The organism is Ignavibacteriota bacterium (assembly GCA_016218045.1).
Lineage (GTDB): Bacteria > Bacteroidota > Ignavibacteria > SZUA-365 > SZUA-365 > JACRFB01.
The window spans coordinates 1-57,671 of record JACRFB010000041.1 but is presented as its reverse complement, the minus strand read 5'-3'; the positions used below and the strand labels follow the sequence as shown (position 1 = coordinate 57,671).

The 57,671-nt window shown below is 59.8% G+C and carries 51 protein-coding genes and 2 tRNA genes; 45 read left to right on the top strand and 8 right to left on the bottom strand.

Annotation, left to right across the window (positions count from 1 at the left end):
* The first annotated feature begins 3 nt into the window (after positions 1–3).
* From HY962_11235 to HY962_11220, 4 genes are all read left to right on the top strand, one after another.
* Entirely contained in the window at positions 4–1,563 is a 1,560-nt protein-coding gene (locus HY962_11235) for a T9SS type A sorting domain-containing protein (protein MBI5647494.1), read from the top strand.
* A 581-nt stretch (positions 1,564–2,144) separates the two neighbouring features.
* On the top strand, positions 2,145–3,464 hold the full coding sequence (locus tag HY962_11230; protein ID MBI5647493.1) for a NupC/NupG family nucleoside CNT transporter: 1,320 nt from the start codon (positions 2,145–2,147) through the stop codon (positions 3,462–3,464).
* Between the two features lie 199 nt (positions 3,465–3,663).
* The gene (locus tag HY962_11225; protein MBI5647492.1) at positions 3,664–5,265 is read left to right on the top strand and encodes a hypothetical protein; all 1,602 of its coding nucleotides are present in this window, start codon (positions 3,664–3,666) and stop codon (positions 5,263–5,265) included.
* 180 nt (positions 5,266–5,445) lie between these two features.
* Complete coding sequence (locus tag HY962_11220; GenBank protein MBI5647491.1) at positions 5,446–6,825, top strand: hypothetical protein; 1,380 nt, start codon at positions 5,446–5,448, stop codon at positions 6,823–6,825.
* Positions 6,826–6,873: 48 nt separating this feature from the next.
* On the opposite strand, the gene HY962_11215 is transcribed toward HY962_11220, so the two are convergent.
* Positions 6,874–7,242, bottom strand: a complete 369-nt coding sequence (locus tag HY962_11215) for a GIY-YIG nuclease family protein (GenBank protein ID MBI5647490.1) — start codon at positions 7,240–7,242, stop codon at positions 6,874–6,876.
* 248 nt (positions 7,243–7,490) lie between these two features.
* Between HY962_11215 and HY962_11210 the strand changes: the two genes are divergently transcribed.
* From HY962_11210 to HY962_11080, 27 genes are all read left to right on the top strand, one after another.
* Positions 7,491–7,820, top strand: coding sequence for a YbjQ family protein (locus HY962_11210; GenBank protein MBI5647489.1), 330 nt, complete (start codon positions 7,491–7,493; stop codon positions 7,818–7,820).
* Between the two features lie 68 nt (positions 7,821–7,888).
* Positions 7,889–8,143, top strand: a complete 255-nt coding sequence (gene rpsT, locus HY962_11205) for a 30S ribosomal protein S20 (protein MBI5647488.1) — start codon at positions 7,889–7,891, stop codon at positions 8,141–8,143.
* 227 nt (positions 8,144–8,370) lie between these two features.
* On the top strand, positions 8,371–9,681 hold the full coding sequence (locus HY962_11200) for an HlyC/CorC family transporter (protein ID MBI5647487.1): 1,311 nt from the start codon (positions 8,371–8,373) through the stop codon (positions 9,679–9,681).
* A 93-nt stretch (positions 9,682–9,774) separates the two neighbouring features.
* Complete coding sequence (locus tag HY962_11195; GenBank protein ID MBI5647486.1) at positions 9,775–10,704, top strand: PrsW family intramembrane metalloprotease; 930 nt, start codon at positions 9,775–9,777, stop codon at positions 10,702–10,704.
* A 6-nt stretch (positions 10,705–10,710) separates the two neighbouring features.
* The gene (locus HY962_11190; GenBank protein ID MBI5647485.1) at positions 10,711–11,670 is read left to right on the top strand and encodes a PrsW family intramembrane metalloprotease; all 960 of its coding nucleotides are present in this window, start codon (positions 10,711–10,713) and stop codon (positions 11,668–11,670) included.
* A gap of 249 nt (positions 11,671–11,919) precedes the next feature.
* Positions 11,920–13,083: a UDP-N-acetylglucosamine 2-epimerase (non-hydrolyzing) gene (gene wecB, locus HY962_11185; protein ID MBI5647484.1), complete on the top strand. Its 1,164-nt coding sequence runs from the start codon at positions 11,920–11,922 to the stop codon at positions 13,081–13,083.
* Positions 13,073–14,218 carry a glycosyltransferase family 4 protein gene (locus tag HY962_11180; GenBank protein ID MBI5647483.1) on the top strand — a complete coding sequence of 382 codons (1,146 nt, stop codon included), beginning with the start codon at positions 13,073–13,075 and terminating at the stop codon, positions 14,216–14,218. Before wecB ends, HY962_11180 begins: the two co-directional genes overlap by 11 nt.
* Entirely contained in the window at positions 14,215–15,249 is a 1,035-nt protein-coding gene (gene dusB / locus HY962_11175; GenBank protein ID MBI5647482.1) for a tRNA dihydrouridine synthase DusB, read from the top strand. Before HY962_11180 ends, dusB begins: the two co-directional genes overlap by 4 nt.
* 134 nt (positions 15,250–15,383) lie before the next feature.
* A complete protein-coding gene (locus HY962_11170; protein MBI5647481.1) occupies positions 15,384–15,665 on the top strand; it encodes a hypothetical protein in 282 nt (93 codons plus the stop codon).
* A 387-nt stretch (positions 15,666–16,052) separates the two neighbouring features.
* The gene (locus HY962_11165; protein ID MBI5647480.1) at positions 16,053–16,511 is read left to right on the top strand and encodes a LysM peptidoglycan-binding domain-containing protein; all 459 of its coding nucleotides are present in this window, start codon (positions 16,053–16,055) and stop codon (positions 16,509–16,511) included.
* Between the two features lie 112 nt (positions 16,512–16,623).
* On the top strand, positions 16,624–17,598 hold the full coding sequence (locus HY962_11160; protein ID MBI5647479.1) for a PhoH family protein: 975 nt from the start codon (positions 16,624–16,626) through the stop codon (positions 17,596–17,598).
* Positions 17,585–17,764: a hypothetical protein gene (locus HY962_11155; GenBank protein ID MBI5647478.1), complete on the top strand. Its 180-nt coding sequence runs from the start codon at positions 17,585–17,587 to the stop codon at positions 17,762–17,764. The genes HY962_11160 and HY962_11155 overlap by 14 nt, the downstream gene beginning before the upstream one ends.
* Positions 17,765–17,851: 87 nt before the next feature.
* Positions 17,852–18,919, top strand: coding sequence for a peptide chain release factor 2 (prfB, locus tag HY962_11150; GenBank protein MBI5647477.1), 1,068 nt, complete (start codon positions 17,852–17,854; stop codon positions 18,917–18,919).
* Positions 18,920–18,934: 15 nt separating this feature from the next.
* On the top strand, positions 18,935–20,149 hold the full coding sequence (locus tag HY962_11145) for an ABC transporter permease (protein MBI5647476.1): 1,215 nt from the start codon (positions 18,935–18,937) through the stop codon (positions 20,147–20,149).
* Positions 20,150–20,152: 3 nt separating this feature from the next.
* Positions 20,153–21,370, top strand: a complete 1,218-nt coding sequence (locus tag HY962_11140; GenBank protein ID MBI5647475.1) for an ABC transporter permease — start codon at positions 20,153–20,155, stop codon at positions 21,368–21,370.
* An 88-nt stretch (positions 21,371–21,458) separates the two neighbouring features.
* On the top strand, positions 21,459–22,160 hold the full coding sequence (locus tag HY962_11135; GenBank protein ID MBI5647474.1) for an ABC transporter ATP-binding protein: 702 nt from the start codon (positions 21,459–21,461) through the stop codon (positions 22,158–22,160).
* A 30-nt stretch (positions 22,161–22,190) separates the two neighbouring features.
* The gene (locus tag HY962_11130) at positions 22,191–22,466 is read left to right on the top strand and encodes a hypothetical protein (protein ID MBI5647473.1); all 276 of its coding nucleotides are present in this window, start codon (positions 22,191–22,193) and stop codon (positions 22,464–22,466) included.
* A gap of 110 nt (positions 22,467–22,576) precedes the next feature.
* Complete coding sequence (locus HY962_11125) at positions 22,577–25,342, top strand: DUF2723 domain-containing protein (GenBank protein MBI5647472.1); 2,766 nt, start codon at positions 22,577–22,579, stop codon at positions 25,340–25,342.
* Between the two features lie 69 nt (positions 25,343–25,411).
* A complete protein-coding gene (locus HY962_11120; GenBank protein MBI5647471.1) occupies positions 25,412–26,350 on the top strand; it encodes an SDR family oxidoreductase in 939 nt (312 codons plus the stop codon).
* Positions 26,351–26,655: 305 nt separating this feature from the next.
* Positions 26,656–26,728 (top strand) — tRNA-Cys (locus HY962_11115).
* A 24-nt stretch (positions 26,729–26,752) separates the two neighbouring features.
* Positions 26,753–26,838: transfer RNA gene (locus HY962_11110), tRNA-Leu, on the top strand.
* A gap of 63 nt (positions 26,839–26,901) precedes the next feature.
* The gene (locus HY962_11105) at positions 26,902–28,533 is read left to right on the top strand and encodes an SLBB domain-containing protein (protein ID MBI5647470.1); all 1,632 of its coding nucleotides are present in this window, start codon (positions 26,902–26,904) and stop codon (positions 28,531–28,533) included.
* The gene (locus tag HY962_11100) at positions 28,530–29,765 is read left to right on the top strand and encodes a hypothetical protein (GenBank protein ID MBI5647469.1); all 1,236 of its coding nucleotides are present in this window, start codon (positions 28,530–28,532) and stop codon (positions 29,763–29,765) included. Before HY962_11105 ends, HY962_11100 begins: the two co-directional genes overlap by 4 nt.
* 15 nt (positions 29,766–29,780) lie before the next feature.
* On the top strand, positions 29,781–31,316 hold the full coding sequence (locus HY962_11095) for a hypothetical protein (GenBank protein MBI5647468.1): 1,536 nt from the start codon (positions 29,781–29,783) through the stop codon (positions 31,314–31,316).
* The gene (locus HY962_11090) at positions 31,313–32,578 is read left to right on the top strand and encodes a flippase (protein MBI5647467.1); all 1,266 of its coding nucleotides are present in this window, start codon (positions 31,313–31,315) and stop codon (positions 32,576–32,578) included. Before HY962_11095 ends, HY962_11090 begins: the two co-directional genes overlap by 4 nt.
* Before the next feature lie 3 nt (positions 32,579–32,581).
* Positions 32,582–33,535: a glycosyltransferase gene (locus tag HY962_11085; GenBank protein MBI5647466.1), complete on the top strand. Its 954-nt coding sequence runs from the start codon at positions 32,582–32,584 to the stop codon at positions 33,533–33,535.
* Between the two features lie 120 nt (positions 33,536–33,655).
* Positions 33,656–34,843 carry a glycosyltransferase gene (locus HY962_11080; GenBank protein ID MBI5647465.1) on the top strand — a complete coding sequence of 396 codons (1,188 nt, stop codon included), beginning with the start codon at positions 33,656–33,658 and terminating at the stop codon, positions 34,841–34,843.
* Positions 34,844–34,882: 39 nt separating this feature from the next.
* On the opposite strand, the gene HY962_11075 is transcribed toward HY962_11080, so the two are convergent.
* The 3 genes from HY962_11075 to HY962_11065 form a co-directional block, all read right to left on the bottom strand.
* Positions 34,883–35,398, bottom strand: a complete 516-nt coding sequence (locus HY962_11075; protein MBI5647464.1) for a phosphatidylglycerophosphatase A — start codon at positions 35,396–35,398, stop codon at positions 34,883–34,885.
* Positions 35,346–35,954 carry a CDP-diacylglycerol--glycerol-3-phosphate 3-phosphatidyltransferase gene (gene pgsA, locus HY962_11070; GenBank protein ID MBI5647463.1) on the bottom strand — a complete coding sequence of 203 codons (609 nt, stop codon included), beginning with the start codon at positions 35,952–35,954 and terminating at the stop codon, positions 35,346–35,348. Before pgsA ends, HY962_11075 begins: the two co-directional genes overlap by 53 nt.
* A gap of 156 nt (positions 35,955–36,110) precedes the next feature.
* Positions 36,111–36,329: a cold shock domain-containing protein gene (locus tag HY962_11065; GenBank protein ID MBI5647462.1), complete on the bottom strand. Its 219-nt coding sequence runs from the start codon at positions 36,327–36,329 to the stop codon at positions 36,111–36,113.
* 384 nt (positions 36,330–36,713) lie between these two features.
* On the opposite strand from HY962_11065, the gene HY962_11060 reads away from it, so the two are divergent.
* The 14 genes from HY962_11060 to HY962_10995 all read left to right on the top strand — a co-directional run bounded on the left by HY962_11060 (position 36,714) and on the right by HY962_10995 (position 53,385).
* Positions 36,714–38,216: a hypothetical protein gene (locus HY962_11060; protein ID MBI5647461.1), complete on the top strand. Its 1,503-nt coding sequence runs from the start codon at positions 36,714–36,716 to the stop codon at positions 38,214–38,216.
* Complete coding sequence (locus HY962_11055; GenBank protein MBI5647460.1) at positions 38,216–39,580, top strand: sigma-54-dependent Fis family transcriptional regulator; 1,365 nt, start codon at positions 38,216–38,218, stop codon at positions 39,578–39,580. Before HY962_11060 ends, HY962_11055 begins: the two co-directional genes overlap by 1 nt.
* Before the next feature lie 288 nt (positions 39,581–39,868).
* On the top strand, positions 39,869–40,279 hold the full coding sequence (locus HY962_11050) for a response regulator (protein MBI5647459.1): 411 nt from the start codon (positions 39,869–39,871) through the stop codon (positions 40,277–40,279).
* A complete protein-coding gene (locus tag HY962_11045; GenBank protein ID MBI5647458.1) occupies positions 40,276–40,944 on the top strand; it encodes a cytochrome C in 669 nt (222 codons plus the stop codon). The genes HY962_11050 and HY962_11045 overlap by 4 nt, the downstream gene beginning before the upstream one ends.
* Before the next feature lie 76 nt (positions 40,945–41,020).
* Complete coding sequence (locus HY962_11040; GenBank protein ID MBI5647457.1) at positions 41,021–42,079, top strand: hypothetical protein; 1,059 nt, start codon at positions 41,021–41,023, stop codon at positions 42,077–42,079.
* Between the two features lie 50 nt (positions 42,080–42,129).
* Positions 42,130–42,933: an SUMF1/EgtB/PvdO family nonheme iron enzyme gene (locus HY962_11035; GenBank protein MBI5647456.1), complete on the top strand. Its 804-nt coding sequence runs from the start codon at positions 42,130–42,132 to the stop codon at positions 42,931–42,933.
* A gap of 27 nt (positions 42,934–42,960) precedes the next feature.
* The gene (locus HY962_11030; GenBank protein MBI5647455.1) at positions 42,961–44,214 is read left to right on the top strand and encodes a cytochrome c3 family protein; all 1,254 of its coding nucleotides are present in this window, start codon (positions 42,961–42,963) and stop codon (positions 44,212–44,214) included.
* Positions 44,215–44,221: 7 nt separating this feature from the next.
* Entirely contained in the window at positions 44,222–45,085 is an 864-nt protein-coding gene (locus HY962_11025; GenBank protein ID MBI5647454.1) for a hypothetical protein, read from the top strand.
* Between the two features lie 272 nt (positions 45,086–45,357).
* Positions 45,358–47,070: a hypothetical protein gene (locus HY962_11020; GenBank protein ID MBI5647453.1), complete on the top strand. Its 1,713-nt coding sequence runs from the start codon at positions 45,358–45,360 to the stop codon at positions 47,068–47,070.
* Between the two features lie 174 nt (positions 47,071–47,244).
* Positions 47,245–49,137, top strand: coding sequence for a hypothetical protein (locus HY962_11015; GenBank protein MBI5647452.1), 1,893 nt, complete (start codon positions 47,245–47,247; stop codon positions 49,135–49,137).
* Positions 49,138–49,151: 14 nt separating this feature from the next.
* Positions 49,152–50,474, top strand: coding sequence for a cytochrome c biogenesis protein ResB (locus HY962_11010; GenBank protein MBI5647451.1), 1,323 nt, complete (start codon positions 49,152–49,154; stop codon positions 50,472–50,474).
* Positions 50,467–51,273 (top strand): cytochrome c biogenesis protein CcsA, encoded by an 807-nt coding sequence (ccsA, locus tag HY962_11005; GenBank protein MBI5647450.1) that lies wholly within the window; start codon positions 50,467–50,469, stop codon positions 51,271–51,273. The genes HY962_11010 and ccsA overlap by 8 nt, the downstream gene beginning before the upstream one ends.
* Positions 51,266–52,333: a hypothetical protein gene (locus tag HY962_11000; GenBank protein MBI5647449.1), complete on the top strand. Its 1,068-nt coding sequence runs from the start codon at positions 51,266–51,268 to the stop codon at positions 52,331–52,333. Before ccsA ends, HY962_11000 begins: the two co-directional genes overlap by 8 nt.
* A 62-nt stretch (positions 52,334–52,395) precedes the next feature.
* Entirely contained in the window at positions 52,396–53,385 is a 990-nt protein-coding gene (locus HY962_10995) for a hypothetical protein (GenBank protein ID MBI5647448.1), read from the top strand.
* Between the two features lie 66 nt (positions 53,386–53,451).
* Here the strand turns inward: HY962_10995 and HY962_10990 are convergent, their stop codons facing one another.
* From HY962_10990 to asnS, 4 genes are all read right to left on the bottom strand, one after another.
* Positions 53,452–54,285, bottom strand: coding sequence for an ABC transporter permease subunit (locus HY962_10990; GenBank protein MBI5647447.1), 834 nt, complete (start codon positions 54,283–54,285; stop codon positions 53,452–53,454).
* Positions 54,282–55,211 carry an ABC transporter ATP-binding protein gene (locus tag HY962_10985; GenBank protein ID MBI5647446.1) on the bottom strand — a complete coding sequence of 310 codons (930 nt, stop codon included), beginning with the start codon at positions 55,209–55,211 and terminating at the stop codon, positions 54,282–54,284. The genes HY962_10990 and HY962_10985 overlap by 4 nt, the downstream gene beginning before the upstream one ends.
* Positions 55,212–55,348: 137 nt before the next feature.
* Positions 55,349–55,894 carry an inorganic diphosphatase gene (locus HY962_10980; protein ID MBI5647445.1) on the bottom strand — a complete coding sequence of 182 codons (546 nt, stop codon included), beginning with the start codon at positions 55,892–55,894 and terminating at the stop codon, positions 55,349–55,351.
* 15 nt (positions 55,895–55,909) lie between these two features.
* The gene (gene asnS / locus HY962_10975) at positions 55,910–57,298 is read right to left on the bottom strand and encodes an asparagine--tRNA ligase (protein MBI5647444.1); all 1,389 of its coding nucleotides are present in this window, start codon (positions 57,296–57,298) and stop codon (positions 55,910–55,912) included.
* Positions 57,299–57,671 lie beyond the last annotated feature (373 nt).

Below are 57,671 nucleotides of genomic sequence, written 5' to 3'. Positions count from 1 at the left end.
TTTATGTCCCATCGTTTCGCGTTTGTGGTGATGCTTTTTGGCGCGTTGTTGCTCGGGTCGTTCTTCACGAACACGGGCACGGCACATGCTCAGTGCCCGTACCTTCTGACAGCGTACCAGTACACAGGCAGTGCATCAGGGTATGAAGGAATCTCCTTCGAAGTCGAGGCCCTCGACTATGTCAAGATCTGCCGTATCAGTCCGTCGATCTGTTACCTCGGCGCGGGGAATGTCGAGGTGTGGTACCGTCTCGGTCCCCAGCAGGCGGTGAACACGGGTTGGACCTATGCGGGAACAGGGTACCTCGCCGCGAACTGTCCCGTGTTTGTGGGCCTGGAAGAAATTCCCGTCGACATCAACCTGGTGCTTGCGCCGGGAGAAAAAGCGTCGTTTGTCCTTTTTAATGACAACCTCGTCGTCTGGGGTCAGCCCGGCGCGGCAGTGCCATCGACGTGGCAGGATTCACGTCTGAAAATCGTTGTTGATGGGTATGGTGTGTATGGCGGGACCGCCGGCGGCGTGCCCGCATGGAATTTCGTCTCGGGTTGGAAGTGGTTCGGCGCGGTGCGGTATGCCGAGGGCTGCAACATTCCGGCCGATGCTATCACCATCGATGCCACCGATCAGGCCGGTAATCCGCTGGCGTACACAAATCCGGGCGCGACCATGTACTTCAAGTACTCGGTGCTGTTCCCGGCCGGTGCAACCAGCACCACCTTCGATCTGAAGTTCTTCCGCATCGGCGGGTCGACGAGTGTGCCCGAGTGGACCACGTCGTTCACCGTCAACAAGCAGGCCGGCATACCTCTCTATGGCTCGCAGCCGATCACGCTTCCGTCGACGCTCCCCGAGGGGTACTACCGAGTTGACTATCAGGTGACATCGCTGAGCACGTGCAACACGCCGCTCACGAAGCCACTCCCGTCAAACTCGCTGATGCTGATCGCGGCCGGCAAGACGCCGTGCCTTGTGTATCCCGGCGACGTGAACAACGACGGCATCGCGAACTTCGGCGATCGCAAGGCATTGAACAAATATATCTTCGATGCGAATCTGGCTCCGATGTGGCTGTCCGGTCCGGCCCGCTACCGCGCCGACGCGCCGACGAATCCGTTCACGTATTACATGTGGGTCGGCCAGCCGTCCGTGCCCTGGCAAACCGCCATGGGGTGTTACATGGACAGCGATGGCAACGGCCTGGTGAACAACTTCGATTACATCGCGATCAAGCTGAACTGGATGAAGACGCACGGAACACCGAAGCCGGGCGCATTCTCGCGCGAGACCTTCGACATGGATCAGAACTATCCGAATCCGTTTAATCCTTCGACGTCGATCCGTTACACCGCGCCGGAAGCCTCGCAGGTGACACTCACGGTGAGCGACATGTACGGACGCACAATCGCGACGCTTGTTGACGGCCGCGTTGACGCGGGGGTGCATACGGCGAACTTCGATGCCACGAATCTGTCGAGCGGCAACTATGTCGCGACGATCACGATGACGGGTGTGGAGTCGGGCTTGACGTTTACGAAGACGATCAAGATGGCGCTCGCGAAGTAGTTTTTCATTCTTTGTGTTTACAAGGCCCCGCCAAGTGCGGGGCTTTTTTTTGGCTTAGTAGGTTGGTAGTTGGTAGATGGGTAGATGGTAGATCGATCTGCTCTGTTCGTGTGAGGAGACAGGAGGCAGGAGACAGGAGTAGATGGGTAGTTGGTAGATGGTAGATGGGTAGGCCGATCTTCTGGGTGCGAGTGAGGAGACGGGATACAGGAGACAGGAGTGGAATCAGTGCGTGTCTCCTGTCTCCTTCCTCCTGTATCCTCACGCGAATGCGAGGATGAAACTGAGTGGGACGGGGAGACAGGAGTCGACTCAGTGCATGTCTCCTGTCTCCTTCCTCCTGTATCCTCACGCGGGTGTGCGGATACAGCAAAGCGAAGTCGGGAGGCAGGAGTTGGCTCGAGGACTGTCTCCCGTATCCTCACGCGGCTGTGAGGATACTAGGTGGTTGAGCAAAATGCTGGCGCAGGCAAGGACACGCAGCGGTGGATTTTCATCGCAGGATTCTGCATTATGGGACTGCGCTTAGCGGAGCCGGCGCGACTTCCCCTTGCTGTTCATTCCTGATCGTTTGTGTATCCATGACATTTGATGGCGTAGTGCGCGGTCTTCTCGGGATCGTGCTGGTGCTCGCGGTGGGTTTTGTTTTCTCCACCAATCGCAGACGTATTCCCTGGCGGCTTGTCGCAATAGGCATAGGGCTGCAATTCGGCTTCGCTCTGCTGGTTCTCAAAACCTCGGCGGGTCGCTGGGTGTTTCAGGAGTTGAGCCGCTTCTTCGTATTTGTGTTCGGCTTCGCGGCCGACGGCGCTCGATTTGTATTCGGCCCGCTCGCAAACGCCCCGGGCGCGCAGGGCAGTCTCGGCTTCTTTTTTGCGTTTCAGGTGCTGCCGACAATCATCTTCTTCGCCGCGCTCATGGGCATCCTGTACCATGCGGGCCTTATGCAGCGGGTGGTGCAGGGCATGGCGTGGATCATGCTGCGCGTGCTCGGCACAAGCGGCGCGGAGTCGCTGAACGTCGCGGCCAACACCTTCATCGGCCAGACCGAGGCACCACTCGTCATCCGCCCCTATCTCAAGACGCTGACGGAATCCGAACTCTTCACGGTGCTGACCAGCGGGATGGCCCACATCGCCGGGGGCGTGCTCGCCGCCTACGTGCAGATGCTCGGCACCGCCGCCGCAGCGGCCGCGGGCACCGCAGCGGAGGCCGAACAGGTGCGATTCGCAGGCCACTTCCTCGCGGCCTGCATCATGGCCGCGCCCGCGACGATGGTCGTCGCAAAAATGCTCGTGCCGGAAACAGGCGAGCCGCAGACGATGGGATCCGTCAAACTCTCCATCGAAAAAACACATGTGAACATGATCGACGCAGCCGCGTCGGGCGCCGCCGACGGCGTGCGCCTCGCGATCAATGTCGGCGGCATGCTCGTCGCGTTTATCGCCGTCATCGCGCTTGCAAACGCGCTGCTCGGCTGGGTCGGCGATGCTGCCGGATGGAACACGGCCTTGCGCGCGGCATATGGCGGTCCGCTCTCGCTCGAACTGCTCTTCGGTTTCGTCTTCCAATTCATCGCCTATACGATCGGCGTGCCGTGGCACGACGCGATGAATGTCGGGAGCCTGCTCGGCATCAAACTCGTGCTCAACGAATTTGTCGCCTATTCCCGTATGGCTGAGCTGGTCGGCGCGGGTGCGCTCGGCGACAAATCGATCGTCATCGCAACCTACGCGCTCTGCGGCTTCGCCAATTTCTCGTCGATGGCGATTCAGCTCGGAGGCATCGGTCCGCTGGCGGAAAACCGCCGCGCTGATATCGCGCGCCTCGGGCTGCGGTCCGTCCTCGGAGGAAGCATCGCGACGTGGATGATGGCGGCGATTGCGGGAATGCTTGTCTAGGAGCTAGGATATAGGATATAGGAGCTCGGAGCTGAGAGACACGAACTCGCGCGTGGGAATCATGCTCCCATTCCACCTTTCACTTTCCACCTTCCACTTTTCACTTTCCACTTTCCACTTTTCACTTTCCACTTTCCACTTTTCACTTTCCACTTTCCACTTTCCACTTTCCACTTTCCACCTTTCACTTTCCACCTGTATGACCTCATCGACGCGTGTCCGCTGGTTTGCTTTGGGCGACCTCAACGGCTTCTTCGGCCTGATGTTCGACAATCTCACGGTGCTGTCGTTTCTTGCCGGCATTCTGATCTTTGCGTTCGGTTTTCCGGCGGACATCGTGTACACACGGATGTTTCCCGGGACGGCGCTGGGCGTGTTGTTCGGCGATGCGGTGTACACGTGGATGGCATGGCGGCTGATGAAAAAGACCGGCAGATCCGATATTACGGCGATGCCGCTCGGACTCGACACGCCCTCGACCATCGGCATAGCGCTGGTGGTGCTCGGCCCCGCCTTCCTCGCGATGAAGGCCGACGGTATGGCCGTGCGCGATGCCGCGATGATGACCTGGTACATCGGCATGGCGACGATGGTGATGATCGGTGTGGTCAAGGTGGTCTTTTCCTTCATCGGTCAGTGGGTGCAGAGGATAGTGCCGCAGGCGGGCCTGCTCGGTTCTCTTGCGGGCATCGGGCTCGCCCTCATCGGCGCCATACCGCTCATCGACATATTCGGGATGCCGATTGTCGGACTCGTCGCCCTCGGCATCGTCTTCACCACACTCGTGGCAGGCGTCAAACTGCCGTGGAATCTTCCGGGAGTGTTTGTCGCCGTCGTCGTTGGAACCGCTCTGTATTACGCGCTCGGACCCTCCGGCTGGGCAGGCGGCAGCGCCTTTGCCTTCCCCCCGCTCGAACTGCACTTCGGCCTGCCGATTCCCACACTCGACTTCATCACGGGACTTGAGCCCGCGCTGAAATATCTCCCCCTCTCGATACCGTTCGGCATTCTCACCGTCGTCGGCGGCATCAACACCACCGAAAGCGCGCGTGTTGCGGGCGACGATTACAACACGCGCAACATCCTGCTCACAGAGGCCTTTGCGACGCTGCTGGCTGGCATCACGGGCGGCGTTGCACAGTCGACCCCGTACATCGGTCAGCCCGCCTACAAACGCATGGGAGCACGCGCGGGGTACACACTCGCGACCGGACTCTTCATCGGTCTCGGTGGCATGCTCGGGTATGTGTCCTTTGTGGTCGAACTGATTCCCCGCGCAGCGCTGGCGCCGATTCTGATCTTTGTCGCCCTCGACATCATGATGCAGTCGTTCCACGCCTGCCCCTCGCGGCATGCGTGGGCCGTGGGCTTCGCGTTTTTTCCGACCGTTGCACGATTGCTCGCGATAAAACTCGGCAATCCCGAGTACGTGGATCCCGCGCGATTTGCCGCCCTGCTCACAGGAGCAGGCAAGGCCCTTCCGGAACTGCTGGTCATCGTCGCCCTGGGCAACGGCTTCATTGTCACCGCCATGCTGTGGGGCGCCTTCCTCGCAGAGCTGATCGACAAACGGCTGAAACACGCCGCGGCGTATCTCACCGTTCTCGCCGTGCTTTCGTTCTTCGGTGTGGTGCACTCCGCTCTGCCCGACGGCGCCATGTACCTGCCATGGACACTCGACGGATTCGCCGCACGCGTGCCGCAACAATTCGGACTCGCCTATCTTGTTTTTGCCGCCATGACACTGCTGCTGTCATTTACGCGCGGAGCAAAACCACGCGTCGCGGATGGCTGGGAGTAAGCGGCCGGACCACAAGCGCGGCCACGTCGCGCAGACAGGTGGCGCATCCTTCCACCACGGCAGTGACGGAAGAGTCACCAGTACATCACGGACGCGGATCTGCCTCGCACCGGACCGTTGATACCGGTAGATTCGAAACATTCTGTTCCATCCAGTTTCCGACATATTAAAGGGTGTACCATGGCGCTGTTCCGCGGAGTGGGTGTTCTGCTTGTCCTCGTCCTGTCCTGTACCGTACACGCGCAGCTTCATTCCTCCGCGAATCACGCGGACTACCTGATCATCCATTCCTCCGTCTGCGCCGGTCCAGCCGCATTGCATGCACAGTGGCGTGCCGCGAAAGGCCTTGTGTCGATGCCCGTCGACATCGCCGATATCGCGCGCGAATTTCCGGCCGCGGAGTCGCGGCAGTCGCTGCGTGATTTTCTGAGCTACGCGATGACGACGTGGACGCCCCCGTATCCCGCATTCGTTCTGCTCCTCGGCGATAGCAACATCATCCCCACGTGGCAGCATGTTTCAACCGATATGCAGGTGCCGGACACCGCCTATCACGACTGGCCTTTCGTGGTCAATCAAAATCAGAACGACACACAGCCCGACGCCGCCATCGGACGCTTCCCCGTATCCGACAGCGCGGCCGCGGAACTGTGTCTCGCCAAGACGCGGTATTTTACCGACTCGATGCGGCGCGGCGATGTGCCGCTCGACTTTCTGCAATTGATCGACTCCCGGGACGGGGCCCTCTTCGAGACTATTGCGGAGAACGACGCCTCGTCCAATTTCCCCTCGGCCACGCGGCGCGTGATGTTATCCGCGCTCGCGGGCTCGGCACAGTACGCGTCCCGCGAAACCATGTGGAATACGCTTCGCTCGGGCACGCGCGTCCTCTTGTATTATGGACACGGGGCGCGCTGGGGCTGGTCACACGAGCGACTTCTGACGTATGACAACCTGGACTCGGTTGCCCTGCCCGCGTCACCGTTCGTCGTCAGCACTGTGGCGTGTTCACAGAAGGCGCTCACAGGGCAGGAGGAATTATTCGGCACGCTGCTTCTGCGACCGAAGGGCGGCGCGGTTGCGACGATCGGTTCGTCGGGCCTGAACTACGCAGGAATAATTTCGTCCATTCTCACATACGCGCACAGGGCCATGATCAACGACGGTGTCGCGGTCGGCTCGGCGCTGCTCGCGGCGATCCGTGAGCGCAGCGCTGCCTGGGAAGCAATGCGTATGGTCCTCTCCGGAGATCCGGCCCTGCGCCTCCCGCGCGATATAGTGGCGGGAATAAACGGGCAGCCGGTAGGAGAAACGGACTTCACCATTCACGCATACCCGAATCCTGCGCGCGGCATCGTCCGCTTCGACGTTCCGGTGTCGCGCGAGACCGCGTTCGAGATCGACATCTTCAACACACTCGGTGTACACGTCGCACACATCCGCAGTGACGCCGCGTCGAGAGCGATGTGGGACAGTTCACTCATGCCGAACGGTGTGTATCATTACCGCGCACACTCCGGCACGAAGCAGAGTGCGGGCACCCTTCACATACTGCAATAGGCGGATATCACCGAACCGTCGCGTGTGAGAAAGGGGGCGTCCCGAAGCTCACGCCTGACGCACCTTCCGGCTCGTATTGTACACGTTGCCCGCGAAGGGGGCGAGTTTGTCGATCCAAATCATTTCGAGAATGTCGAGGTCGGGACCGTAGTCGTGTGCCGGATCCTCGTTGACCGGCAGTGTCTCGACTATCTCGAAGACAAATGCATCGGCGCCGTCGCGGGTCCAGTCCGCCTGCAGCGCGGAGTTCAGGTGACCGCCCATGGTCAATTGCAGACGGTTCTTTGCAAAGACACCGTGCAGGTTTTTGCTGCTGCCGAAGAAGATCCGTCCGCTGTCGATATGGCGAATCTGGAACACGCCCGCTGTTTTGGGTTCGTTTTTGTATGCCTGTTTGAGTTGTTTTCGCGAGTCCATTCGGGTTTTCGGGAAAAGAGAAAAGGGAAAAGAGAAAAGGGAAAAGGGAAAAGAGAAAAGGGAAAAGAGAAAAGGGAAAAGAGAAAAGCGAAGTGGGCAGAGTTTAGGTAGAAGGCGACGCTGAAGAATGAGTTACAACTTGCAACGGGTTATGGTGAGGATCAAAATGCAGCCGGTGGCTCGGTGCTGCAAATTTGCGTAGTATTGCTCGAAGTCGTTTCCTGTTCAAACACCATCACGGAATGACCATGAACCACAGTCTTGTCACCACCGCCTTTACGATTGACGGCCAGCGCATCGTGAAGAATCTTGGAATTGTGCGCGGTATCACCGTTCGTTCGCGCAACATATTCGGCACGATCGGCGGCAGTCTTCAGACTCTTTTCGGCGGAAACATCACGCTGTTCACGGAATTGTGCGAGAAAACGCGCGCGGAGGCCTTCGACATCATGGTACAGCACGCCGAGGCCATAGGCGCGAATGGGATAATCGGCATGCGCTACGACGCCAACGAGGTGATGCAGGGTGTCACGGAGGTGCTGGCATACGGCACGGCGGTGATTTTTGAAGCGGAATAAACGCCCGCTTGTGCGATATTGCTCCCGGACGTATCTTTGTATTTGTTTTTCTTTCATTCAGGAGCGGTATGCCTCAACATAAGTCTGCAGAGAAACGCGTCAGGACTGCGTCGCGCAAGCGCGCGCGGAACCGTCAGTACAAGACGCGCATGAAGAACATGATCAAGGAGCTTCGCGACACGAAGCAGAAGGAACAGGCGGCAGAGCTGTACAAGAAGGTCTCGTCCATGCTCGACCGTATCGCCACGAAAGGTATCATCCACACGAACACCGCGGCGCACAAGAAGTCCAAGCTGGCGAAGTTCGTTCAGGGCCTTTCCTGATACCTGCCGCCGGTTCACAAGGAGCCGGCGGAAGGTCGGCGGCGCGTCGACCGTCCGGAGTTTTCTCCACGTGCACGACGAATCCCACCCAAGACCAGGCATACAGCGGCGCGGTGACGCGTCGCTTGCTGTCTTTTATGCGCCCACACTGCAGGGAGCAGCGTTATGACGGATGCGACACGCACCGTCGCGGATTGTGACGCCGCCACTGTCCGGCGGGAACACGCATGACCTCGAATCCCGTGATTGACGCACTCCTTTTTGCGGGGGGCGTGATCATCTCCATGCTTATTGCCGCGGGGGAAGTGGCTCTGGACGCCGTGTCACGCGCACGTCTCGAGGAACTCGCGGAAGAGGGGCGCCACAGGGCGTCGACCTGCCTGCGACTGAAAGCCGAACAGGAAAGTGTGCGCGGCGCGGTGCAGATCGCGACCACATTTATACTCTTCCTCACCGCCTTTATCGGGGCGTATCACCTCGACGCGTGGATGGCCTCGCTCGAGCTGGGTTCCGAGACGTGGTGGCTGCATCCCGCGACACGCATCGGTGTGGCCGTGATGACGGCGGCCGTCATGACCGGCCTGTCGCTGGTACTCATTTCACTGTTCGCCAAGGCGCTCGGTTCGCATTATCCCGAACGTGTGGCATTGCGGAGCGCGCCGCTGCTGCATCTGCTGACACGGCTGTTCCGCATTCCGCAGCGGTTGCTGACCCTTTCGGCCAACATGCTGCTGCGCCCGTCGGGCCACACCGCGCAGTTCAGCGATGCCGTGATGTCGGAGGAAAACATCATGGACATGCTCGAAGAGGGCACCAAGGCCGGCGTGCTCGACAAGACGGAACACGAACTGATCGAGAGCATCCTGAGCTTCACCGACAAGACTGCGCGCGAAATCATGATACCGCGCAAGGACGTCGTGGCGGTGGATTACGAGATGGCTCCGGGCGCGATTCTCGAACGTGTGGTGCAGGAGGGGTTCACACGTATGCCCGTGTACCGCGGATCCCTCGACAACATCATCGGCGTGATTTACGCGAAGGATGTGGTGAGTCTCATCGAGCATCAGAACATCATCATTCTGCAGGACATCATCCGTCCCCCGTTTTTTGTGCCGGACACAAAACCCATATCGGATCTGCTTCGAGACTTCCAGCGCAAGCGCATACATCTCGCGGTGGTGGTGGACGAATTCGGCGGCACCGAGGGCATCATCACACTCGAGGACATACTCGAAGAGATCGTCGGCGACATCCGCGACGAATACGACGAGGAGAGCAGGACCTACGACATGCTGCCCGACGGCATCGAGGTCGAGGGACGCATGACCATTTCCGACTTCAACGACGTGGCGCCGTTCGCAATACCTGAGAGCGACGAATACGACACCGTCGGCGGATTCATCACCAAGGTGATGGGGCGTATCCCCGAAGGGCCCGACCGCGCGAGCTGGCATGCCGTCGAAATCGAGATACTGATCGTCAACGAACGGCGCATCGAACGCGCGCGCCTGACACGCGCGGTCCTTACCGAAGAGTAAGTCCCCGACGGTGCGGCAACAGGGCCGGATGTTTTTGCCGGCACATTTCCCTATTTTGCGCCGCACCATTTTTTCCAACATCACCAGCTATCCATGCTCGCACTGGCCTCCCTCGTCTTTGCAGTCGTCCCCATGCTCCTGTACCTGTGGATCATCTGGATGATGGACCGTTACGACCGCGAACCCATCGGGCTCGTGGCCGCGAATTTTGCCTGGGGCGCGTTCGGCGCGATTTTTTTTGCCATCGTTTTGAGTCTGTTCACATCGGCGATGCTCGGGACAGGTGATTTTCTTGACGCCATACTTGTGGCGCCGCTGGTGGAGGAGCCCGCCAAGGCCGTGTTCCTGCTCTTCACCGTGCGCAGCCGCCATTTCGACAACATGACCGACGGACTCGTGTACGGCATGGCCATCGGCCTCGGCTTCGGCATGACCGAGAACTTCATGTACTTCCTCGGCGCCGCGTCGACAGGGGAGTGGGTCGTCCTCGTCGTGGTGCGCACCCTGTTTTCGGCCGTGATGCACGCACTCGCGACGGGCATCGTCGGCGCGTTTTTCGGACTCACAAAATTCCAGGTGCGCGGGTGGCGCGTGCCGCTCGGCATGCTGGGACTCGGAATCGCGATGCTCGTGCACTTCTTCTGGAATTTCACCGTCAGCGTCAACGACGCGGCCGCGGCCGGACTCGGGCTGCTCTTCATCGCGGGAAGCACCGTGGCCGTGGTGATCGTGCTGCTGCTTTCGCTTTCGTACGAGAACCGCGTGCTCCGCCGCGAGTTGATGGACGAAGCTGCGCGCGGCGTGATCCCAGAAGGACATGTGCCGTTCCTCTCGTCGAGCAGCAAACGCAAGATCCGCGGCTGGGTGCCCGAGGGCGTGGACCGCAAGCGCTACGCACAACTTGCGACACGGCTCGCGTTCCGGAAGTCGCAGGCGCGCGCCAGCACGGGCGCCGTCCTGGGAGTGCTCGAGGAAGACGTCGCGCGGCTGCGCGCCGATATCGGCCAGCTCCTCGCAACCTGAGGCGCCATGCAAGCCCTGGCCTCGCTGGTCTTCGCCGTCGTGCCCATGCTCCTGTATCTCTGGATCATCTGGGTGATGGACCGCTACGACCGCGAGCCGCTGAGCCTGCTTGCATTGAACTTTCTCTGGGGCGCGATAGGGGCGATCATCTTCGGCCTGCTGGGGAGCCAGGGGATCAAGGCGCTGCTCGGCACAACCGACCAGCAGGACGTGGTGCTCGTTGCGCCGATGATCGAGGAGTTCGCGAAAGGACTCTTCCTCCTCTACACCGCGCGTGACAGACGTTTCGACAACATCACCGACGGCGTCGTGTACGGCATGGCCATCGGACTGGGTTTCGGCATGACGGAAAACTTCCTGTACTTCCTGCACGCAAAAACAGCGGACGAGTGGGCGGAGCGTGTGATACTCCGCACATTTTACACCGCCGTCATGCACGCCATGGCGACGGGCATGTTCGGCGTGTTTGTCGGAGTGGGCAAGTACCGTTTCCGCCGCCTGCGCTGGGCTCTCGGTCCCGCGGGTATTGCCGCCGCAATCGGCATACACGCGCTCTGGAATCACTGGTCGCTGCTCGACGTGGCCGAACTGCCGATGTTTCAGGGACTGTTCATCGCGCTCGGATTGCTGGTGATACTCGCGGTGATGCAGGTCTCGCTATTCACCGAAAATCAGGTGATCCTCTCCGAACTGCTCGAGGAGGCGCGCGGCGGACTCCTGCCGCAGGTACATCTCAATTACCTGCCGTACAGCAGCAAACGGAAAATTCTCGGCTGGCTTCCGCCGTCGATAGACCGCCGCGTCTATGTGCAGCTCGCCACACGCCTCGCGTTCAGAAAGTCGCAGCTCCGGCACACACGCGGGGATGAACGCGCGCGGCTGCTCGATGAAATAGCGGGCCTGCGCGGGGAGATCGGCGCAATTCTGCGCGCCGAATCCGAATCGGACGCCGCGCGGCTGTACTGACGTTACACGTTACACGTATCCACGTTACAAGTTGCGTGTAACAATGTAGCAAAGTAGCAAAGTAGCAAGGTGGCAACGTTCGTACTTTCCACTTTCCACTTTGCCACTTTTCCACTTTGCCACTTTGCTACATCACCTTTGTGCCACGAATCCCACGTCGGCCGGTTACGTTGAGTCGCCTCTTGGACGTATCTTGTAACGATGGCGGCGGATGCCGCCGCATGTTGCACAGAGAGAATACGACCAATTATGATCCATGTACTGCTCGCTTTCGGAACGCGGCCTGAGGCCGTAAAGCTCGCTCCCGTGATTGCGGAGCTGAAGGCCCGGCCCGACGAGTTCCGCGTGAGTGTGTGTTTTACCTCACAACATCGTGAGCTTTTGCGGCAGGTGACGGACTTTTTCGGGATACGCGAGGATGTGGATCTCGACGTCATGGTGCAGAACCAGACGCTGGAGCATGTCACGTCGGCGGTGCTGACACGGTTGAAACCCGTGCTCGAGGATCTGCGACCCGATGTGCTGCTTGTGCAGGGCGACACAACCACCGTGTTCGCCGCGGCACTGGCGGCGTATTACCACCGCGTGCCCGTGGGGCATGTGGAGGCGGGGCTCCGCACATTCGACAAGTACAGTCCGTATCCCGAGGAGATGAACCGGAAACTGTGCGGCGCGCTGACGGACTTCCATTTTGCGCCGACACAACGCGCCGCCGACAATCTGCTGCGCGAGGGGCACGTGTCCTCCGACGTATACGTGACGGGAAACACCGTCGTCGACGCATTGCAGCTCGGCAGCGGCATACTCGACGCGTGGCCCGCGGGCGAACGCGCGCGACTTCTCGAGGACGCGGGCCTGTCCCAAACAACGGCCGCGCGTATCCTCGCGCGCGACATGCGCCTGATCACCGTCACGGCGCACAGGCGCGAGAGTTTCGGCGAGCCGTTCGAGCACATGTGCCTCGCCATGGCCGACATCATCGACACGTATCCCGACGTGGAAATCGTCTATCCCGTGCATCCGAATCCGAATGTGCGAAACGTGGTGGGACGTGTGCTTGCCGGCCGCGACCGCATACATCTCATCGATCCCGTCCGCTACGAGCAGTTGCTGCTGCTCATGGATTCGAGCGTCCTGTTGCTGACCGATTCCGGCGGCATACAGGAGGAGGGTCCATCGCTCGGCAAGCCCGTGCTGGTGATGCGCGAGGTGACCGAGCGCCCCGAGGGCGTGGAGGCGGGAGTGGCGGTGCTTGTGGGCACCGACCGCGCGCGCATCAGCGGACAGGTCGCGACACTGCTCGACGACCACGACGCGTACACACGCATGGTCGCGAGCGCAAATCCCTACGGCGACGGGCGCGCAAGCGCGCGCATCGCCGACATACTGCAGGCGCGGCTCGGTGGCGGCTGAGGTTCGTCCCATACGTCTCGTCTTCGACGCGCACGCCATCACGACCGCGCGTTCGGGCATCGGCGCATACTCGGTAGAGCTGTGCGCGGCACTGGCGGAGCATCACACCGCGGACGTGGAACTCCACGTCTACGCGCGCGGCCGCATCACACGCGCGCGTACACGCGCCGAACTGCTCGACGTCACCGCGGGCATCGAGGCGGGCGCGCTGTACCGGCCCGGCCATCAGCGCGAAATCCCGCGCCTCGTACAAAAAGGACAACACGATCTTTTTCATGCGCCCGACTTCCTCGCGCCGTACTTTCTCCGCGCCGTGCCGGTTGTGACCACCGTGCACGACATCGTACCGCTGGCCCTGCCCGGCATGCTCGCGCGGTCGAAGAAGACGCGGCTGCTGCCGCTGTATCGTTTGGCGGTGATGCAGGCGTTCCGGCGCAGCGCGCGCATCATCACCGTCTCGGCATTCAGCCGTTCGGAGTTCGCGCGTATACTGGGCATCGACACCTCGCGCGTGGACGTGATACACGTCGCTCCCGAGATCGCCATGTCGGGCTCGCCGTTCCCCGCGCGCCTGCGCACAGCGGCGGCGCCGGGATCGTACTTCCTGTATATCGGCAGACGTGATCCGTACAAGGGCCTCGCGTTGATGCTGCGCGCCTATGCGCGGGCATTGCGCGAGGGGCCGCTTCCGCCGCTGCTCGTCGCCGGCCCTGAAGATCCGCGCTATCCTCTGATGGAACTGGCGCGGCAGTGTGGGGTAGAGGACCGTGTGCACGCGACGGGATACCTCGAGGAATCCGAACTCTCGTCGCTGCTTGCACACGCCACCGCGCTCGTATTCCCCTCGCTCTACGAGGGATTCGGCGTGCCCCCGCTCGACGCGATGGCACACGGCGTGCCCGTGCTCAGCTCGGGCCGCGCGTCGCTGCCCGAAGTGACAGGTGACGCGGCACTCGAGGCCGATCCCGAAAACGAGGAGCAGTTCTCCGCGGCCATGCGGCGCATCGCCTCCGATGACACGCTGCGCGTCACACTCGCCGCGCGCGGGCGCACACGCGCGGCCGCATTCACATGGCAGGCGGCTGCCGCGCGGACCGTGGACGTGTACAGACGCGCGCTCGGAGGCGGAGCATGAATCTGCTCGAAACACTTGGCGTACAGGGCGGCCTGCTCCTCGCACCCATGGAGGACGTCACAGACATCTCGTTCCGGCTCTTCTGCAAGGAGTTCGGCGCGGACATGGTGTTCACAGAGTTCGTCAACGCCGACGGACTCGTCCGCAGCGCGAAACCGACCAAGACGCGCTTGAAACTCCGCATACACCCCGCAGAGAGGCCGATCGGCATACAGATTTACGGAGGCAATCTCGACACCATGCGTGAAGCCGCGCGCATTACCGAGGCGGCCGGGCCCGATGTGCTCGACATCAACGCGGGATGCTGGGTGAAAAATGTCGCGATGCGCGGCGCGGGCGCGGGACTGCTTCGCGATCTGCCCGCGATGGTCGAAATGGCCCGCACGATTGTCGGCCAGGTGCGGCTGCCCGTCACACTCAAGACGCGGCTCGGGTGGGACGTCAACTCGATCCGCATCGTGGAACTCGCGCGGATGCTCGAGGACGTGGGCATCCAGGCCCTGACAGTACACTGCCGCACGCGCGATCAGGGCCACTCGGGCGCGGCCGACTGGTCGTGGATCGAAAAAGTGAAACAGGCCGTGTCCATCCCCGTGATTCTGAACGGCGATGTGTTCACCGCCGACGATGCACGGCGCGCCTTCGACACAACCGGCTGCGATGCCGTGATGATAGCGCGTGGCGCGATCACCAATCCGTGGATATTCCGCGAGGCGCGGCACCTCATCGAGACGGGGGAACATCTCGCTCCGCCGGATTACGCGGAGCGTCTGCTCACCGCCATCCGCCACCTGCGTCTCGCCGCCGAATACAAGGGCGAACGACGCGCGGTATTCGAGATGCGCAAACATTACGCGGCATATCTGCGACACTCGCGGAATGCAAAGGCGATGCGTATGGCGCTGATGAAGCCCGAAACACTGGCGGAATCGGAGGACTTACTCTTTAGTTTCCTCTATGCCGGCGACGAGGGGCCGGATACGGGTCCGCTGCCGGAGGAAATCCCCGCAACACCCGCCTGTACCGACTAAATTCCGCTGTTTCGGGCGTCTGACGGAAAAAATAGCTTGACAGTGTCACTCCTTGTAGTTATTATTGCCGAAGCTTGAGTTACGCTTTCAATCTCATTTTCTACTTTAATAGGCCACTGAAGAGGAGGCACACAATGAAGAAACTCCGCAGCCAGGTGGTGTTGGCATTTGCCACCATCGCAATTGGTGCCGGCGTGTTGATGTCGGGTTGCACCTCGTATGCAACGCAGGAGCAGCTCGACCGCATTCGGCAATTGGAGCGGGAGATCAGTTCGCTCGAATCTTCGATCCAGAACAAACAGTCACAGATCGGATCCCTCGATCGCCAGATTTCGGCGCAGGATGCCAAGCTCGATCAGTGCGCAAAAGACAAGGAACTTGTCAAACAGCGCCTGTCGAACTGGAAGGGCATGTAACGGAAACCCGGGCATCCAAGCAAAGAAACAGGAGATCACATTATGAAACGCAATTATCTGTTTTTGACCATCGTGCTCGGTGCGCTGTTGTGCGCAACGACGCCCGCGCTGTTTGCGCAGGAAGAGGAGCGCATGACCGAGGAGCAGGCGACGGAGAAAATCCGCCAGCTTGAACTGCGGGTCGGCGAGTTGAAGCGCCAGGACGGCACCCTCGATGCGCAGTTGAACGACAAGAACAATCTGCTTCGCCAGAAGCAGGCCGACTACGAAAAGTGCATTGACGAGCTGTACGCGCTTGTCGGCGCCACCCGCGCCGATGTGGAGGCCTACGAGGCCCGTCTGCGCCGTCTCGAAAACAAGGTGTCGGAGCTTCTGCGCCTGTCCCCGATGGATCTGCTCGCCCGAAAGGCCGAAGTGGATGAAGCCGAGGAAGAGTACAAGAATCTCGCGGGCAACAAGATCAGCCTGCTTCCCGCGTTCTACGATCGCGTGCAGCGTATCGGCGAGAACATCAAGGTTCTACGCGAGACGCTGGGCAAGGCCGAGAAGACCTACACCGTCGGCACCTGGGCGAAGGACCGCGACTGTCTCTGGAACATCGCCAAGAAGCCGGACATCTACGGCGACGCATTCCGCTGGCCGAAAATCTGGCAGAAGAACCGCGAGCAGATCAAAAATCCCGACCTTATCTATCCGGGTCAGGTTCTGAAGATCCCCGCTCCGGCGCCGCTCACGCCCGAGGAAGAATCGGCCGCGCGCAAGTATTACCGCTCGAAACGCGCAGCACCGGTGAGCACAGGCGGAACGACGGATCAGCCGAAGACTCCGGAAAACGTCAACAAATAAGAGTCGCGGGCGCAGCGTCCCGCACTCCGCAGAGATATGCGGAAAAACCCTTACATTGCAACGATGTAAGGGTTTTTCTTTGCATCGAGTGAAGAACAAGGACGACGACGGCGTGGAATCCATAGAACGACGAATCAAACTGCCCGCAACGAATCTGCTCGTGCTTTTCGGCGCGAACGATTCCAATCTGCGGCTCATCGAGCAGCGCCTCGAGGTGACGATGATCGCCCGCGGCGACACCATGATACTGCGCGGCGAGGATGCCGCGGTGGATCAGGTGGAACGGATCATCAAGGAACTCATCTTTGTCGTGAACAAAACCGACACGCTCAGCGAGCGCGATGTCACGACGGTGATGGACATCATGACGAGCGGCACCGCCTTCGAGGTGTCGCCCGAAGAAGTGGACAATGTTGTCCTCTATGCGAAGCAGGACTACATCAAGGCGAAGACCGCGGGGCAGATCGCCTACATGAAGGCCGTGCGCGAGAACGACATCGTGTTTGCGATAGGACCCGCGGGAACGGGCAAGACCTACCTGGCCGTCGCGGCCGCGGTGGCCTCGCTGCGCAGGCACGAGGTGGGCAAAATCGTGCTGGCGCGTCCGGCCGTGGAGGCGGGCGAGAGTCTCGGCTTCCTGCCCGGAGACCTGCGCGAGAAAGTGGATCCGTACCTGCGGCCGCTCTACGACGCGCTCGACGACATGCTGCCGTCGGACCGTCTCAAGGCCTACATCGAAAGGCGCACGGTCGAGATCGTGCCCCTGGCCTACATGCGCGGGCGCACGCTGAACAACGCCTTCATCATCCTCGACGAGGCGCAGAACGCCACCAGTCTGCAGATGAAGATGTTCCTCACGCGCCTCGGCGGCAACTCACGCGCCATCATCACGGGCGACATCACGCAGATCGACCTGCCCTCGCGCACCACCTCGGGGCTCGTCGAAATCCGCGAGATCCTGCACAACATCGAGGGCGTGTCGTTTGTGTATTTCGACAAGGCCGACGTCGTGCGGCACAAACTCGTCAAGGACATCATCAACGCGTATGAGCGGTATCACGAGAACGACGAGCATGCCTCATCGTGAACCGGCCGGACCGCGCGGCATCGCCGCGGTGCTGCTGCTTGCGCTGTTCCTCGCGTTTGCGCCCGTGCAGCCCGCCGCGCGCACAGTCGCCTCGCCAACGCCCATCGTCGTGTACGTACTGCCCGCGGGGCCGCAACGCCGCCGCCGCCGCGTCCGGCGTTTCTGATCGACCATATTTCACAGTGACACAAAGGATGTAATCGCATGTTTGAAGAGCACAGCACCATAGCACGAACGGCGCGCCAACGAGTGAATGAACTCCGGGGGTTCCTTTGACATCGACACCAAGAAAAAGGAAATAGCCCAGTACGAGGAGCGCACACATCAGGCCGGATTCTGGGACGACAACATCGCCGCGCAGCAGGTGATGCAGCAGATTTCCGCACGCAAGGAGTGGGTCGATTTCTGGGACAAAGTGGACCGCCGCGCGAGCGACTACGAGACACTGATCGAACTCGCGGAAGAATCGCAGGACGAATCGCTCGCGGCCGACCTCGAACGCGAACGTACGGAGTTGGAGACGCTGCTCGAGGAACTCGAATTCAAGAACATGCTCTCGGGCCCCGACGACAAGCGTAACGCCATCATCACCATCCATTCCGGCGCGGGCGGCACGGAGTCGCAGGACTGGGCCGACATGCTCCGCCGCATGTATGTGCGCTATTGCGAACGCCTCGGTTTCGAGGTGTCGCTCGTCGACGAACTCGAGGGCGAGGGCGCGGGCATCAAGAGCGCCACGATGGAAATCACCGGACCGCACGCATTCGGCTATCTGAAATCCGAAATTGGCGTGCATCGGCTTGTGCGCATCAGTCCCTTCGACGCCAACAAGCGCCGCCACACCTCCTTCGCGTCGGTGTTCGTCTATCCCGAGGTGGACGACGAGATCGTGATCGACATCAATCCGGCCGACCTGAAGTTCGACACCTTCCGCAGCGGCGGCAAGGGCGGTCAGAACGTGAACAAGGTGGAGACGGCCGTGCGAGTCACACACGTGCCCTCGGGCATAGTGGTGGCCTGCCAGCAGGAACGTTCGCAGCATCAGAACCGCGCCACGGCGATGAAGCTGCTCATGTCGCGCCTCTATCAGCTCGAGCGCGAGAAAGAGGCCACGCGCCTCGCCGCCATCGAGGATTCGAAGAAAAAGATCGAGTGGGGCAGCCAGATCCGCTCCTACGTGTTCCAGCCCTACACCATGGTGAAAGATCACCGCACGGGCGTCGAGACCAGCGACGTCCACGGCGTGATGGACGGGCAGCTCGACGCGTTCGCAAAGGGCTACCTGCTGAAATTCGGCAACGCTGTCGCACTCATGTCGTAACCGGACGCGCATCACATGTCCTTTGTCTCCTTCGTCGCCGGACGCACGTTGCGCGCGCGGAAAGTCTCGCGCTTCCTGTCGTTCATGACCCTGGTCGCCACCGGCAGCGTGGCCCTCGGCACAGCGGCGCTGATCATCACCTTCTCCATCCTTGAGGGTTTCGAACGCGAGCTGCGCCTGAACATCACCGGTGTCGCGGCGCATGTGCAGGTCGGCACCTTCCGCAACACCCTGGTGGACGACACACCCGCGACATCCGCGGCGCTCGCGGCCGTGCCGAACGTGGCGCGCGCCTCGCAGTACCTGCAGCGCGAGGCCATACTGGTCACGGGCGATAATATCGACGGCGTGCTCGTAAAGGGTCTCGCCCGCACGCGCGACCTCTCGCAGCTCCGCGCGCGCCTCGTCGACGGTGCCTTCACACTCGATACATTGAACGGCAAGCCCGCCCTTATGATGGGCAGGCGGCTTGCTGCGCGGCTCGGACTGCAGGTGGGCGACCGGCTCGTGCTGGTCGGTGTCACCGATCCCGAGCGGCTCCTCGAAGCACCGAAGATGCAGTACACAATAGCGGGCATGTACGAAACGGGCATGGCCGAGTATTTCGACGATCTGTACGTCTTTGTCGGACTCGGCGCGGCGCAGCGGCTGTTCCTCGCTCCCGGTCAGATCAACGGCTACGACGTGCAGTGCGACACACTCGAGGCGGCCGAACACACCGCGCTGCAGATAGGGCGCGCGCTCGGGTATCCCTTCGATCCGCAGTCGATCTTTTCGCTGTACAGAAATCTCTTTGTATGGATCGACCTGCAGCAGGAACTGATTCCCATCGTGGTGGGATCGCTGATAGTGGTGTCGGTATTCAACATCATCGCAACCCTGCTGCTGCTTGTCATCGAAAAAACATCCGACATCGGCATCCTGGTTGCACTGGGCGCTTCGAAGCGCAGCGTACGGAACATATTCACGGCGCAGGGATTTTTCATCGGCCTCGCGGGATCGGTGATCGGATCGGTGATCGCCCTGGCACTGCTGCTGGCGCAGATGCAGTTCCGTTTCTTCAGTCTGCCGCAGGACGTGTATTACATGACCACGGTGCCGGTGCGGCTCACGCTGCCAATATTCCTCGTGCCCGCCTTCGCGGCGATGCTGCTGTCGACACTCGCCTCGCTCGTGCCCGCCTGGCTCGCATCGCGACTCAATCCGATCACGTCGATACGTTTCCGCTGAGCCGTGTCCGTCGAACGATTCATAGCACGCCGCTACCTGCTGGGCAAAAAACGCTTCAGCTTCATCAACATCATCTCGCTGCTCGCCACGCTGGGCATCGCGTTCGGCGTCGCCGCGCTGATCGTGGTCATGGCGGTGTTTAACGGATTCAACACGCTGGTGGTGTCGATCCTGCAGGACGTCGATCCCCATCTCAAGATCGAGCGCGTGCCGGGTGGAAAGGGCCGCGGCACCGTCGAAGTGGCGGCGCTGCTCGACGCGGGCAAGGGGAGTCTGGTATGGTCGCCCTATGTCGAACGCAAAGCGATGGCTGTGGCGAAGGAGTACAGCAATTTCATCTGGGTGAAGGGATATGATCCGGCGCGTGTCGACAGCGTCTCGGGCATTCGCCGCAAGGTGATACTGGGCCGTTCCATCATACACGAGCCGAACGGCGTGCTGCTCGGGCTCACGCTGGCCGACCGGTTGCGTATCTCCGTCGGCGACACCATCACGCTGATAAGTCCGGCAGGCATGGAGGCGATGCTGACGCAGGTCGTGACGCCGACCATATTTCGTTGCCCCGTCGTCGGCCTGTTCGATTCGAAGAACAAGGTGTACGATGCATCGTACGTGTTCATGCGTCTCGGGGAGGCCACCGAGTTTTTCCGCGGCGGGGAGACCGGCTCAGGCTTCGAGCTGCGTTTCGACGATATAGCCCGCAGCGAGAGCGAAGGCGCGCGCTTGCGGGGGGTGCTGGGCGAGGGCTGGAACGTGCTCACCTGGTACGATCTGCACCGCGATCTGTACTCCGTCATGTCCATCGAGCGATGGAGCGCCTTCGTGCTGCTCGGAGTTATCATCGCTGTGGCGGTGTTCAACATTCTCGCCTCGCTCACCATGCTTGTGATCGAGAAGAAGCGCGACATCGGCATCTTGCGCGCGCTCGGCATGGAACAGTCGCGCATACAGCGCCTGTTCCTGCTGCAGGGAATATGGATCGGTGTCGCGGGTGTGACAGCGGGTCTCTGCATCGGGCTTGCTCTCGCGGGTTTGCAGCAGCAGTTCGGACTCGTGCGCCTCGACTCGGCATTTATCATTCCCGCCCTGCCTGTCGAGATACGCGCCTCCGACATCGTCCTCATCGTGGGCGCCACATTCGCGCTGTGCCTGCTCGCCGCCTGGTGGCCGGCGCGCCGCGCCCGACGCGTCGAGATCATCGACGCCGTGCGCTGGGAGTGACGCCCGTGTCAAGGACCATTTTCTGCGATACGGCCGTCATTGCTTCGCGTCGTGAACCCTTGCTATCTTGCTATTCTTTTACCTTCCGATGAACGATCCGATCCTGACAACACGCGACGTCTGCAAATCCTATGCCTCGGGAACGAGCGCGCAGGCCGTTTTGCGGGACGTGTCGTTCTCGCTGCAGCGCGGCTCCATCACGGCCATCGTGGGCGTGAGCGGGGCGGGGAAGAGCACGCTGCTGCACATACTCGGGACGTTGGACCGTCCCGACAGCGGATCCGTCACACTTGCGGGCACCGACGTGTTCGGTCTGCCCGACACCGAGCTGGCGCGCTTCCGCAACAGACATCTCGGCTTTGTATTCCAGTTCCACCATCTGCTCCCCGAGTTTACCGCACTCGAGAACGTGTTCCTTCCGTCATTGATCGCGGGGGAAACGCGGCAGCGCGCAGAGCAGCGCGCGATGGATCTGCTGGCGCGCGTCAAGGTCGATCATCGCGCACATGCGCGGCCGGCCCAGCTCTCCGGCGGCGAGCAGCAGCGCGTGGCCGTCGCGAGGGCGCTTGTGAACGAGCCGGATCTGGTTCTCGCCGACGAGCCGTCGGGCAATCTCGACGAGGAGAACGCCGCGGCCCTGCACGAACTCATACGCGGACTCAGCCGCGAGAGCGGGCGCAGTTTTGTGATCGTCACGCACGACGAGACGCTGGCCGGCATGGCCGACGACGTGTACCGCCTGCACGACGGTGCACTGGCGCGGCGGCAATCAACAGCAAAAAATTCGTAACACACCGCATACCCTTATTTCGGAGTGACCATGGCAAAAGTGAATCCCCTCCAGGCCAGGAAAAAAGTGCGCAAGGGCGCCTTCATTCAGGAACTCGAGCTTCCGCAGCGTCTCAATTACGTGATCATCGGCATCGGGATACTGACGATCATTCTCGGGTACATCGTGATGGCCGCGGGCGACGACATCAACGCGCTCTCGGTCACCATCTCGCCGCTGATCCTGTTCCTCGGCTACTGCGTGATCGTGCCGATCGGCATCATCTACCGACGTCCGCAGGAAAACAAACAGGACGCGAAGCCCTGAGACACAGTGTTTCCGCGCCGACGTCCCACGAGGGACGGCGCGCAGTCGCCGGCGCGGTGCCGGCCTCACACACGATTTCGCACGATTCAAATTCATAATTCAGAGCAGCCATGAAATTCCCTGTTCTTCACCGCATCGCCGCGTTTTTTGTGTTCGCGTTCTCCTCGGTCGTGTTTCTCATGACCGTGGCTCCGACGCTCTCATTCTGGGACTGCGGCGAGTTCATCACAGCCGCCGTCACGATGGGTGTACCGCATCCGCCGGGAGCGCCGATGTTTCAGCTCATCGGGCGCATGTTCTCGTTCCTGCCGTTCGGGGACCTCGGCTTCCGCGTGAACTTGATGTCGACATTCTCCAGCTCCTTCACCGTGCTGTTTGTGTATCTCGTGAGCATGCGCCTGATGCGCCTCTGGCACGGAGATCCCCAGACCACCGGCAAGGCGCTGCTGATGATCCTCTCCGCCAGCATCGGCGCGCTGATCCTTTCGTTCAGCGACACGTTCTGGTTCAACGCGAGCGAGGCCGAAGTGTACGGCATCGGCATGTTCTTCATCTCGGTCACCGTGTGGATTGCGCTCGAATGGTATGCCCACGCCGGCGTGTTCGATTCCGAGAGGTCGCTGCTGCTCATCGCCTACATCATGGGACTCAGCATCGGCGTGCATCTTCTGTCGCTGCTCGCGCTGTTCTTCGTGTTTTTTGTGATCTACTTCCGCGACCGCGACCGTGTGGACATGAACGTGAAGAGCATTCTGGCGTTTGTGGGACTGATGGCGGCGGGATTTTTTGTGGTGTACCCCGGCATCGTGAAATACCTGCCGAAGCTGCTTTCGAGCACGGGCGGTCTGCTCTTCGTGATCGTGCTCATCGCCGCGATGATCGCCGTCGTCTCCGCGAAGAAATGGAATCCGCATCTGCGCATGGGTCTGCTCGGAGCGCTGCTCGTGGCGCTCGGTTACTCGACGTACGCGATCGTCCCTATTCGCGCGAACGATTCACCCGCGCTGAATGAAAACGCGCCGACAAATCTTGCCATCCTGTACAGTTACCTCAATCGTGAGCAGTACGGCGATTATCCGCTGTTGCGTGGCTCGACGTATGACAACTCGCTGCAGAACATCAATTTCGCGACAAAAAAATTCCTTCCGCGCCGCTGGAATCCCGAAAGTGTGGATGCGTACAAGAATTACTCGAGCGATTTCGAATACATGATGTCGTTCCAGTTCGGAAAGATCTACATGCGGTATTTCCTCTGGAACTTCGTGGGCCGCGCGGGCGATCTGCAGGACGCACCCGTGGTGTTTATGGGTGACGCGGGCGACTGGTCGGAAAGCCCCGGCTATCCGAACCGGTATTACGCCATCCCGCTGCTGCTCGGACTGATCGGCATGTTCTACCACTTCCGGAAGGATTGGAAAACCGCCACCAGCACCACCGTGCTTTTCCTCATGACAGGTGTCGGACTCGTCATCTACTTCAACATGGCCGAACCGCAGGTGCGCGAGCGCGACTACTTCTTCGTGGGTTCGTTCTATGTGTTCGCCATCTGGGCGGGACTCGCGGCCTTCGGCATCTGGGACATGCTCCGTTCCAAAGTGTCGGTGCCTGAAGTGGGCGGTCTGCTGCTCGCGGGCGCGCTGCTGGTTGTGGGTCCGGGCAACATGCTGAAGCAGAACTATCAGACACACGACCGTCATCACAACTACGTCGCGTACGACTACGCGTACAATCTCCTGCAGTCCTGCGACCAGGACGCCATCCTCTTCACAGGCGGCGACAACGACACCTTCCCCGTCTGGTACCTGCAGTATGTTGCGGGCATCCGCCGCGACGTGCGAGTGGTGAACCTGAGTCTGGTGAACACCAACTGGTACGCCTTGCAGCTCAAAAACGAGCGGCCCTACGGGGCGAAGGCGGTGTCGCTGTCGTTCAGCGACGAGCAGTTGAACCGCATGGAACCGCTGGCGTGGGAGACGACCACCGTCGAGATCCCGATCAATCCCGCCACGATCAGCCGCGCGTGGATGGAAGACATGCCCGCCGCAAAGGGTTTGGCGCTGCCGACCAGTTTCGCGTGGACGGTCTCGCCGCAATGGCGGGATGCACGCGGAACCAACGGTCTGCGGAATCAGGATCAGATGATCCTCGACATCGTGCGCAACAACATCAATTCGCGCCCGATCTACTTCGCCCTCAGCACCGCGCCGTCGGATCGTCTCGGCCTCGATCCGCACCTGGTTGTGGAAGGACTGTGCGCGCGTGTCACGCCGTTCAGTTTCCCGACGCAGTCGTACCGCTACTATCCGGCGATGAACGTCCCTGTGACCATCAAACATCTCACGAATCTGGCCGCGGAAGCCGACAGCAACCGCGCCTTCGGTTTCATGTTCCGCGAGCTGAACAATCCCGACATCAACCTCGACGAGGCGAGTTCGAAGATGATTTACAGCTTCCGCCTCCTCTACATGGAACTCGCCAAGGCGGTGTACCAGGAGTCGGGTGACAAGGCGACGGCCGACCGCGTGCTCCAGAAAATGGAGGAAGTGATGCCCGAGGCATTACACGAGATGAACGGAGAAATCCGCACGCAGCTCGCCCTTACATATTTTGTGACGAAGAACAACGAGAAGGCCGTGGCGATGACCGCCGAGGTCGAGAAGTTCATGATGCCCGACGTCGAGAAGTTCATCATGGGCGACCAGTCCAACCGCAACGCGATGTCGATACTGCTGAACCTGTATTATCAGACCGGTCAGTTCGACAAGGGCATAGCCCTGTTGCGCAAGTATCAGCAGCGCAACAACGATCCGAGCGTCGAGGCCGAGATATCGACCTGGCAGGCGCAGCAGACCGTGCGCATGCCGAAGGATTCCTGACACACGCGCGTCCGCGCCCCGCAGGGGGGCGCGGACGTCCGACATCCCCCACAACAAATCCACAGCGCTATGCCACGCACGCTTATCACCGGCGGCGCCGGTTTTCTCGGCAGCCATCTCTGTGAACGCCTTCTTGCCGAGGGGCATGAGGTTGTCTGCATGGACAATCTCATCACCGGCGACATGGACAACATCGCGCATCTTCTCGGCACCGACGGCTTCCGCTTCGTGAAGCACGACGTGACCGAGTACGTGTACGTGGAGGGTCCGCTCGACTACATCCTGCACTTCGCCTCGCCCGCGAGTCCCATCGACTACCTCAAGCTGCCGATACAGACGTTGAAGGTCGGGTCGCTCGGCACACACAAGGCGCTCGGTCTTGCAAAGGCGAAGAAGGCGCGTTTCCTCATCGCGTCGACCTCAGAGGTATACGGCGACCCGGAAATTCATCCGCAGGTCGAATCGTATTGGGGCAACGTGAATCCCATCGGACCGCGCGGGGTGTACGACGAGGCGAAACGATTCGCCGAGGCCATGACGATGGCATACCACAGTCATCATGGCGTGGAAACGCGCATCGTGCGCATCTTCAACACCTACGGCGAGCGCATGCGCATCAACGACGGCCGCGCGATTCCCGCCTTCATGTCGCAGGCCATACGCGGCGAGGATGTGACCGTGTTCGGTGACGGCAGCCAGACGCGCAGCGTGTGTTACGTGACGGATCTCGTCGACGGCATCTACCGTCTTTTGCTCTCCGATTATCACATGCCCGTAAACATCGGCAATCCCGACGAACTCACGATGCTGCAGCTTGCGGAGGAAGTGCTCGACGTGCTCGGATCCACGAGCCGTATCGTGTTCGAACCGCTGCCGGTTGACGATCCGAAGGTGCGTCAGCCCGACATCACCCTGGCGCGCACCCTGCTCGGCTGGGAGCCCCGTGTGCAGAGGCGGGAAGGGCTGGAACGCACGGCGAACTATTTCCGCGCGAAACTGGGGGAGTGAGGATCGTGAAGGGGTAAAGGCGTAAAGGGGTAAAGGGGGAACACGTGACAGGTGACACGGCGCGCGGTGAAACTCTGAGTTTGGCTGAGGCGTTAACCCTCACCCAGGCCCTCCCGTTTCGTGAGAGGGTGACTGATCTATTCTAGGCGGTGTTTATTGGCCGATGCCGTGGGTGTTGACATGGAAGTGAAATGTGGAAAGTAGCAATGTAGCAGAAAGACGTGGCCCAGACTCGCCCGTTCCCCGTTCCCCGTTTACGCGATTTTGCTCTATCCGCAAAGGTGTCGTATATTGGTTGACCATTCGGCGACGTACCCAAGTGGCTAAGGGGGCGCTCTGCAAAAGCGCTATGCATCGGTTCGAATCCGATCGTCGCCTCAAACCCGCGTGACCCGAGAGGATGCCGGGGTGGCGAAATAGGCAGACGCGAAGGACTTAAAATCCTTTGGATTGGAAAATCCGTGCGGGTTCAAGTCCCGCCCTCGGTACGAGAGAAGCCCTGAAGAAACTGCGTTCCACACATGCGCGATGATACGGCCGACTGCGGAGACATGACACACGTCCTACGGCACACGCGCATGTATTTCCGCGCCGCGCTCTGCGCGGCCGTGTTGTTGTGTCTTGCGGGTCAGCAGGCGGGTGCGCAGTACATCCCGGGCTATGAGCGAAAGAACAAGGAGCCCGAGAAACCCGAAAGCTCACAGCAGGAATTTCCGCTGACCGCCGTCGAGGTTGCGGTGAACGATTCCACCTACGTGGTGGGACCGACGGACCAGCTCAATTTCTCGATCTTCGCCGACCGCTTTTACTCCTACGACGTCGTGGTGAGTTCCAACGGTTGGATCGTCATTCCTCTCGTTGGTGAAGTGTACGTGAAGGACAAGACGCTGGCGCAGGTGGCAGCGCTCTCGAGGCGTTCCATCGACGGCGTGTTCCGCAACGCGCAGCTCACCGTGAGTTTGATCCGCGCGCGGCAGATAAAAGTATCGGTGACCGGCGCGGTAAAGACGCCCGGCGTTGTGACCCTGCCCGCGACCGCGCGTGTATCCGAAGCGCTGCTCCTTGCCGGAGGCATCGTACGCGACACCACCGCGCTGCGCGGCATCACCGTGCATCGCGGCAATCAGGTCCTGCGCGCGGATCTGAAGGCCTATCTGCGCAACGCCGAGACAGCCGGCAACCCCTTCCTGATGGGCGGCGACATCGTCCATTTCCCGCGCATCGACCAGCGCGTCGGTGTATTCGGCGCGGTGAATTACGAGGGGCACATTGATTTCCAGGAAGGCGACCGCCTGTACGATTATCTGCGACTGGCGGGCGGACTGCGCTCGTCGGTGTATCTCGACAGCGTGCAGATCGTGCGTTTCAAACCCGACAATCAGAACACCGAGACCTTCTACCTGAACATCACCGGATATCCGGAGAATCAGGAGTCGAATATCGTGATGAAGGCGAGCGACCTCGTTCTGGTCCGCGCCGTACCGAAATACCAGTATCACCGGCTCGTCGTGGTGCGCGGCGAGGTGATGTATCCCGGCACGTACTCGATTGTGCGCGGCTCGACGCGGCTCACCGATCTCATCCGGAAGGCCGGCGGATTCACGCCCGACGCGTCGCTGGAAGAGGCGAGTGTGACCCGCGCGCGCGACGAGAACGAGCGCGACATGGAGTATGAACGCCTCGAGAAGATCAATCCCGCCGACATGCGCGAGGACGAATACGAGTACTTCAAGGCCCGCTCGCGCGAGCGTGTCGGCCAGATGGTCGTGGACTTCAAACGTCTTTTCCTCGAGGGTGCGCAGGAAGAGGACATCATCCTGCAGGACAAGGACGTCATCGAAGTGCCGGTGTTGAAGAACTTTGTGCGTGTCATCGGGCGCGTGAACAATCCGGGCAACATCATTTTCCGCCGCGGCTGGAATTTCCTCCAGTACATCGACGCCTGCGGCGGTTACGGCTGGCGCGCCGACGACGGCGACGTGCGTGTCGTGAAGGCCCGCACCGGCGAGCTTGTGGATGCCGAGGACGTGGGCAGCTACGCCCTCGAGCCCGGCGACACCATCTGGGTGCCCGAAGTGCCGAAGACCAAGTTCTGGGAGGCCGCATTCACGGCGCTCGGCATTTTGAGCCAGATCGCGGGCATCGTGGGCATCGTGATCGCACTATCGAATGTGAGCAGATGAGCGACGACGTCCGGCAACACGACAGCACGTCACAGCCCCGTCACGGCGGCGCACACGCGCTTGCCGCATTCTGGCACCTGCTGCGCGCGGAGCGCCGCACCATCGCGCGCATCACCGCCGCGACCGTGGTGCTCGCCACGGCCTACGCCTTCATCATGCCGCACACGTACTCGTCCACCGTCTCGATCTTCCCGCCGAAAAAAGAGGAACGCGGACTCGGCCTTGCCGACATGCTCTCGGGCGGCGCGATGGAGATGTTCGATCTCGGCGCAACACTCGGTTTCGGCGGGCGTCCCTCGGACATGTTCGTAAAAATCCTTTCGAGCCGCACCGTATCGGACTCGATCATCCTGCGCCACCACATGCAGGAATTTTTCGGCATCTCCGAAAGCCAGTCGTGGCGTCTCGCGGCCACACCGCTGAAGGACGCAACAACCATCGATCCCACGAAGGACGGCATGATCACGGTCACCGTGTCGCTGTCCACCTCGCATTTCCCCTCCGATGAGGAGATCGACAGTGTCAAGCGCAAGGCCGCCGACATCGCCAACGACTACGTGCGCTACCTAGACATCGTGAACCGCGAGAAGCTTGTGTCATCGGCAAAAAATTCGCGGCTCTTCATCGAGGAGCAGTTGAAACGCACGACGGGTGATCTCGCCACCGCCTACTCCGATCTTGTCGCCTATCAGGAAAAGAACCGCGCGCTCATGGTCGACAAACAACTCGACGCTCTTGTGGCGACGGCCGGCGCATTAAAGCTGCAACTGACCGAGGCGAGCACCGAGCTGGGCATCGCCCGGCGCGACCTGCGCAGCGAGAGCCGCACCGTGCGCGAACTCGAGTCGACAGTCGAGGAACTGCAGAAACAGTACGACCGGCTCAGCGCGGGCGGGAGCGACAAGGACTTCGTGCTGGCCTTCGGAAAACTGCCCAAGGTGGCGCGCGATCTTTCGCTGCTCGTGCGCCGCGTGAAGATCCTCGAGGAAGTCAACGCCTACCTGAACAAGCAGTACTACAAGGAACGCGTGCAGGAAGCGCGGGATCTTCCCACCGTGCAGGTGCTCGACCGCGCCATTCCCGCATGGCAGCGCACCGCGCCCAAACGCGCGCAATGGGCGCTGATGTCGCTGGTGCTCGGCCTCGTCGGCTCCGTGGCTTTTGTTGTCGCGCGCGAAACGCGGCGCACGCTTCGTGCGCGTCGCGACGCAACGCGGACGCGCGGCACCTAGCCGGAGCGCGTCGGCATGAGAGCGCACACACTCACGGGCGCCCTGCGCGCGGCGCTTCCGCGGTCGGTGTTCACCGCGGAAGTTGCGATGATCGCCGCGCTGACCGCCGTCGCCATTCTTTTCGGTTCCGCCATCATCCGGCAGCCGCTGTACGCGTTCGCCTTCGCGGCCTTTATCGGACTCGCGGTCGCGATCGTGTGGTATCCGCGTGTTGCCGTTGCTGCGGCATTATCCTTCCTCGTGTTGGTCGAGGAATTCGAACTGAGCAGCACCGAAGCGTTTTTCGAGAGCGGCATTTCCAAATCCATACTCGCGCTGCGCATCGCGGGTGTGAGTTTCCCCGACGCACTGACGTTGATCTTTCTGGTCCCGGCGATGATCCGCGTCTGGCACGACTGGCGCGTGTCGGGTACACCCGTTCTGCGGCCGCTCGACCGTCTCTTTCTTCCGATACTTCTCGTGTACGCCTGGGGCGCGGTGATGGGGCTGTTTCATTACCTGACGCCGAGCCATTTCAGTTGGGAGGCGCGCGACATCATCACCATCATCGCCTGGTATTTCGTCGTGTCGCGCACCTTCTCCACGCGCCGGGACGTGGTGCTCGTGATCGCGGTGATACTGCTCACCTTCTCCGCAAAATCCCTGCTCTTCGCGTATCGCGCCGTTGCGGGCGAGGGACTCTTTTACGGTTTCGATTTCTATCGCCGCGCGCTCGGTTCCGACGTGCCCATGACAGCGCTGCCGCTGGTGACACTCATTGGCATTTCCGTGCTTGTGAAGGATCCGCCGCGCTGGTTCCGCGTGCTGATCATCGGGCTCATCGGCTACTGGAGCGTCTGGTTCGTCGGGTCGCTCGGACGCGCCACGTATCTCGCGGCCGCTCTGGCGATGGTTTCCATCTTCCTGCTCATGCGCCGGCAGGTGCGTCCCGTACACGTGCTGCTGCCGCTCGGCGCGGCCGTGGTGGGCGGACTCGGCTACTACTGGCTCATACTCACGGAGGCGAACCGCGCGCTCGTCTCGAACATGATCGGCACCAGCATCAACTGGGTGGACGCGATCATGCTCTACGAGGACAAATCGATGGGTCAGCGCGTGATGGAGATCATGAACATCAGCGAGACGCTGTCGCGCGGCAACGCGTGGCTGTGGGGCCTCGGCTGGGGCGCGCCGTGGGAGGAACTCGTGGTGCATCATCCCGTCGATGTCGCCTCGTTCGAGCACATGGAAGCCGTGCGCGGCATCCACACTTCGGCGCATATCGACGCGGTGTATTACCTCCTGAAGGTGGGCATCGCCGGCACGACGATTCTGTATATTGCCTATATGCGCTTTGTGCGCACGGCGATGCGTCTGTTCCATCGCGAGAGCGACATGTTCGTCAAGGCGGCCATGCTGGCCATCATCGCGATGATCCTGATATTCCTCCCGAACTTCGTGTACTTTCTCAAACTCAAAATACTCCTCGGCGCCGCGTTCGGCTGCCTGTGCATACTTGACCGCGCGCCGGAGGTGTCGCCCGCGCCGATGACGGAGCGGCCGTCCGCATGAGTGTGCAGACCATTCCCGCAGCGGCCGACAGCGGCCTTTCGCGCCGCATACTCGGCAACATGTCGGCGCTGATGGTCGCGCAAATCCTGTACCGTGCCGTGTCGCTGGTGCTGTCGGTGGTGCTGACCCGTTACCTCGGCGTGACAGAACAGGGACTGTACGGCCTGTCGCTCAACGTCATCGCGATGTTCAGCGCCTTCGCCGACCTCGGCATATCCACACTCGTCATCCGCGACATGAATCAGGACCGCGGGACGGCGAGCGGACTCGTCTCGACCTATTTCGGCACGCTGCTCGTCGCGAATCTCCTGCTCAGCGCCGCGGCCATCCTCGCCGCGTTTATCATCGGGTACGAGACGCGTGTCATCGCGACCATCGCGCTGCTCGCCATCGGGATGTTGTTCACCGGCACCGCGTCGGCATTTCACGCCGCGTTGATCGGCAGGGAGCGCATGAAACGCGTCGCGTCGCTCGAGGCCGTTGTGACCGTTGTCATCGCCGCGGGCATGCTCTCGGTGATCGCGCTCGGCGGAGGCATCGTCAGTCTCGGAATCGTCTCGGCCGTGTCGGGCCTCGCGCGTTTTCTGATATTCGGGCGCAATGCGCGCCGCCTGTTTCCTGAATTACGTTTTGTCTTCGACGCGGCGCGCACACGCGCAATGCTCGTCCGGGGCCTGCCGTTTACACTCAACGTGGGTTTGTACGTGATACTCACGAAGATCGACGTGCTGCTGCTCGAGAGCCGTGTGTCACCGGAATCCCTCGGCCTCTATTCCGCCGCGACACGCCTGACGTTTCCGCTGACCATGCTTTCGATGATGACCGCCACCGCGGTGTTCCCCGTGCTGTCGCGCACGATCCGGGAGTCGTCCGACACCGCCTTCGCGATAGTGCGCCGCGCAATGCGCTGGCTGGGGCTCATCGGATTCGGCATCGCAACCGTGATCACGCTTGCGAGTCCATCGATCGTGTCGCTCGCCTACGGGCCCGCCTTCGCACCCGTCTCCGACCTGCTTCGCATTCTGATCTGGTACATCCCGATTTTCTACTTCTACCAGGTGGTGGGAGATCTGCTTGTGGCGGCTGATAAGGTGTGGGCGGTTGTGCGCGTCAGTGCCGCGATTCTTGTGGTGAACATCGTGGCGAACCTGCTGCTGATCCCCGTGTACGGAGCAACGGGATCAGCGATGACGCTGGTCGGCTGCGAATTCCTTCGCTGCGCCGGCCTACTCGTGACGGCGCGCAGAACCCTATCGTTCTGAATCATGTCCCGGCCGGTTCTTCCCGTGTCGCTGTGCCTGACCACGCTGAACGAGGCGCGGAGCATCACCGCATTTTTCGATTCGGTGAGAGAACAGACCGCGTTGCCGGCGGAGATTGTTGTGTGCGACGGCGGATCACGCGACGGCACCGCCGACCTGGTTGAGACCGAGCGTCTCGACGGCGTCGACATCACCGTGCTGCGCGCGCCGGGCTCAAACATCGCGCGAGGCCGCAACCTCGCGATCGAGGCCGCGCGGCATGAATGGATCGCCGTGAGTGACGCGGGGTGTACACTCGCTCCCAACTGGCTCGATCGTTTAACTGCTCCGCTTCGCGCGGGCGCCACGTTCGCGGCGGGCGGGTACGAACTCCGCGCGGAGACGCCGTTCGAGCGCGCCGCGGCGGCGGCGGAACTGGACATCGAACGGGTGGACCCGGCGGAGTTCCTGCCGTCGAGCAGGTCCGTCGCCTTCCGCAAAGGCGCATGGCGGGACGCGGGCATGTATCCCGAGGAACTTACCTTTGCGGGCGAGGACACCGCGTTCTGTATCAACGCGCGGGCCGCGGGTCACACGATCGTGCCGGCCCTCGACGCGCGCGTGTACTGGCGGCCGCGGTCGAATCTGCGCGCCTATGTGCGCCAGCACCGCCTCTACGGCTATGGCGACGCCGAGGCGCGGAATAAAGGACGTGTCTATCTGAAAATAGCGGTAAAATTCCTGCTCGCAGCCGCGGCGCTGCTCGCTGCCTGTTTCGACCCGCGCCTGATTGTGCTTTCGCTTGCCGGTCTGCTCCTCTACGCCGTACATCTCGGCCGCATCTACCGTTGGAGCGCCATTCCGCTCCCGCGCGCGGCGGCCGCCTGCGTGTTGATTATGGTCAAGGAAGGGAGTCTCCTGGCCGGTTATCTGCAGGCCGTGATACACGGAGCTTTCCGGCGGCAGTCGGGGCGCTGAGGCGCCGGACGGGGTGCCGTGACAGTGCGGGCGCGGTCCGCAGCATGATACTTTGCTCCCGAGTTCGTATTTTTCGCGACTATGCAGTGCGGCATGCCGTCCGGACGCGCGAAAACGACCATGAGAGAATCCGAGACCCCGCCCCGAACCCGCAGCGACACACAGGCGAGCATCGTGTGTTTTGCCGGCAACGACTGGTGGGTGCACAATCCCTACACCGAGAAGCAGTGGATGCGGCGCATCGCCGCGCGTGGACACAAGGTGCTCTTCGTGAATTCGATCGGCATCGGGCTGCCCAGTCTGTCCACACCCCGCGTATTCTCGCGCGTCGCGCTGAAGCTCAAGAGTTATGCGCGCTGGCTGCGAAAATCGGAGGGGGTGTGGGTGTTGACGCCGGTGGTGTTCCCGATGTGGTCGGTGCCGCTCGTCGCGCGTATGAACGTGTTCCTGCTCACGATGCAGGTGCGCCTGCTCCTCCGTGTGCTCGGCATGGCGGATCCCGTGTTCTGGGGCGGACTCCCGACCGCCGCGCTGCTGCTCGACCGCATCCCGCACGATTCGTCGGTGTATTACATCCAGGATAATTATCTCGCGTATTACGACCGCATGACGTTTTCGAGCGTCGTCGAGAATCACGAGACCATGTTCCGCCGCTGCGACGACGTGATCTGCGCCTCGATCGGCATGCACGACGAGCGCAGTCTCGAGCGGCCGCGCGTGCACTACGTGCCGCATGGGGTCGCTCCCGGCTTCCTGGATGCGGGAGTCGCGGCGTCCGCACAAGCGCCCGCGGCAATGAAGGATATTCCGCATCCCATTATCGGATATTGGGGCTCGCTCGAGGTGCTGCAGGATCAGGATCTGATCGCGCGGATGGCGGAGACGCATCCCGAGTGGTCTCTCGTGTTTGTGGGGAAACCGATGTACGACACGTCGCGCATGCGGCAGTACCGCAACGTGCACTTCATCGGATACGTGCCCATCAACGACGTGGCCCGTTACGGCATACACTTCGACGTGGCCGTCATTCCCTGGGTGCAGAACGCGTGGGTGAAGTACAGCGCGCCGGTGAAATTCCGCGAGTACTACGCGCTGGGGAAACCCGTCGTCAGCGCCGACATAGTGGAGGTTCGCAAGGCGCTGCCCGGCGCGCGCACCGAGTCGACCATCGAGGGCTTTATCCGCGCGGTGGAGGACGAATTGGCGCGAGACACGGAGGAGCTGCGCCGCGAGCGTCGCGCGCTTGTGGCGGGACAAAGTTGGGAATGGTCCGCGGGACTTGTCCTCGACGTGATACTGCCCGCCTGATCTCTCATCGTCACGCGCGAGACGTGGCGTGTGGCGGATTCAGGCCGTGATAAAAAGAAATGCCTGCAGGACGAGGTTCGCGTACACTCCCGCGGCGACATCGTCCATCATGATGCCGAAACCGCCGTGCATACGGTCGAACTGCCGCGCAGGCGGTGGTTTGATAATGTCGAAAAAACGAAAAAGGAAAAACGACGCGGCGGCGATGTACCAGATTTTCGGCAGCAGCAGAAGCGCGATCCACTGCCCGACGACTTCGTCGAGCACCACCTCCGAGGGATCCTTGCCATAGTGCCTTTCCATGGCCGAGGCGATGGGGAAGCCGGCCAGAAGGAACAGCAGCGAGGCGGCCGCAAGCGGCAGCCATTCTGAAAAGCCGGGAATAAACCAGTAGAGCACGACCGCGACGGCCGACCCGACGGTGCCCGATGCAAACGGCGCGTAGCCGCTGAAGAGTCCGCTGCCGACAAGCAGCACGAGAGGGGAAGGTCGCGGCGCGCGGTCAGCGGGAGTGTGATCCTGCAACGAGGCCTCGGAGGAAGTGTCGGTTGTCATACAGATACTGGATGCCCGTGTACAATGTGAGTACCGTCACGGCGAACATGAGCACAAACACGACGGTGGGATGCAGCAGCGCGGCGACCTCGGCGTTGTATGAACGCTGAACCCACCCCACGTCGCGCAGGATGATGAGGAGCAGCAGATAGTACAATACCGCCATCTGCAGAAAGGTCTTCGATTGCGCGGTTTTGGATGTGACGATGTGCGCACCGCGCGCTTCGGCGATGGAGCGCAGGACCGTAATCAGCAGGTCGCGAATGATGATGAGCCACACCATCCACCACTCGACATGCCCAAGCGACGCAAAGGCGATAAACGCCGCCGAGGTGAGGAATTTGTCGGCCAGCGGATCGAGAAATTTGCCGATGTTGGTGACGGTGTTGTATTTGCGCGCGATAATTCCGTCGTACCAATCCGTTATCGCCGCGATGAAAAATATTCCCAGCGAGACATGCCGAAACGTCGGATCCTCGGAGACGAAGAACACGTAAAATACAGGCGAGAGAATGATGCGAAGCAGAGAGAGTCTGTTCGGCAGGGTCGAAAACATGCGGCGATCGGGAAAAACTGTGACGAATGCGTAAAAATAGGACATTTGGGACCTGGAAAAAACAACCGTCCGCGATGTCCGCGCGCAGATGCCACGTTCCCCGCACGGCGTCAGGGCGGGGTGTACTGCTACAGCAGCAGAAACAGCGGGTTTTTCCTACACTTCTGTATCACCGTCGATCCGCTGGACATTCACCGCCTGCGGGCCGCGTGTGCTCTCGTCGATCTCGAACGAGACTTCTTCACCGGTTTTCAACTTTTTGTACCCTTCGCCAATGATCGAGCGATAGTGGACAAAAATATCCGGCAAACCGTCTCTTTCAATAAATCCAAATCCTTTTGCGTTGTTGAACCATTTTACTTTTCCACGTTCCACAATACCTCCTCCTACTGAGATAAGATGGAATTTCCCGTACCAACGCATCGTGTCTGGAGTTTGTGAAGACTAGCCCTGCCTGTGACTATGGCCTGGCGTTCGACGGTGCGGGCGCTCCTAACTTCCGCGTGAATGTACATGGATTTGGGCCGCAATGCAATTTCCCGTCCCCGAGAAAAAGTAAAATCGTTGTCATATAATGACTTACGGCGATAATGGGTGGGCGTTTTTTTCACAGGGCCAAAAATTCACGCTTTTTTTGTCGACTTCGGATCAGAATCGACAACGACGGCACCATTTGTTGCGCTTTCATGGTTATATTGGCATCTCTACAAAAAATACACACATTTCGCACGTACCGCATCAATCTGGTTTTCCAGTTCCATGTCGCTTTCGCACCGTAGTATTCTCGGAAAATTCGTCATTTTTATCGCGGTAACTCTCGCGGTTTCCGGGGGTGCCTTTTACTATCTGGCGTATTCAACTGGTACAAACATGCTGCTTGCGCTGGGCCACAGTCGCGCTCAGGGTGTGACATACGTCGGGCAGAATCTCGTGCTGCACTTCATGAATTCGGCCGACAAATCGGAAGTCGCGGAAGGGCTCCGCTCGATTCTCTCCACACCGCGGGTACGTGCGGCGTATGTTGTGTCGGATAGCGGGAGTATCCTCTTCCCACTGGAAAAAAAGGAACAGCAGGCACGCATCGATCTTGCAAGTCTGACGCCGGATCCTGCGGTGCCCGAACATCGCTTTCACCTTGTACGCAACGGGAACAGTGTACAGGAACTCTATCTCAGCCCGCTTCGGAACCGGGGCGGCTGTGAGAAATGCCACGGCACAGAAAAGGATGTGCTCGGGTATCTCGCGATTACGGTTTCCCTGGATGATCTCATGGCGGTTGCGGAGGAGCACCGGACCGGGAACATGCTCGCTCTCGGTTCCATAGTCGCCCTGCTCGGGGTGATGTTGGCCGTCTCTCTGGGTCTGATCATCGTTCGTCCGGTTAATAAACTGAAGAGATACATTCGCGCGTCGGAGATGGCTATCTCCGCGATTGAAAACGGCGAGCCGGTATCCATGCCCACCGCCCCTGTCGTGTCCGGACGGGACGAGATTGCGGACCTGTTCCGGTCATTTTCGCTGCTGATTACGCGTCTCGATAACGCATATTCACAGTTGCTCGATGTACATGACGGACAGTTGCGTCGGGCGGACCAGCTTGCGACCATCGGCGAGATGGCCGCGATGATGGCGCATGAAATAAAAAATCCCATCGCCGGAATTAAAGCCGCGCTGCACATTTTCAGAAGGCAGGGTGGAGTGGACGCCGAACGCGCAGAAATCTACGATGAAATGATAGCGCAATTGGACAGGATGAACACGGTGATCGATGACCTCCTGATATATTCGCGCATGTCGCCGCCGAAACTGCAGCCGCTCGACCTGGCGGAATTGCTTCGGAATCTGCATTCACTTTTCCAGATTTCAGCGGAACGAGCGGGGGTTACCATGTCGTTTGAGCTGGATGCTTCCGCACCCATTGTTCAGGGTGATGAGAAACAACTCCAACAAGTGCTTTGGAATGTGATGCTGAACGCTACCCAAGCCATGAAGTCCGGCGGTGTGATGAAGGTCTCCCTCGAAAACGTGGAACAGCGTGCAACGATCCGGATACAGGACACTGGATCGGGTATTTCGCCCGACGTGCTCTCCCGCGTGTTCACTCCGTTTTACACAACCAAACACAAGGGGACCGGACTGGGGATGGCCGTTTCGAAACGTATCATGGAGCAACACGGGGGCGCCATTTCCATCGACAGTACCGTGGATGTTGGAACGACCGTCACGTTGTCATTTCCACCCTTCGCGGCAATGGAGGACTGATGCGTCCGGAATCGATATTGATTGTCGACGACGAGCGACTGTTGCGCTGGGCGGTGAGGGAAGAACTGACCGCTGCGGGATTTACCGTGCATGAAGCCCAAAGCGCCGCTGAGGCGCGCGCGGTTTTCGAACAGGTCGAGCCGGATCTGGTTCTATTGGATCAAATACTCGAGGACGAAGACGGGCTCGCGGTGCTGGCCTTCATTCGAACAACCGCGCCCGACATACCGGTCATCATGATCACAGCCGTCGACACGTCGGATGTGGCAGTGCGCGCCATGAAACTCGGAGCATACGACTATGTCACCAAGCCGATCAACTTCGAGGAGTTGCACCTGCTCATCGGTCGCGCGCTCGAGCAGACCCTGGTGCATCGACAATATCGCGCAGCGCTTCAGGAACAAGTGAGGGAAGGCGGCGTCTTCGGCATCATCGGCGCGTCCGACGGGATGAAACGCATCATTTCGACCGTGATGAAATTTGCCGGCGCCACGGCATCAACAGTGCTGTTAACCGGAGAGAGTGGTACCGGGAAAGAAGTTGTGGCGCGCGCCCTTCATTCATTGGGCGATAGAAAGGACAAGGCCTTTGTGACTGTGAACTGCGCGTCGATACCGCGTACGCTGATGGAGAGCGAACTGTTCGGTCACGAGAGGGGCGCCTTCACGGACGCGCGTGCGCGTCACAAGGGTGTTTTCGAATTGGCACACGGCGGCACACTGTTTCTTGATGAGATCGGCGATTTGCCCCTCGAACTGCAGGCCGTTCTGCTCCGCGCGCTCGAGGAGAAAACATTTCGACGCGTCGGAGGCGAGCACGATATCGGAGTTGACGTGCGCATCATCGCGGCCACGAATCAGAACCTCGAGACATTGATCGAGAAAGGGCAATTCCGGCAGGATCTGTACTACCGGCTCGACGTCATGCACATCGAACTCCCGCCGCTCCGCACGCGCGGCACCGACATATTGCTGCTCGCGCATCACTTCCTGCAGGAATTCAATACCAAGTTCCGAAAAGAGTACAAGGGTCTGAGCGAAGAAACAAAAAAGCTGTTTCTCTCCTATTCCTGGCCGGGCAATGTTCGCGAGTTGCGGAATGTTATCGAACGCGCGGCGTTTCTTGACGACGGCGAGTACATCTTCTCCCATTCCGTACAGCTCGGGCATCTCCACTCACTCGAAACGCCCGTCGTTCATGAAGCGACAATCGCCTCGACCGCTGAATCGCTGGACGAGCTTGAACGGAACGCCATCAAACGCGCGCTTGGGGCATGTGATAATAACCAATCACAAGCGGCGCGGCTTCTCCAGATCAGCAGGGACACGTTACGCTACAGAATGAAGAAGCACGGGATTACGTAAATCCGCCGATACCTGTGGGTCATTTCCCCCAGATTCGAATGATGGGGGAGTGGGGTAAATAACCCACCACACACATTCGATGCAGGCAAGAGCCGGTTCGAAGAGGTGATAATATACGATTCACGCGCGGAGAGGGGAATTTCATGGTGCGGGAGGACCATCCGCGGTCTTGGCATGGTCATTGAGCATTGATCTCTTGGCAGACACTCCAGTTCCTTGAGAGAGACACTCTTGCACACCTCAGTTCCAAGTTCCCCATCAATTCTGATTGTCGATAATGAGCCCTTGTTGCGCTGGGTTCTCGGTACCGCCTTCGCAGCGTCGGGATTCAACCCCGTCGAAGCGGAGTCGGTCGAGTATGCGTTGCAGGTACTCCGTGGCCAGCAGATCGACATTGTACTCACGGACATGGAGCTGAACGACGGCTGTGGTTGTATGATCACCGACGCGGCGTTCGACAAGGATCCGACAATCCCGGTTATCATGATCAGTGCGAGACATGAATCAGGCTTAGGCCTCTGCACAAACAGGGGCAATATCTCGGACTTTATTCCCAAGCCATTCGATGTTGATGTCGTGGTGCGCCGTGTCACAACCTTGATGCATTGTTCACAGACTTCACTCTCTCCACATATCTCTGATCCGCACTTAGATCAGTCTCATCCCACCCAATCCATTCCTGGAGGTTTTTCACAATGAGACAATGCATCGCAGCACTTCTTTTCCTCGCCGTGTTTGCAGGCACGGCCGGTGCACAAATCACCGGTTCCTCGCACGATTTCAAAAACTCCACGACGTACACGTGGAACACGACCGGAGAAATCTGCGTCACGTGTCATGCACCGCATAACGCGGCGCAGAAGACGCAGGGTCCGCTCTGGAACCACGCGGTATCCACGGCGAGCTACACGATGTACGACAACACGTCGACGGGAGCCAACAAGACCACCGGGACCCAGAACTCGACCGCACCGACAAGTCTCGGTTCTGCGTCGAAAATCTGCATGGCCTGCCATGACGGCTCCGTCGGCCTCGGTAATTTTGGCGGTACCACAACCAACACGACGTATCTCACCGGTTCCGCCCTTCTTGGAACGGCGCTCGATGATGATCACCCGATCAGCATCACCTACAACTCGGCGCTTGCGACCGCGGACGGAGAGCTTGCGGATCCGTCGACAACAAACGTGACTTTGTACGGTGCAAGCACGCCGCAGGGTCTGCTGAAAGATCACATGCTCTACAATGACAAAATCGAGTGTGCGAGCTGCCACGACGTACACAACAAGAGCGGCAGCTCGACAAGTCTGCTCAAGAAGAGCAATTCGGCGAGCGCTCTCTGCCTCACCTGCCACACCAAGTAAATCATCACATCGCCGCGTATGCAGAGGTGCGGCGTGTCCGCACCTCTGTGTTATAACACACGAGTATTCTGGACGTATGCATAGATCTCTCCATTTTCTGCTTCTCTGTCCGATTCTGTTCGCCGCATGCGCGGGGCCCGCGGCTCTCGGCCCGACAAACGAGTATATCATGTATCCCCCGCCACCACAGGTGGCGCGTGTGCAGTACCTGACGAGTTTTGCTGAGGACCGTCGATTCGCCTGTCGCGACGCGGGCGGAGTTTTAAGCACTATTCTCGGAGACGACGCGGGGATTCACCTCATCCGGCCCTACGGTCTCGCCACACACAATGGAAAATTGTACGTGTGTGATTCCCGGGTCCACGGGCTCGTCGTGGGAGATTTTGCGAAGGGCACGCTGAGCGCTTTCCAACCGCGAGGACAGGGACAACTGCGTGTCCCCATCAATTGCGCCGTCGATTCTTCGGGGAGAGTGTACGTGGCCGATACCGATCGAAAACAAGTGGTGATCTTTACGCCGGAATTGGACTACATCAACGCGATCGGTGACGGAAAAGACTCGAAACCCGTGGATGTCAAATGCACCTCCGGCGGCGTCTGGATTCTCGATATGCTCCGTCATCAGGTGCAGGTGTTTCCGCACGGTGGCGGCCCGATGGTACGAAGTTTCCCGGACACGACAGATCCAAAAGCCCCGTCGTACCTGTTTTCGCCAACGAATTTTGCCATATGGTCAGACCGCGTCTATGTCAGCGACATCGGCGATCAGAAAATCAAGGTGTTTGATCTCGAAGGAACGTATATCACAAGTATCGGATCGCATGGAAATCAACTGGGACAGTTCGTGCGACCGAAGGGTGTGGATGTGGACCGCGATGGCAATCTGTACGCCGTTGATGCGGCGTTTGAAAACGTACAGATTTTTGATAAGGAAGGCCGTCTCCTGCTGTTTTTTGGCGGCCCATATCACGGCCCCGGCGACTTGAACATGCCCGTCAAAGTATTGATCGACTATGAACATGTCGATCATTTCAAAAAGTACGTGGCGCCGGGTCTTGTGTTGAAATACCTGATCTTCGTCACGAATCAATGGGGATCCGATCTGGTAAACGTGTACGGCTTTGTCGGACCATGACGCGGATTGTGTTTCACATACTGCGACGGATGACAGCAGTATTTTTTCCGGTGTGCGTTTCTGTCTGTGTGTTCGCGGGCTGTGATACGGGCACCGACACCAAGAATCCACCGAGCACCTTCATCGAAATGGTGACGTTGAATGGCGGAGCCTTCCGCATGGGAAATATCAACGGATCCGGGGGACAGCAAGACGAGCTTCCCGTGCATCAGGTGACTGTGCATCCGTTCATGATCTCGCGGTGCGAAGTGACACAGGAACTCTACGTGCGAGCAACCGGGCGTAATCCGAGCATCCACACAGGTGTCGCAAAACTGCCCGTCGAAAACATCGACTGGTACGAGGCCGTGGCCTTTTGCAACTCACTCAGCGCGCTCGAGAATTTTACGCCGTGTTACACGGGCATCACCGAACGAAACGTGCAGTGTGATTTCGGCGCCAATGGATACCGGCTTCCGACAGAGGCCGAGTGGGAATTCGCATGTCGTGCAGGGACGAGCACGGAGTACTCATCCGGTGACAATGTCAACGCGCTGTCGGTTGTGGGTTGGCATGCGGGGAATTCCGAAGGCACGACACACCCCGTCGGGGAAAGGGAGGCGAATGGGTTCGGCCTGTTCGACATGCATGGCAATGTGCTGGAATGGTGCTGGGATTGGTATTCGGCGTCGGCATACGGGGCAAATGCTGTGCAGGACCCGCGGGGCCCTGCGTCAGGCGCGGAAAAGGTGCTCCGCGGAGGATCAGCATTTCTGCTGGCGACAAATCACCGTTCATCATGCCGCAGCGCGTATCTGACGCCGGGAACAAAAAGGCGCGACACAGGCATGCGCGTGGTCCGCAGTATTCCTTAATATGACGCACATGATGTTCCGCACACTATGAAAAATCGGCTTGATATCATTCTGCTCATTGCGTGTCTACTGGTCGGCCTCTCGGAAAGCCAGGCACAGGATTTCTTCACGCTTCTGTATCCACGCGAGAATCCACGCGTCTCGAAGGTACGGACAGTGTCGGTCATCGGGCGGTCGGACTCGAAGGACATCGCGCGTATCCGTCTGTTGACGCCAGCCCGTGCCTCGATTTGGTTGCGCATGTCGACCAAGGAGGACAAGGATGGATTTGCATCCGCGGTCAAAGCGCTGTTCCCTGAACGATTTCTCCTGAGCAAAGCGGTATTCACCATGTTGTACCCTCAGGCGAACAAGGAGAACCGTCAGGAATTGACGTTTGCCCTCGAGAGCAACACGGGGCTCAAGGAATTTTGGGCGAGCGAGCAGTTCAAGAACATATACGCGTCGCTGTTCCGGCATTCAATCGCGAGTGTCCGCGTGGAAATCGAGGGGTGGACGGCCGAAATCACCGAGACGGGAAACGCGTCCTCCCATATCGCGAGCACCGGGATTTTTGTGCTTCCTACCACACTGACCCCGGGCAGCAACAGTCTTGTGCTGCAAGGGCTTGATGAGAAGGGGAAAGTGCTTCAAAGCGCCGAGGCGGTATTTTTTGTGCCCACCGAATTTCTTCCGATACCGTCCTCTGTTGGAGAAATTCCGTATTTCCACAGTACCGTATACTCGGAGACCTGCGCCGACTGCCATGCCATCGACATTCCCGCCTCCGCCGCCGGCGGGGGCTCGTCGATGAAGGAGTACTGCGGACCCTGCCACGCACCCATGGTCACGCGAAAAAACGCGCACGCACCCGTTACGGACTGGGATTGCCTTACCTGCCACGATGCGGCGGCGAAGCAGCCGTTCGCGCTTCATGCGAACAAGGATTTCGGCACGGCCGTCTGCGGCGAGTGCCATGGCGACGCCACCGAAGCCGTGGAAAAAAGCGAGACACAGCATTTCCCCGCGACGGATCGATGTATGCAGTGTCACGATCCGCATGGCACCGACGAACGCGCGTTGCTCGTCGATAAGGTAAATACGATCTGCGCATCGTGTCACGCCGAGATGGCCAAGACACCTCATCCGATCGCCAACCATCCTCTGACGACGGTCGAACGTCCCTCGACACAGGTGCGTCGCCTCGATTGCGCATCGTGCCACCTGCCCCACGCATCCGCCCTCCCAAAACTTGTGCGCGGGACCGGCATGGCCCTGTGTTCCACCTGTCACGATTATTGACACACGCGTGAGAGTGCGATGTAAAACCCTCGCTCTTCTGTGCCTGTGCGGGACACTTTTCGCGCAGGCGCAACCCGACAGCGCGGCGGAAGCCCGCTCGCAGATCGGCTTCACGATGCATGGTGCCACGGGACTGTTCCTCGCTCGTTCGCCGTTACTGGTGGAGCCGGGAAATTTTGTGGCCGGATTTTCGGTTCTGAGCGAGGCCGGCTCCGGCGGCATGTTCATACAGCCGATCGCCATCGGGTATGGCGTGGCGCGAATGTCGGAAACCTTCCTTGTGTTCTCGCCAAAGCTGCGGGATGGGAGCGATGAATTCCACGACGTGCGCATCGGGCTCAAAGCGCTTGGATTGGAACTGGGCATTGGCAGCTTTGCTGTCAGTGCGGAATACTGCTCCACGGAACTTGCCCGCAACGGTGTGCAGGTCGACACATGGACAAGCGTTGCGCTGCAAACAATTGTGGGAATGCACATCGATAACCTTCAGGTCTTCGTCACCGGCGGTGTTGCACACACGCTCACTGCAACACCGCATGCACGACGCGACCGACTGCTCCTTGAGATCGGGATTTCCTATCCGATTCTGGAGTCGCTCCTTGGCATGGTCGAAGTGGGGAGCATCGGGAACGTCGTGCCGCGTATCGACTATTCGATGCGGGCGGGTGTACGCCTCTTTGTCGGCGGGCACCTGCAAATCAACGCGGGGCTATCAACACGGAACCATCGCGGGGCGCTGCAATATGGAGCTTTCCTTGGCGTAGGTTTTTCGACGGCCCGCCTGTCTGCACAATCGACGGAGGAAGAGGACCCCCACTACCTGCCGGAACTCCCGGACCTCGACAAAGTACCAGGCGTTGAGCAGCCCTAGTCCAACCGCCGCTGTGAAGATGCATGATCCACGGATTGTGTCTATGCAGATGTTCACCACTCCATCAGGCACTAATCGGATCGTCCTTATCCGTTATATACCCCATGTGGGGCAAATGGCCCATGCCGATGCTGAAGGTGTTGGAGCGGACGCGAAAACGGTGGAAAAACGGATGTGGAAGGCGCCTCATTGGACCAGAATTCCAGCATGGAATTTGTAGGTACTAGTATAGCCGGACATTCCACATGAATGTCATCGAATAGCACCTGAATATGCCCACCTGTCATCGATACTTCTACCTGCACACACTCGTCCTGAGTCTTTTCATCGGGGCGATCGGTGGACATGACGCGGGCGCACAGCTTTCCGCGATTCGCGCGGACATTCAGAACACCCTCCGGTATGATGATCGGTCGCGCATTTCCCAGTCTCCCCTCGAGCGTACGTACAGCCAAAGATACCGTCTTGACGTGGACGGATACGTCTATTCGCCGAAACTGCTGACCTTTACCGCGTCCACATCCTACGTACGTGAAGCGTTGCAATTTCGTGTTGCCGACCGACCGGTACAGAAACGCGATTTCAGCGACTGGGGCTTGTTTGAACTTTCGGCCACACTGTTCCCGAACAACGGTTTCCGGCTGCGGGGTTTTCTGCACAGGCACGACATGACTTCGGCACAAAGCGGGGCGGATGCGCTCACGCCGGGATGGAGCGCGGTGAACGACACCCGCGTGCAGCGATACGGCATCGACATGCACATCCCGGGCAACACGTTTTATCCCCGCGTCGATCTGCTCGTGACGCGCGATCTGCTCAAGTGTATCACCGTGTGTGACGAACAGTACCGCCGGGACGATCTGGTGATTCTCAGACTGGGAAACAGTGCCAACAACGGCGCATCCTACGCGGCGGATTACCGCGGGATGTTCCGTCGCGATTTTACCGTTCCCGGCGCATCGGACGAACACCAGATCCTGATAACAGGCAGATCGGAAATGGCCGGCGCGATGACCGTGAATGTGACGGGCCAGTATCAAGCGCGCGCGCCGTTCTCGAATCATTCGGTCGACGTGATCGGCGACTACGGCGAATCAGAACGAGCCCGCCATCGCGTTCGCGCCACCGCCACGGGAAACAGGTTGTCGAGCGCGCTCAGGCAACAGGGCACCGAATACCAGTTTGAGCACAGGAGCTTTCTTTCACTTTCATCATCGATGCGCGCCTCGGCAGGAATGGGCGGCAACGTGCAATCGGCGACAAACGGGATAGATCAGCAAAGCGCGGATCGATCATTCGTCGCACTCGACGGAATGTACAACGCAGGATCCGAGGCGTTGCATTATGAACTGTCCGCGTCCGTCGAGGCGGCGCTTGTCAAGAAATTCGGGATGGAGCGCGGATATTTTCAGGCAAGCAAGGCCGGAGGCGGAATCGCGTGGAATGCATCCGAACATGGCATGGTGACACTGCGCAGTGACATCGCTCACGAATACAGCCAAAACGGCGATGATGCGTTGCGAAACGACGCCCGCATAGAGGGCCGCATGACCACGGAATCCGGTCTGATACTCGCCGTTCGTGCCACGAGATCCGATGTCTCGTATACAGGTTCACAGGCGTTTATTCGATCCGCGGTGACAGGATTCGAAGGAGAGGCAAACATCAACGGACTGTCGTTCTGCATCGTGAACCTTCTCCATTCCGAGCGATGGTCGTCCGCCGTGTTTTCCGACCGCAGCAGTCTGAGCAAGGCGGAACTGTTGATTCCGCGGCTTCTGCGGAATCTGGACCTGCGATTCAACGCCCAGCGGACCGCGAGTTCGTTGACCGGATTTCAAACTTACCTGCTCGAAGGCGAGCTGCGGTACCGCTTTCATTCCTTTCTCATTTCCGCTCGCGTTCAAAGAAACCTGACCGGCCGCCTTGTGAGCGATTACATGGTGCTCGACTTCAGGCGACCCATAGACATCTTCTTTCGATGAAACCACAACAGCGTGAATCCGCGTATCGGTATCTTCCGTGCGCCGGTCACCACAGACTCCGTATATTCGTTTCAGTACCGGAAGCGGGTCCGGGTTCTCCCGCACCTGAGCCCGAACACATCAGGGCCGCGCAGCCCGCGCTGCGCGAGACAAGCACGTGAGAGGCATGATATCGTGAAACGCAGCATCCTGATCATAACGTTCCTGATTGCACCCATTGCATTTCATGCGCAGAGCATCGTGGGCACGAAGCACAATCTCTCCGCGGGAAGTTCCGCAACAATCAAGGCCGGGACAGAATCGGAGCTGTGTGTCTTTTGTCACACGCCGCACTCCGCGCAGACCACCGCGCCGCTGTGGAACCGTGATCAGCCCTCCTCCACGTACACGCTGTATTCCAGCGACATGCTCTCATCCTTGTCCTACACCAGCCCGTCGCAGCCGGGATTACGTTCCCGTCTCTGTCTGAGCTGTCATGACGGCACCATCGCGATAGGCAGCGTGTATCGCACCGCGAGCGGCACAACACCCATCAGCATGACGGGGGGTGTCACAACCATGCCCACAGGTGCAGGCGGGAATCTCGGCACGGATCTTCGGAACGATCATCCCGTCGGTCATGCGTACAGCGCGTCGTTGGACCCGCAGTTGGTGACACGGAGCTGGCCGTGGACGGGGAACGTCCTGCTCGAGCCAAATTCTTCCAGCGGACGGATCGAATGCATCACCTGCCACGATGCGCACAAAAATCAGAACGGGTACTTTCTGCAGATGTCGAACAGCAACGCAGCGCTGTGCACGTACTGCCATACGATGTCGGGTTGGAGCGGCTCCTTGGTCATACACCGCACGTCGACCCAGACGTACACACCCGCGGGGGGAAGCGCAACCACCATCGGCGAATGGGCGTGCAGGAGTTGCCACAAATCGCATGGAGCGGGCAGCGGGCCGTACATACTCAGATTTGCCGAGGAGGCCACGTGCCTCCAATCCGCCTGCCACGGTTCCTCCGCGCCCGCCTCGACAAAAAACATCGCCGGGCAGTATTCCAAAACGTACAAACATCCCACCTCGAGCGTGTCGGGAGCGCATAAAAACGAAGCACCCCAGGAATCCGCGTCAAATCTCGGCTCGTCGAGACACGCCGAGTGCTGGGACTGCCACAACATGCATACCGCGGAGGGGACGGTCCACACGGGTGCTACACGCGACATCGCGGGCACGGGCGGCAGCGGTGTGTTGAAGGGTGTATGGGGAGTAGAACCGACCTTCGGAACGCTCCCGACAACGATGACGAACAACAGCAATACCTGGACTCCCGTCACCGCCTACACTGTCGTGAGTCCCGCGGTAAAAGAGTACCAGATCTGTCTGAAATGTCACTCGGGATACGCATCGGGATCGCAGCGGAACATCGCGGAGGAAATCGATCCCCGCTACCCGTCCTATCACGGCATCATGAGCGGAGGGACGACAAACGCCAACTGCACAAGCACCACCCTGTTGGCGCCATGGGGAAGCTACGCCAGCAGCGGTCGTATTGTATGGTGTTCGGATTGCCATGGCAGTGACGACACGGGCACACCACCGAAGGGGCCCCACGGATCTAATATCGATCAGATGCTCAAACGCACCATCACCAGCGACGCCACAAACGGCACGCCGCTGTGCAACATGTGTCACAATCCAACACACTATTGGTCTGGAACCGGCTCCGGCTCGCGATTCACACGTCATCCCAACAGGGAATCAGATCACAAACGCGTGAAAGGATGTTTCACCTGTCATATGTACGATTTTAATTCGAACGCCACGTACGGCGGCGGAAACTATGGCGGAAATACCGGAGCCATCTTTGTCCACGGCATGAACAAAAGATATTACTGGCGCGAGAGGGTGGCCAGCAGCACTATCGCCCAAAGTACGATCAAGGCACTCTCAAGCGCCTTCATAGCAGGATACGTGGCCGACATCGATTTTACGAACCGGATCTGCTGGACCGAAACCCCGGGGAATGCCGAATTTCAAAGCAACTGTAATTACAATCACAACAGTCGCACGTATTGAGAGCCGGGGAGTTGTTGCGATTTCTGATATCCCCCCGTTATATACTCGCGCAGCTCTTCGCTCTGATGTGTCTTGTTGTTGCACGGTATTTTGAATCTGCGGAAAGCACGGAATCCATCGTCGCACAGGCATTGCTCGCATCGCTGGGTGTGCTGACATTCTCGCTGCTTGTCAGCGGAATATCGCGTACGCGCAACCTCCTGAGGCGCGGGCTGAATGACCTGCATACTCGTGCACGCAGCCGTACATTGTTTCTCGATTCCGCTGTCCGCTCCGATCACATCGACGCCTTTCTCGCAGGTCGCGCACGCGAACACCATCGCACGGGTGAAGCGGCTGTGTATGTCGTTTCGTATGGTACCGCAGGACCGTGGTCGTCGGTTGTGCTGCATTTCGGATTGTGTATTGTCTTTGCCGGGATGATTGTCAATTCCTTGTATTCCCTTGAGGGTGTGTTTTCTCTCACGGAAGGAGAATCGGTCGATGTGCGTGGCGACCGGCTGCGACTCGTGCATACAGGCGCGCTTGCGGGGAAAATTGACGAAGTATCATTGCGTGTGAATCTGGCGGAATTCCAGAAGTTGTACCGGGTGGAGAATACATCGACCTCTTCATCCCTTCTCGCGATTCAGGAGAGCGGCGGGTGGATCACACAACGTGTGCATGTGAACACAGCCATCGAAGCGCGCGGGTATACCATACACCAGGGAACGATGTGGGGGTATTCTCCCGGCCTCTATATCGCAGACTCGGCGGGGCATGTGATATTTTCCGGCTATATGCGCATCGCGACCATTCTGCGAGACGGCAACACGCGTTTTGCTGACAGCACGACCCTGCAGGACGGGACAGTGCTGAATATCGAATTTACTCCTCCGGCAACTGCTGGTGAATATTCCGGAGCGGCCGGAGTATCGAACAACACCGTGCCGGTCATCTCGGGATTCCTCTCCGGCAATACCTTCGGGCGTCAGCTATTTCACGTGGCATTGGGGAAGGACACAACCATTTCGGGTATCACGGTGGCATTTCCGGAACTGCGGCATTGGTCGCAGTTCGGAATAAGCAGGGATCCGGGACTGTGGATTGTTGTCGCCGGGCTGGTCTTGTGTATTGCGGGCATTACCCTCCGCGCGCTGGTGTCGTATCAGCGCCTTGTCCTGATCCACGATCGTCAGGAGGGCGCCGCGATGATCCGTCTGTACTTCGAGTCCGAAAAACCATCCGAGGAAAGCGACGCGGATGTATCAGCGATTGTCTCGGCGCTTGTCAGCGCTGCCGCTGTTGCGGATCCACCCCTGCTCCTGCGGGAAGCCGACGGAGGTGCGCATGTATAACATCGAACTCGGGTTGTACTGGACTGCCACCGCTCTGTACGCACTGTCGTTTCTTCTCATGCTGCATTTTCGGAGGCGAGGACACGTTCCGATGCCGGGCCATGCGCTACGGATGCTGCAGGCGGCCGCCGCGGTGCATACGGCGACGATCAGTGTGCGCGCGCTGGCAACCGGGCGGCTCCCGTTCATCGATGTGTACGAGTCGATTTCCGCAAGTTGCCTCATCGCGGTCATGCTCCTGATGTTTTTGCATCAACTCGATCGAATCCCGTCGCACCATGTATCCGCTTCCGCGCTGGTGTTTGCGCTGCTGCTGCTCGGTGCGGGAGCGATGATGGACGCGGGTAATCCCCTGTCCGCAAACTTATACAGCACGTGGTTATATATACACGCCACCGCCGCAACACTGTCGAAGTCGATGTTTCTCGTTGCCGCGATCGGTGCCGCGTCGCGCCTTCGCCCGGCGCACACAGGCGTGGCACACACCACGGCAGCGGTTGTGCGAGAGTCCGATGTGTGGCGTCTTTTCCTTGCCGGATTCCTTTTCCACAGCATCATGCTTGTGTCGGGGGCTCTCTGGGCGGACGCCGCGTGGGGGAGATATTGGGGGTGGGACGCCGTTGAAGTGGGCTGTCTCGGCGTGTGGATTCTGGTCGCGTCGGTATTTCACATCCGGGGACTTTCCATTGTCTCGCACCGGGAAACTGCGCCGTTGTGTATTATAGGCGCCTCGGTTCTTGCATATTTTATGTTATGGGTCGTGGGATCCATCGCCCCGACGATTCACATTCATGGATGACCTGATCCCGCGCCGGCCGCGTCCGGCGCTCCGTATGCTGAAGGCGCCTGTTGTGCTGCTTGCGACGGGTGTGGTCCTGGCCGTCGTCCTGTTTTTCGGCACACGGTACTACTGGGGCAGTGTGGCCGATCGTGTCATGCTCGAAGCCGATACAACACGATTCGACGAGGCACCGGTGTTCATCACATCCATTCCGCTCGGACGGGACGGACAGGTGTATCGGCCATACTGTCTGGCCGAGTCGGGTGATTCACTCTTTGTTGTCTATGCCGAACAACCCTTCATCGACGTCTATGACCGGGATTTCCAACGGCTGTCGTCGATACACCTCGAAGGCCTCGAGGGCGGACTCATCAGCGCGCTTGCCGTGGATAACAACACGCTGTACGTCGCCGATCTGCGCGGGAAAGAGATACGCGTGCACCGGCGCGGAGGAGAATTCATAGAATCGTACAAGTGGCTGCCCGATGCCGCGACACGCATCGTTCCGCACGCACTGGCATTGCGTGATGGCATCCTGTATGTCACCGACGTGGCGAATCGACGGCTGCATGCGATTTCCATATCCCCCATTCCCGGACTGCGCGAGCAGGGAGAGCTGTTGTTCTCCACCACACCGGGATCAAGCGGGAAGGCGGGATTCGAATACCCCTCGTGTGTCGCCGTCACTCCCGACGGACGCATGCTCATCTCCGATCTGTCCGCGGGGGCCGTCTACGTTTTCGGCTGCGACGGTCGATTCGGCGGTACTTTCATCAGCGCGGCTCCACCTGCAAAATTTGCTCCGGCGGGCATTGCCTTCGACAATCTGCCGAGTCCGTCACTTCTGGAACAGTCCAAAAAGAGCTTCGATCCTTCGGGTCTGCTCCAACAGGGAAGGGTGCATATCGTGGACCGGTCCTCGCGTTCGGTGCGGGTCTTCGACGCGACAGGAAAAGCAGTACTTTCGTATGGAGCAGACCGGCTCGGTATCCCGAACGGGATACTGATACATGTCGCGCGGCGGTTGATCATCATTGCCGACACGCAGCAGGGCTGTCTGTTTGTATACAAATACTGACGGCATCGTGGCAGCCATGATACTGTTACAGACGAATCACCTTGTGTAATCGGACGACCACCATGTCGATACGATATTATCTCCCTGTACTGCAGATGCTCGTGCTCGGCGGCGCGATCGCACAAAACACACAGAACCAATGGCCTCCTCCGCCGGCCGAGGCGCGGATCCGCTATATCACCAGTTACGGCTCGAACGAGGACGTGAATCCCCAGCCCTCGTTTTTCACACGGGTACTGAACTTCCTCTTCGGCGAAGACGAGGCGCAGTACCGCATCGTCCAACCCGTGGGCGTCGCCGTGGATCAACGCGGACGCCTGTATATAGCCGATCCGGGCGCACGCTGCATACACGTCATCAACCGCGAGGAAGAGCAGTACACCAGAATCACCCGCGGCACTGATGCGGATCTGCGCAGCCCGGTCTCCATTGTTTTTACGGACCGTGGAGAGATGCTGGTGGCCGATTCCGAGTTGAAGCGCGTTTTCGTCTATGATGCGGATGGTGATCCGCTTCGTATGATAGAAGGACCGTTTTCCCGGCCCATGGGACTTGCCATCGCGGGTGACAGCCTCTTCGTCGCGGATACAGGCGGACACGTTATATATATATTCTCGCTCGGTGGAGAGCTTCGTGGAACAATCGGTTCTCGCGGCACCGGGCCCGGGACATTTAATTATCCGCTGTTTCTGGCAATCCGTGAATCCATGTACGTCGTCGACGCGATGAATTTTCGTGTGCAGGTTCTCAGCCGCTCCGACAGCACCGTATCAATCATAGGTTCGCAGGGAACTTCCATCGGGCACTTTGCGAGTCCCAAGGGTATTGCATTGGATTCGGATGGGAATATCTATGTATCCGATGCGTTACTCGATGTTGTGCAGATATTCAACCGCGCGGGTGAACTGCTGCTCGTTGTCGGTGAACGCGGTGAGTATCCCGGTCAGTTCTCTCACCCGGCGGGCATCCATATCGACGCCAACGATCGGATCTATGTCACCGACGCGCTCAACGGCCGCGTGCAGGTGTTTCAGTACCTGACGCGGCGCTGATACCTGTGGACATGCGTGAAGGCGCCTTGTCCCGGGAGGGAAAGGCGGCAACACCCGCAGCCGGAATTAGAAATCCTTGCGCCGCAGCAGGAAGAGACTCAATCCGTACATCGCCGCGCCAAAAAGCGCGCTGGACCACAGGGGCATCCACACGGCGCTCTGTTTGAGTATGAGCGCAGCGGTGATGTTCCCGATTTCGCCGGATTTCGGGAGAATGTAGTACAGTCCGTCCACCACAACACGCACCACGTCGTTTGTCACCACGGCGTAGATGCCGACCTCGCGCATCGCGAGTATGGGGGCAAGGATGTAGATGTAGAAAAACACGATGATGATGGTGGCCGCGGAACTGCGCGTGCTGATGCCCAGCGCCATCATCGCCGTGTAGATGACGGCGTACGCGACGGTGACCATCACGATGATGGAAAGGAAACCCGGATTCCAGTAGCCCGTCTTGATGGAAACGATGAGCCAGGCGCCGAACACAAAATAGGCGGTAATAACAAAGACGATGAGGATGGCGCCGAGGAAACGTCCGAGCAGCAGCTCCGCGCGTGAAATCGGCTTCGAGAGGAAAAGATCCACCGTGCCCTTCTCGAGCGTGGAAGGGATGATCCCCGCGGTGGCGAAGACCGAGAGCAGTATGGCGGAGAAGTGTACAAAACCCGCGAGACCGACGAGGAAGAAATCGATGATGCCGGGCAGGGATGCGAGGTCGATGGGCATAGGACCCTGCTGCGTCTTTGCAGCGGATCCGGGGGACTGCACCATGGACGCGGGGTCGACAAAGATCGCGACGATGAGTCCGATCACCAGGAAAAACGTGGCCAGCGCGAAATAGACGATCACCGTGGTGATGCGGCTGCGCACCGTGTCTTCGATGAGCGCGAACAGTTTCATGCGGCCTCCTGCGAGACAACCTGGATGAACACGTCTTCGAGCGAATTCCGCTTGCGCGCGACACTGCGGATGAGCACACCCGCCGCGCGGAGCCGGTCTATCACCGCGTTCAGCGCGGCGAGATCGTCCACCGACAACGTGATCACACCCTCGTTGAAACTTGCGGGGACGCGTGTCGCTTCCCACTCCATACGCAGCGTGTCGGGCAGCGCGCCCTCGATGGCGACGAGATACACGTGTTCACTTTCCGTGAGTTCGCGGACGGTGCCGCTGCGCACAAGGCGTCCCTTGTTCAATATCGCCACACGCGACGAGATCTGTTCGACCTCCGACAACAGATGCGAATTGAGGAAGATCGTTTTTCCTTCGGACTGCAGGCGGACCAGGATGTCGCGGATCTCCTTGCGGCCCTGCGGATCGACACCGTCGGTCGGTTCGTCGAGTATCAGCAGATCCGGATCGTTCATCAGCGCCTGCGCGAGGCCGATACGCTGCATCATGCCCTTCGAATACTTCTTCACCTTCATGTTTTGCCACTGCGACATGTCGACCAGCGCAAGTGTTTCGGTGATCCGTTTCTCGATACGCGCGCCGTCGAGACCGCCCAGCCGTCCGAAAAAGCGCAGTATCTGGGCGCCCGTCAGGTAGGGCGGATACTTGTGATTCTCGGGCAGATACCCGACGCGGCTCTTCACCGCGACAGAACCGATGGGTTCGCCGAGCAGGCGCGCCGAGCCGCCGCTCGGGAACACGATCGAGAGCAGCAGCTTGATGAAGGTTGTTTTACCCGCGCCATTCGGACCAAGGAGTCCGAATATCTCGCCGCGATTCACGGTCAACGAGAAATCGGCGAGGGCCGCCACCGCACGGGTTTTTGAACCGGGCGAGTAGGTTTTCGACAAACTCTCGGAGATGATGATGGACATTGCGGAAGGGGAATTGTGGATGGTAGACGGTAGATGGTAGATAGTAGAAAGTAGAAGGTAGAAAGTAGAAGGTAGAAAGTGGAATGGGGAAGAAAACGATCATGCCCGGGCGCACTCTTTGTTGAGTGGCGTTGGTGTTATTCGTCCGGGGCGGATTTCCAGGCGTGGTGTTTCTGGTACTCTTTCATACCATGGAGGATGGCCTGTTTTGCAAAAAGGCAGGGGCTCCATCCGAAACTGGTCACCTCTTTCCCCTCGAGGTGTTTGTAGTTTTCGAAGAAGTGTTCGATTTCGCGGAGGCGGTGACCGGACACATGCACGATGTCGGTGACGTCGCTGTAGCGCGGATCACCGACGGGCACGGTGAGGATTTTGCTGTCGGTCATTTTCTCGTCCTCCATCGCGAGCATGCCGATGGGCCGCACCTGCAGGATCACACCGGGCGAGAGCACCTCGTCGCAGAGCACCATGGCGTCCACCGGTTCACCGTCGCCAAACAGTGTCGAGGGGATGAAGCCGTAGGCCGTCGGGTACTGCACGGCCGCGTGCAACACCCGTTTGAGGCGGAACACCTCGAGCTTGAGGTCGTAGAGATACTTGTTCCGGCTTTTCTGCGGGATCTCGATGACCACGGGGACGATGTCGGGCGCGCGATCGCCCAGAGGGATGTCGGCGAGGTTCATGCGGCGGATTTCCTGTTAGAAGTCCGCGTTTTTCGGCGTGCGCGGGAAGGGGATCACGTCGCGGATGTTGGTCATCGCGGTCATAAACTGCACGAGGCGCTCGAAGCCGAGGCCGAAACCGCAATGCGGATGTGAACCGAAGCGGCGCAGATCGAGGTACCACCAGTAGGTTTCGGGGTCCATGCCCAGTTCGGTGATACGCGCGAGCAGACGCTCGAGATTGTCCTCGCGCTGCGAGCCGCCCACCATCTCGCCCACGCCGGGGAAAAGGATGTCCATCGCGCGCACGGTTTTCCCGTCGTCGTTCATCTTCATGTAAAACGCCTTGATCTCCTTCGGGTAATCGGTGACGATGACCGGATCGGTGAAGTGGCGTTCGCAGAGGTAGCGCTCGTGTTCGGTCTGCAGATCCATTCCCCACGAGACGGGATACTGGAAGGTCTCGCCGGATTTCTGCAGTATGTCGATGGCGTCGGTGTAGGTGATTCGCACGAAGGTGGAGCCCGTGATGGATTCGAGTCGTGTCACAAGATCCTTGTCGTACATGCCGGCGAGGAAGTCCAGATCCTCGCGATTGTTCGCGAGCACAAATCCGATCACGTCCTTGAGGAAATCCTCCGCCAGATCCATGTCGTCGGTGATGTCGGCGAAGGCGATTTCGGGTTCGATCATCCAGAACTCGGCGAGGTGCCGCGTGGTGTTCGAATTCTCGGCGCGGAACGTGGGTCCGAACGTGTACACATTGCCCAGAGCCGAGCAGTAGTTTTCGACGGCGAGCTGGCCCGAGACGGTCAGATACGTTTCGCGGCCGAAGAAGTCCTCGGCGTAGTTCACGTGTCCGTCCTCAGTGAGCGGGGGCTTGGCGGGGTCGAGCGTGGTGACACGGAACATGGCACCCGCGCCCTCGGCATCCGCGCCGGTGATGATGGGCGTGTGTATCCAGGCGAAGCCGCGCTCGTGGAAAAAGCGATGGATGGCGAAGGCGGCCGCGTGACGGATCCGGAACACGGCGCCGAAGGTATTCGTGCGCGGACGCAGATGCGCGATGTCGCGCAGATACTCGAGCGTCATCTTTTTCTTTTGTATCGGGAAGGTGTCGGGATCGGCGGTGCCGAGGATGCGGACCGATTCCACCTGTATCTCGAAGCGCTGTTTGCCGCCCGGCGATTCGACGAGTTCACCGCTCAGCACCACCGATGCGCCCGTCGAGAGTTTGCGCACCTCGTCGATATTCGGCAGCGGTGCCGCCACCACGCCCTGTATGCCGGCCAGCGTGCTGCCGTCGTTGATGGTGAGGAACACGATCTCTTTGGAGTCGCGTTTGGTGCGCACCCATCCCGCGATGGTGACGCCGCCGCCCGCGTGTTCGCGTCGCTGCAAGTCGATGATTCTGTCGCGTTTCATGAAAAGGATCCCGAAGACATTTCCGTTGGAACAAGATTGCTGCAATCCATAAATGTAGCGCAATTGTGACTGAATTCCACGGGCGCGGCGCGTATGCGCACACGCACGTCGGCATTCCCGCGCAAGCGGGACAGCGGGACAGCGGGACAGCGGGAGAGCGGGACAGCGGGAGAGCGGGAGAGCGGGACAGCGGGAGAGCGGGACAGCGGGAGAGCGGGACAGCGGGAGAGCGGGAGCGGAACAACGAAATAGTGTCACGCTGAGCTTGTCGAAGCGCGACGGGACAGCGGGAGAGCGGGACAGCGGGAGAGCGGGACAGCGGGAGAGCGGGACAGCGGGAGAGCGGGACAGCGGGAGAGCGGGACAGCGGGAG

Bases quoted from the DNA above. Each gene is read 5' to 3' on its own strand.
- HY962_11235 (MBI5647494.1), top strand. From the start codon at position 4: ATGTCCCATCGTTTCGCGTTTGTGGTGATGCTTTTTGGCGCGTTGTTG.
- HY962_11230 (MBI5647493.1), top strand. From the start codon at position 2,145: ATGACATTTGATGGCGTAGTGCGCGGTCTTCTCGGGATCGTGCTGGTG.
- HY962_11225 (MBI5647492.1), top strand. From the start codon at position 3,664: ATGACCTCATCGACGCGTGTCCGCTGGTTTGCTTTGGGCGACCTCAAC.
- HY962_11220 (MBI5647491.1), top strand. From the start codon at position 5,446: ATGGCGCTGTTCCGCGGAGTGGGTGTTCTGCTTGTCCTCGTCCTGTCC.
- HY962_11215 (MBI5647490.1), bottom strand. From the start codon at position 7,242: ATGGACTCGCGAAAACAACTCAAACAGGCATACAAAAACGAACCCAAA.
- HY962_11210 (MBI5647489.1), top strand. From the start codon at position 7,491: ATGAACCACAGTCTTGTCACCACCGCCTTTACGATTGACGGCCAGCGC.
- rpsT (MBI5647488.1), top strand. From the start codon at position 7,889: ATGCCTCAACATAAGTCTGCAGAGAAACGCGTCAGGACTGCGTCGCGC.
- HY962_11200 (MBI5647487.1), top strand. From the start codon at position 8,371: ATGACCTCGAATCCCGTGATTGACGCACTCCTTTTTGCGGGGGGCGTG.
- HY962_11195 (MBI5647486.1), top strand. From the start codon at position 9,775: ATGCTCGCACTGGCCTCCCTCGTCTTTGCAGTCGTCCCCATGCTCCTG.
- HY962_11190 (MBI5647485.1), top strand. From the start codon at position 10,711: ATGCAAGCCCTGGCCTCGCTGGTCTTCGCCGTCGTGCCCATGCTCCTG.
- wecB (MBI5647484.1), top strand. From the start codon at position 11,920: ATGATCCATGTACTGCTCGCTTTCGGAACGCGGCCTGAGGCCGTAAAG.
- dusB (MBI5647482.1), top strand. From the start codon at position 14,215: ATGAATCTGCTCGAAACACTTGGCGTACAGGGCGGCCTGCTCCTCGCA.
- HY962_11170 (MBI5647481.1), top strand. From the start codon at position 15,384: ATGAAGAAACTCCGCAGCCAGGTGGTGTTGGCATTTGCCACCATCGCA.
- HY962_11165 (MBI5647480.1), top strand. From the start codon at position 16,053: ATGGATCTGCTCGCCCGAAAGGCCGAAGTGGATGAAGCCGAGGAAGAG.
- HY962_11155 (MBI5647478.1), top strand. From the start codon at position 17,585: ATGCCTCATCGTGAACCGGCCGGACCGCGCGGCATCGCCGCGGTGCTG.
- prfB (MBI5647477.1), top strand. From the start codon at position 17,852: ATGAACTCCGGGGGTTCCTTTGACATCGACACCAAGAAAAAGGAAATA.
- HY962_11145 (MBI5647476.1), top strand. From the start codon at position 18,935: ATGTCCTTTGTCTCCTTCGTCGCCGGACGCACGTTGCGCGCGCGGAAA.
- HY962_11135 (MBI5647474.1), top strand. From the start codon at position 21,459: ATGAACGATCCGATCCTGACAACACGCGACGTCTGCAAATCCTATGCC.
- HY962_11130 (MBI5647473.1), top strand. From the start codon at position 22,191: ATGGCAAAAGTGAATCCCCTCCAGGCCAGGAAAAAAGTGCGCAAGGGC.
- HY962_11125 (MBI5647472.1), top strand. From the start codon at position 22,577: ATGAAATTCCCTGTTCTTCACCGCATCGCCGCGTTTTTTGTGTTCGCG.
- HY962_11120 (MBI5647471.1), top strand. From the start codon at position 25,412: ATGCCACGCACGCTTATCACCGGCGGCGCCGGTTTTCTCGGCAGCCAT.
- HY962_11105 (MBI5647470.1), top strand. From the start codon at position 26,902: ATGACACACGTCCTACGGCACACGCGCATGTATTTCCGCGCCGCGCTC.
- HY962_11100 (MBI5647469.1), top strand. From the start codon at position 28,530: ATGAGCGACGACGTCCGGCAACACGACAGCACGTCACAGCCCCGTCAC.
- HY962_11095 (MBI5647468.1), top strand. From the start codon at position 29,781: ATGAGAGCGCACACACTCACGGGCGCCCTGCGCGCGGCGCTTCCGCGG.
- HY962_11090 (MBI5647467.1), top strand. From the start codon at position 31,313: ATGAGTGTGCAGACCATTCCCGCAGCGGCCGACAGCGGCCTTTCGCGC.
- HY962_11085 (MBI5647466.1), top strand. From the start codon at position 32,582: ATGTCCCGGCCGGTTCTTCCCGTGTCGCTGTGCCTGACCACGCTGAAC.
- HY962_11080 (MBI5647465.1), top strand. From the start codon at position 33,656: ATGAGAGAATCCGAGACCCCGCCCCGAACCCGCAGCGACACACAGGCG.
- HY962_11075 (MBI5647464.1), bottom strand. From the start codon at position 35,398: ATGACAACCGACACTTCCTCCGAGGCCTCGTTGCAGGATCACACTCCC.
- pgsA (MBI5647463.1), bottom strand. From the start codon at position 35,954: ATGTTTTCGACCCTGCCGAACAGACTCTCTCTGCTTCGCATCATTCTC.
- HY962_11060 (MBI5647461.1), top strand. From the start codon at position 36,714: ATGTCGCTTTCGCACCGTAGTATTCTCGGAAAATTCGTCATTTTTATC.
- HY962_11055 (MBI5647460.1), top strand. From the start codon at position 38,216: ATGCGTCCGGAATCGATATTGATTGTCGACGACGAGCGACTGTTGCGC.
- HY962_11045 (MBI5647458.1), top strand. From the start codon at position 40,276: ATGAGACAATGCATCGCAGCACTTCTTTTCCTCGCCGTGTTTGCAGGC.
- HY962_11040 (MBI5647457.1), top strand. From the start codon at position 41,021: ATGCATAGATCTCTCCATTTTCTGCTTCTCTGTCCGATTCTGTTCGCC.
- HY962_11030 (MBI5647455.1), top strand. From the start codon at position 42,961: ATGAAAAATCGGCTTGATATCATTCTGCTCATTGCGTGTCTACTGGTC.
- HY962_11020 (MBI5647453.1), top strand. From the start codon at position 45,358: ATGCCCACCTGTCATCGATACTTCTACCTGCACACACTCGTCCTGAGT.
- ccsA (MBI5647450.1), top strand. From the start codon at position 50,467: ATGTATAACATCGAACTCGGGTTGTACTGGACTGCCACCGCTCTGTAC.
- HY962_11000 (MBI5647449.1), top strand. From the start codon at position 51,266: ATGGATGACCTGATCCCGCGCCGGCCGCGTCCGGCGCTCCGTATGCTG.
- HY962_10995 (MBI5647448.1), top strand. From the start codon at position 52,396: ATGTCGATACGATATTATCTCCCTGTACTGCAGATGCTCGTGCTCGGC.
- HY962_10990 (MBI5647447.1), bottom strand. From the start codon at position 54,285: ATGAAACTGTTCGCGCTCATCGAAGACACGGTGCGCAGCCGCATCACC.
- HY962_10985 (MBI5647446.1), bottom strand. From the start codon at position 55,211: ATGTCCATCATCATCTCCGAGAGTTTGTCGAAAACCTACTCGCCCGGT.
- HY962_10980 (MBI5647445.1), bottom strand. From the start codon at position 55,894: ATGAACCTCGCCGACATCCCTCTGGGCGATCGCGCGCCCGACATCGTC.
- asnS (MBI5647444.1), bottom strand. From the start codon at position 57,298: ATGAAACGCGACAGAATCATCGACTTGCAGCGACGCGAACACGCGGGC.